Consider the following 57,671-nt stretch of genomic DNA (forward strand, 5'->3'; position numbering starts at 1 on the left):
GGATGTCTCCGTAGATGTTCTTCTCGTTCTCGTGCAGGAGCACGATCCCGGCCGCTTCCGCCCGGCGCGCGAACTCCCGCGACGCGGCGAGGACGTCATCGCGCATGTCCGCGGGCGCCGTCGCTTCGTTCTGCCAGAACGAGAAGATGCGCACGTAACGGGTGCCGAGGCGCTCCGCGGCGATCAGTGCGCGGTCGAGGCGAGCCAGCTCGATCTCCAGCGGTGCGGACAGGTCGGTCTTTCCGATCGGCGAGGCGATCGCGGAAACCTTCATGTCGGCGTCCCGGAGCACCTCCGCCAGCTCGGCGAGCTGCGCGTCGTCCAGCTCGACGATGTTGCCGCCCCACGCCGATCGGACCTCGACGTGGCGCGCTCCCAGGGCGGCCAGCACCGCGCACTGCACCCGCGGGTCGGCGTCGATCTCGTCGCCGAAGCCGGACAGCGACCATCTCGCTCGGGTGTGGGTGTCGCTCACGCTGCGCGCCTCTCTCTCCGTCGGCCATGGGCCGAACGCGACCCACGCTAGGCGATCCGGACGATCATGGCAATCGTTTGCCAAACATTGCCAAAACGGTTCCGCCGGCCGTATGCTCGGCGAGTGCCGGAAGAATCCATGCCCACCGAAGCGGATGAGACGCGTTCCGCCCGCCGCCGGCGGGGCGCCACCATCAACGACGTCGCCTCGCGCGCCGGCGTCGCCGCGTCGACCGTGTCGCGAGCGCTGAGCAATCCGCAGCGCGTGAACCACGTCACGCGCCAGCGCATCGAGCAGGCCGCGGCCGAGCTGGACTACGTCCCCTCCGCTGGCGCACGCTCGCTGTCCTCGGGGCGCTTCCAGACTCTCGCCCTGCTGGTGCCGGACATCTCCAACCCCTTCTTCTTCGACCTCATCCGCGGGGCTCAGCGCCAGGCGAGAGCTGCCGGTTACACCCAGCTGCTCGTCGACACCGAGGAGTCCGCGGACATCGAATCGGCCACGCTGTCCCAGATGGTGGGCTCGGCGGACGGCGTGATTCTGGCCGCCCCGCGCATTTCGGACGCGACGATCGCCGAGGCCGCTGAGCGTCAGCCGCTCGTGGTGGTCAATCGCGACATCGACGGTGTCCCGGGCGTGATCATCGACACGGCCGCCGGCGCGGCCCAGGCGCTGACCCACCTGCGTTCGCTCGGCCACACCACGATCGCCTACCTCGCCGGACCGACGCACTCGTGGTCGAGCCGGATGCGGTGGGAGGCTCTCGTCGCCGCGGCGGCGGGCACCGACGTGGAACTGATCAACCTCGGTCCGAACGCGCCGAACGCTCGGGCCGGAGCCGCCGCGGCCGACACCGTCCTGACCACGCCGGCCACCGCCTGCATCGCGTTCAACGATCTTCTTGCGATCGGCATGCTGGGCCGACTCGCCGAGCGCGGCGTCCGCGTGCCCGAGGAGCTCAGCGTCGTCGGCTGCGACGACATCTTCGGTGCCGACTTCTGCTCGCCGCCGTTGACCTCGATCGCCGCGCCGATCGAGGAGGCCGGCCGGGCCGCGGTGTCCTTGCTTCTGACCGGGTTGGGAAGAAGGTCCCGCCCCCGGATGCGGACCGTGCTGCCGACCTATCTCCGCACCCGAGCCAGCAGTTCCACCGCGCCCGTCGCGACTCTCTGATCGAAGGACTCCCGTGCGTCTCGAACTCGACCCCGACCGACTGCTCCCCGCTGACCCGGACGAGCGGCGCATCGCTCGCGAGCTGCACGCGGCGGTCGTGGACGCGCCGATCGTGTCCCCGCACGGCCACGTCGACGCGGCGATGATCGCCGAGGACGCCCCGTTCGAGGACCCGGCTGACCTCCTGATCGTGCCGGATCACTACGTGCTGCGCCTTCTGCACGCGCACGGCGTGGACCTCGCCGACCTCGGCCGCTCCCCGTCCTCGCCCGCCGATCCCCGTCAGATCTGGCGCACTTTCGCCGAGCGCTGGCACCTCTTCGCCGGCACGCCCGCCCGACTGTGGCTGGAGGACACCCTCGCGAGCGTGTTCGGCGTCCGCGAACACCCCAGCGCCGCCAATGCCGACGAGCTCTTCGACACGATCAGCGCGTGGATCGCGTCACCGGAGAGCCGTCCGCGCGCGCTGTTCGAGCGCTTCCGCATCGACGTGCTCGCGACCACGGACGATCCCACCGCCGACCTGGACGCCCACGCGGAGCTGCGCGCCGACCCCACCTTCGCCGGACGCGTCCTGCCGACCTTCCGCGCCGACCGGTACTTCGCCCCGGAAGCCCAGGGCTTCACCACCGCCCTCAGTGAGCTCAGCTCGCTCACCGGGATCGACTGCGGATCCGCGGCGGGCATGCTGCGCGCCCTGGAGACCCGCCGCGCGCATTTCCGCCAGCTCGGCGCCACCGCGACCGACACCGGGGTGGTGGATGCGGCCTCGTTGCGGATGGATCTGTCCGAGTTCGAGCGCCTGCACCGGGCCGCGGTGTACGGCGAGATCACGCCCACCGAGGCGGCGCGGTACCGGGCGCACATGGTGTGGCAGTCCGCGCGGATGTCCAGCGAGGACGGTCTGGTCATGCAGCTGCACCCTGGCGTGCTGCGCAATCACCACCGCCCGACGCTGGACCGATTCGGACCCGACACCGGACACGACCTGCCCCTGCCGACCGAGTTCACCCGGCCGCTGCGGGACCTCCTGGAGGACTTCGGCACGAACGGCCGTTTCCGCATGGTCCTGTTCACCGTCGACGAGACCTCGTTCGCCCGCGACATCGCGCCCCTGGCCGGGTTCTACCCGTCGGTTTACGCCGGAGCTCCGTGGTGGTTCCTGGACACGCCCGCCGCGATCCGGCGCTACCGCGAGGCCGTCACCGATGCCGCCGGCTTCTTCAAGACCAGCGGCTTCATCGATGACACGCGTGCGTTCCTGTCCATCCCGGCGAGACACGACGTCTCCCGCCGCATCGACGCCGGGTACCTGGCATCCCTCGTCGTTCGCGGGCAGCTCCCCGAGGAGGAGGCGCACCACATCGCGCAGGACCTCGTCTCCACGATTCCGCGAAGCGTCTTCCGCCTCGACTGAGGGGGGCGACTCAGTCGCCGGAAGCGATCAGGTGCTCCTCGTACTCGGTGTGGTCGGCGTCGTCCGGGGCCACGAAGCGCGCCCGCGGCAGGCGATTGCGCATCACGATCGCGGCGGTGCGATTGTCGTCCACGAGCACCGCGTCCCGGCCGAGCTGGTCGGCGACGGCACCCGTGGTCCCGGACCCGGCGAACATGTCCAGAACCATGTCACCGGGGCGTGAGGACGCCTGCACGATCCGGCGCAGGATCCCCTCCGGCTTCTGCGTCGGGTAGCCGGTCTTCTCCTTGCCGGAGGTCGGCACGATCGTGTGCCACCAGACGTCGGTCGGCAGCTTGCCGCGCTGCGCCTTCTCCGCGGTGACCAGGCCCGGCGCCATGTACGGCTCGCGATCCACGTCGTCGGAGTTGAAGACGTAGCGCTCCGGGTTCTTCACGTAGACGAGGATCGTCTCGTGCTTGGTCGGCCAGCGCTTGCGGGTCTTGCCGCCGTAGTCGTAGGCCCAGATGATCTCGTTCAGGAAGTGGTCGCGCCCGAAGATCGCGTCCAGCATCACCTTCGCGTAGTGCGCCTCGCGGTAGTCCAGGTGCAGGTAGAGCGTGCCGTCGTCGGACAGCAGCCGCCACGCCTCCCACAGGCGCGGCTCGAGGAACTCCCAGTAGTCGTCAAAGCGGTCATCGAATGCGCGCAGCGACCCGCGGATGCGCTCGTACTGCCGCCCGTGGAACCCGGTGCGGATGATCGGATCCGCCTTCTCGTCGTCCGTCTCCTCGGCGACCGGCTCGTCCGGCTCCGGAGCGAGCGGGCGCGTCGTCTCGATCATGCGCTCGCGCGTGCGTCCGGTGTTGAACGGCGGGTCGAGGTAGACCAGCGTGAACGCGCCATCGGGATACGGACGCAGGACGTCGAGGTTGTCGCCCTCGTAGATCGTGACGGTCACGGGACGCGCTGCAGCCAGGCGTCGGTGGCGAACTTCGAGCGCACGAGCTCTTCGGCGTCCGCGTACTCGTCCGCCGAGATCGTGCCGTCCGTCGCACCGGTGAGCTGACGGAACGTGCCGAGGAACGCCTGGATGACGTCCTCGCGGGACAGCCCGGTCTGGGTCCGCAACGGGTCGACGCGCTTGGCCGCCGAGGTGGTGCCCTTGTCGGAGAGCTTCTCGCGACCGATGCGCAGCACCTCGGTCATCATCTGGCCATCCATGTCGTAGCTCAGCGTGGCGTGGTGCAGCACTCCGCCGTTGGCCAGGCGCTTCTGGGCCGCGCCGCCGATCTTGCCGGACGGACTCGCGATGTCGTTCAGCGGCTGGTACGTCGCGTCGATGCCGAGCGAGCGCAATGCCTGCAGCACCCAGTCGTCGAGGTACGCGTAGGAATCGGCGAAGGTCATCCCGGCGACCATCGCGGCCGGCACGTACAGCGAATAGGTGATGATCTGGCCGGCGGCCATCATCATCGCCCCGCCGCCGGAGATCCGCCGGACGACCTCGAAGCCGTGCTGGGCGGCACCCCGCGGGTCCACCTCGTTGCGCAGCGACTGGAACGAGCCGATCACGACCGCGGAGGTGTCCCACTCCCAGATCCGCAGCGTCGGCTTGCGGCGGCCGTCACCGACGCGCGTAGTCAGCACCTCGTCGAGCGCCAGGTTCATGTTCGGCGAGACGGCGGGGTCCCGCACGATCTCCCACTCGAAGTCCTTCCACCCCGGCGCGGTCACCAGAGCACGCCGGATGGCGGTTCCGACGGATTCCGGCGTCAGGCCGAGCAGCTGCGCGCCGTCCGGCAGCGCCGCGCGGACCGCGGTCGCGATCGCGGCGACGTCAGCGGTCTCCGGCAGTCCGGTGACGGCGGCGTTGATGTCATCCAGCGCAGAGTCGGGCTCGAGGAAGAAGTCCCCGGCCAGATGGAAGTCGGTGATGCGGCCGCCATCGACGTCGAAGTCGACGACGACGAGCTTGCCTCCGGGGACCTTGTACTCGCCGTGCATGGGACCAGCCTACGCGTCCGGTTCAGCGCTCCGTTCCGGGGCGCGGACGTGTGCAGTGAGCCAGGCGAGCAGGTCCGCGCGGACTCTCTCCTGGTCGAGTTCGTTGAAGATCTCGTGCCGATCATCGGGGTAGACCAGGACGGTGACGTCGGTCAGCCCGGACCGCGTGCGGTACTCGTCCGCGAGCCGGTGCACGCTGCGCGGTCCGCCGACCGGGTCCTCGGATCCGACCATGAGCAGCAACGGAACGTCCGTGCCCAGGTCCCGCGGGGGACGGCCGTACAGCTTGAAAGCCTCGATCACGCCGAACAGCTTCAGCAGCGGGGTCTCGGTCGTCAGGGGGTCATCGCGGAACGCCTGCTGCACGGCCGGGTCGCGGGAGAGCCACTCCAGCCCGGTCGCGTCCGGACCTGCCCACTTCTTGTTCAGCGGCGCCGCGTTCAGCTCGGTCGGGGTTAACAGGGCCGAGCCGCTCAGCACGACGGCCGCGTACCGCTCCGGATGGGCCGCGAGGAGCTTCTGCGCGATCATCGAGCCCCAGGAGTGACCGAGCAGGATCAGGGGCAGGTCGGGGTGATCGCCGTGCGCGATCTCGGACAGTCGCCCGACCGCGGCGACGGCGGCGTTCAGCCCGCCGGGGCCGAGCCTGCCGAGTTTGGTGGCGTCCCCGTTCCACTGCTTCATGCCGGTGCGGCCGTGTCCGCGATGATCGTCGGCGTAGACGTGGAAGCCGCCGGCGGTGAGAGCGCCGACGAGGGCGCCGTAGCGTCCGGCGTGTTCGCCGACGCCGTGGGCGAGCTGCACGACACCCCGCACGGGGCCCGTCGCCGGGTGCACGTCGTAGACGATGACGACGCCCTGCTCATCGGTGTACTCGGGCATGCGGTGAGTCTAGGGGCCACGGCCCCGCCGACGACACCCCGTTCGTGCACCACACATCCCCCCGGTTGTGCAGGACCCATCCGGTTCCGCAGAACCTGGGGGATCCTGCAGAACCGGAGTGACCGCTTTACTTAGCACGGCTAATTACCTATGCTAAGGAACGTATGACTCCTCCGGAAGACACCTCGCCGAAAACCGCCCTCACCACCCTCTCCGACGCGGCATCGCTGCGCATGGCCACGATGCGCCTCGCGCGACGCCTGCGCAACCATCGCGCGGTGGCCGACCTGTCGGACGCGCACTTCTCCGTCCTCGGCGCCCTGCACAAGCACGGACCGTTCACCCTCGGACAGCTCGCGACGCACGAGGGCGTGTCCGCGCCGTCGATGAACCGCACCGTGAACGCGCTCGAGGAGAACGGCTACATCGCCCGCACCGCCGACGACGCGGACGGACGCAAGGTGAACATCACGCTCACCGACGCCGGGAGCAGCGTCGTCGCCGACACGATCGCCAAGCGCGACGCGTGGCTTGAGGATGCACTGGCGGATCTGGACGACGAGGAACACGACATCCTCGTCCAAGCCGCCGGAATCATGCGGAAGGTGGCCGACCGATGAGCACGATGTTCCGCTCCCTCGGCATCTTCAACTACCGCGTCTGGTTCATCGGGGCGCTCGTGTCCAACGTCGGCGCATGGATGCAGGCCACGGCCCTGCAGTGGGTGGTTCTGACCAACCTCACCGACAACGACGCCGGAGCGATGGGCATCACGATGGCCCTGCAGTTCGCTCCCCCGCTGCTGCTCGTGGGCATCACCGGCTGGGTCGCGGACCGGTTCGACCGACGTCACCTGCTGATGCTCACGCAGTCGGCGCTGCTCGTCCTCGGCGCCACGATGGGCGTCCTGCTCCTGCTCGATGTGATGACGCTGCCGATGATGTACTGCTTCGCCTTCGGGCTCGGCATCGTCACCGCGTTCGACAACCCGACCCGTCAGGCGTTCGTCACCGACGTGGTCTCTCGGGAGAACGCCTCCAACGCGGTGGCGCTGAACGCCGCGTCCTTCAACATGGCCCGCATGCTCGGACCCGCCGTCGCCGGCATCATGGTCGTCGCGGTCGGCACGAGCTGGGTCTTCTTCGTCAACGCCCTCACGTTCATCGCGATGCTGGTGGCTCTGGCGATGATCCGCCCCGCCGAGCTGATCCCCCGGCCCCGTTCGAACGGCAAGGACCGCCTCGCCGACGGATTCCGTTACGTGGCGCGACGCCCGGACCTCATCGTGACGTTCGTGATGGTGTTCCTCCTCGGCGCCTTCGGCATGAACTTCCCGATCTTCGCCTCCACGATGGCCATCGAGTTCGGCCGCAACGCCGACGGATTCGGGCTGCTCAGCTCCGTGCTCGCCATCGGCTCGCTCGCCGGGGCCCTCCTCGCCGCCCGTCGCGACCGCGCCCGTCTCCGGGTGGCGATCGCCGCTCTGCTGCTGTTCGCCGTCGCCTCCGGCGTCTCGGCGTTCATGCCCAGTTACGGGATCTATGCCACCCTGCTGGTCTTCGTCGGCTTCTCCACCGTCACCGTCATGACGACGGCCAACGGCTACGTCCAGACCACCACCGACCCCAGTCTGCGCGGCCGGGTGATGGCGCTGTACATGGCCGTCATCATGGGCGGCACGCCGATCGGAGCCCCCATCGTGGGGTGGGTCGCCACCCAGTTCGGGCCGCGCGTGGCGATCCTCCTCGGTTCGACCGCAGGCCTCGTGGCCTTCGCGATCGGCGCGATCTGGGTCCTGCGCTCCGGCCGCATCCACCGTCACGCGGACAGCCGTTTCAAGCTCACCCTGGACGAGACGACCTCCATTCCGGTCGCGGTCGACCCGGTCACCCCGGAGGAGTTCAGCGACGAGGTCGCGGCCACCACACCCATTCGTGTGGAGCAGCGCCGTCACTCCGCCTGACGGCCCGTCGTCGACTCCCGAGCGATGAGCTCAGGCTGGAACACGACGTGCCGTCGCGGTTCGCTCGCGGTGCCGTCGGCGAGGCCGGTGAGCAGATCGACGGCCGTCGATCCGATCTCCATGGCGGGCTGACGGACGGACGAGAGCGGGATCACCGCGGACGAGGCGTAATCGATGTCGTCGTAGCCGATCAGCGCGACGTCGTCGGGAACCCGCGTCGTCCCGGTCATGACGAGCGCCTGCAGCAGGCCGAGGGCGAGTAGGTCATTCGCGGCGAACACCGCGTCCGGACGGGCGTCGGCCGCACGGGCGGCGAGTGCCCGGCCCACCGTTCGTCCCTGCTCGACGCTCAGCGCCTCGGTGCCGATGAACTCCAATGTGGCGTCCGGGACGGTGGCCACGGCCTGCTGCGCTCCGGCCAGACGGTCTGAGACCTGCCGCAGCGAGGTCGGACCACCGATGAAGGCCAGTCGGCGCCGCCCGATGCTCAGCAGGTGCTCCGCGGCGAGCCGACCGCCGGAGACGTCATCGACCGACACCGACGGGAACGCACGATCGTGGGACTCGCGGTCCACCAGCACGACCGGCGTGCCGCGCTCACGCAGCCTCAGCAACTGCGGCAGCGACTCCTGCGCGGGCGTGATCAGCACACCCGCGACCCGTTGCTGCTCGAACAGGTCGAGGTGCGTGTGCTCGCGATCCACGCTCTCATCGCTGTTGGCGACCAGGACCGTCAGGCCGGACGCCGCCGCCCGCAGCTCGGCCCCACGCGCGACCTCGGTGAAGAACGGGTTGCGCAGATCCAGCACCACCAGACCGATCGTTCGTGACCGCCCGGCTCGCAGCTGTCGCGCGGCGTCGTTGCGCACGAAGCCCAGCTGTTCGATGGCCGCGGTCACGCGCCGCACGGCGTCGGCGGACACGCGATCGGGATGGTTGAGGACGTTCGAGACCGTGCCGACGGACACACCGGCCGCCGCTGCGACGTCCCGCACACTCGCTGCCATGACGTGTCCCCTCCGTCCTCGAGCCCATTGCCACCGATGGTGGACGAGATCCCGTTGAAACGAATCATAACGACTCCGACACGGTGCCGGGGGATGATCTTGACACCTGATATTCCGGACTAGTAGCTTCTCATCAGTAATCTGAAACGATTCATTATTGAGCTCGGCGGTTGCCGAGATCCTCAACGCCGAGGCAGGAGCATCCATGGACGAACCGGTCCTCGTTCTACGGGACGTCGCGAAGTCCTTCGGGTCGGTCGTGGCACTCCGCTCCGGAACGATCACCGTCCAGCGCGGTTCGATCCACGCGCTCGTCGGCGAGAACGGCGCCGGCAAGTCCACCCTCGTCAAGATCGTCGCCGGCCTCTACCAGCGCGACGCCGGCGTCTTCCGGCTCGACGGCGAGGACGTCGATTTCACCTCCACCGCGCAATCCAAGGCCGCCGGTGTCGCCGTGATCTACCAGGAGCCCACGCTCTTCCCGGATCTGAGCGTCACGGAGAACATCTTCATGGGCCGCCAGCCCACCGGCGCCCTGGGCCGCATCGATCGCTCCGCCATGCGCCACGAGGTCGAGCGACTGTTCACCCGGCTCGGCGTGACGATCGACCCGGATCGACCGGCCGAGGGACTGTCCATCGCCGACCAGCAGGTGATCGAGATCGCCAAGGCCGTGGCCCTGGACGCGAAGCTGCTCATCATGGACGAGCCCACCGCGGCACTGTCCGGCGTCGAAGTGGACCGACTCTTCGCGATCGCGCGGAGCCTGCGCGACGAAGGACGGGGTTTGATCTTCATCTCCCACCGGTTCGACGAGGTCTTCGGCCTGTGCGACACCGTGACGGTGATGCGCGACGGCGCATACATCGCGACGAACGCGATCGCCGACACGACCGTCGACGCGATCGTGCGGCAGATGGTCGGACGTGAGGTCGGCGACCTCTTCCCGAAGTCCCCGACGCAGGTCGGCGAGGTGATGCTCTCGGTCGATTCCCTCACCATGCCCGGCGTCTTCCACGACATCTCCTTCGACGTGCGCGCGGGCGAGATCGTGGCGCTGGCGGGCCTGGTCGGAGCCGGGCGGAGTGAGGTCGCGCGCGCCGTGTTCGGCGTCGACCCGTACCGCTCCGGGACCGTCACGGTGCAGGGCACGACGGTTCCCGGCGGCTCGCCGATCGCCGCGATGCGGGCCGGCATCGCGCTCGTCCCGGAGGACCGCCGCAAGCAGGGCCTGGTCGTCGAGGACGGTGTCGGACGCAACATCACGCTGGCCATCCGACGGACCCTGTCCCGGTTCGGCCTGATCACCACGGGAATGGAGAATCGGGCCGCGCGGGAGTGGGCGAGCCGGCTGGAAGTGAAGACCTACGCCCTCGACTCGGTGGCCGCGACCCTGTCCGGCGGCAACCAGCAGAAGGTCGTCCTGGCCAAGTGGTTGGCGACCGAACCCGACGTCCTGATCATCGACGAACCGACCCGCGGCATCGATGTCGGCACCAAGTCGGAGGTCCACCGCCTGCTCTCCGAGCTCGCCGGTCAGGGCATGGCCATCCTCATGATCTCCTCGGAGCTGCCCGAAGTGCTCGGCATGGCCGATCGCATCCTGGTCATGCGCGAGGGCCGCATCACGGCCGAGATCGACCGGAAGGACGCGACCTCGGAGAACGTCATGTTCGCCGCCACCCACGCATCGGAGCTGTCCTCGTGAGCACGACCGCCATTCCCGTCTCCGGGCTGACCAAGCGCCTGAGCACCCTCGGCAAAGCGCGCGAGTTCGCGATCCTGATCGCTCTCGTGCTCGTCATCGTCGCCGGAACGGCGAAGAACCCGACCTTCCTGTTCAGTCCGGACGGGTGGCGCGATCTGCTGCTGACCCCGTCGATCCTGCTGCTGGTGGCCGTCGGCCAGGCGATCGTGCTGATCACCCGCAACGTGGACCTGTCGGTCGGGTCCGTCCTCGGCCTGTCCGCCTACATGACCGGCCGCCTGTTCATCGACATCCCCGGACTGCCGATCGTTCTCGTGGTGCTGCTGGTGGTCGTCTTCGGCGCCCTGCTCGGCCTCATCAACGGCGCGCTCGTCGCATTCGCCAAAGTGCCCGCGATGGTGATCACGCTCGGCACCCTCTACGCGTACCGCGGGATCAACGTGCTGTGGACCGGCAGCGATCGGGTGAACGCCTCGGACCTGCCCAAGGACTTCCTGGCCCTCGGGACCGGGCAGATCCTCACGATCCCGATCCTGTCCATCGTCGCGCTCGTCGTGCTGATCGTCGCCGCCTGGTACATGCGCAACACGCGCGGTGGACGAGAGTACTACGCGATCGGCTCCGACCCGGCCGCCGCGAACCTCTACGGATTGAAGGTGACACGGCGCGTCCTGACCGCTTTCATCCTCTCCGGCGCGCTGGCCGGGCTCGCGGGCGCGTTCTACGCCGCCCGCTACGGCACCGTGAACTCGCAGGCCGGATCCGGCTGGGAACTGGACGCCGTCGGCGCGGCGGTCATCGGCGGGGTCGCGATCACGGGCGGCGTCGGCACCGTCTGGGGCGCGGCCATCGGCGCGATGCTCCTGATGACCATCAACCGGGTGCTGCCGATTCTCGGCATTCCCGACTTCTGGCAGCGAGCCGTGGTCGGCGTGCTCATCCTCGGCGCCATCGTCCTGGACCGGGTGCTGGCCGTCCGTCAGAAACGTCGACTCATCGAGGCGAGGGACCAGTCATGACCGCCACATCGACCCAGACCGCGCCGGTGACGATGCGGGATCACGCCCAGCCCTGGGTTGTGCGCAATCTGCTCACCCGCGAGATGGCGATCGTCGCGCTCCTCGCCATCGTGATCGTGTTCTCCATCATCACGATCCCCGGCTTCTCCCGCCCGACCGTCCTGACGTACCTGCTCCTGGATGTCACCCCGATCCTGCTCATCGCCCTGCCGATGACGCTCGTGATGATCACGGGCGAGATCGACCTGTCCGTCGGCAGCATGGTCGGCCTGTCCAGCGTCGTCACCGGCGTGCTCGTCCAAGCCGGCGCCCCGTTCGAGCTCGCCGCGCTGGTCGCGCTGATCGTCGGTGTCGTCGGGGGTGCGTTCAACGGCTTCCTCGTCACGGTGGTGGGGCTGCCGTCCCTCGCCGTCACGATCGGCACCATGGCGCTGTTCCGCGGCCTCGCCGTCGGCCTGCTCGGCACGACGGCGGTGACCGACTTCCCGCAGCTGTGGACGTCGCTGTCCACCGCGAAGATCGCCGGAACGACGATCCCCTACGTGATGATCCCGTTCGTGGTCCTGCTCGCGGTGTTCATCGTCGTGCTGCACTTCACGCCGTTCGGACGCGGCATCTACGCGATCGGCCTGTCCAAGGCCGCCGCACGCTTCTCCGGGGTGAACGTTGACCGCACCAAGCTGCTGCTGTTCATCCTGACCGGCGTGATCTCGGCGCTCGCCGGCATCTTCTACACGCTCCGTTACGGCAGCGCCCGGGGCGATAACGCCACGGGTCTGGAACTCCAGGTCATCGCGGCGGTCGTGCTCGGCGGCGTGTCCGTGTTCGGCGGACGGGGGCGCCTGTACGGCGTCGTGGCCGCCGTCCTGCTGATCGGCACGCTCGCCAGCGCGCTGCGCATGGCCAACGTCACCAGTGACGTCATCAACATCATCACCGGCGCGCTGCTGATCGCGTCCGTCGTGATGGCCAGCTTCCTCGGGTGGCTGCGGCAGGCACGCCGCCGACCGGGAAAGACCCCCGCGAGCGCCACAGCATGATCCCGCTCTCGCACCCTGCTCACGCACCCGCGCGGGCGCACCACGAAAGGAAGATGCAATGACGTTTGCACGCAAGCGTGTCGCCGCCCTCGCGGCGGACGCCGTGACCGCCGCTCTCGCGCTCACCGGCTGCGCCGACACCGGCTCCGGAAGCACCGGGGGCAGCACGGACGGTGGCAAGGGTGGCGGCGACGCCACCAACCTCGCTGTGACCTTCGTCCCGAAGAACCTCGGAAACCCCTACTTCGACACCTCGAGCAAGGGCGGCAAAGCGGCCGTCAAGGCCTTCGGCGGAACCTTCAACGAGGTCGGCCCCGCGGAGGCCACCCCGGACGCTCAGGTCAGCTACATCAACACCCTCACCCAGCAGGGCGTCGGCGCGATCGTCATCTCGGCGAACGATCCGAAGGCCATCTGCTCGGCGCTGAACGAGGCCCGCGACGGCGGCGTCAAGGTCGTCACGTTCGACTCGGACACGAACGCCGACTGCCGCGACATCTTCGTCAACCAGGCGGACTCGGAGGGCATCGCGAAGGTTCAGATCGACCAGATCGCCGAGCAGATCGGCAAGAAGGGCGAGGTCGCCATCCTGTCCGCCTCGGCGAACGCGACCAACCAGAACACCTGGATCGACCTGATGAAGAAGTACGCGGCGTCGGAGTACCCCGACCTGTCCATCGTGGAGACGGTGTACGGCGACGACGATGACCAGACCTCGTTCGACAAGACGGCGGCGTTGCTGCAGTCGCACCCGAACCTGAAGGGCATCATCTCCCCCACCACGGTCGGCATCGCCGCCGCGGCGCGCTACCTCAGCACGTCCGAGTACAAGGGCAAGGTCTTCCTGACCGGGCTCGGCACCCCGAACCAGATGCGCGAGTACGTCAAGGACGGCACCGTCACGGCGTTCGCGCTGTGGAACCCGGAGGACCTCGGCTACCTGGCCGCGTACGCCGCCGACGCGCTCATCACCGGGAAGATCACCGGCAAGGAGGGTGACAAGTTCACCGCCGGCGACCTCGGTGACTACACGGTCGGCGCCGACGGCGTCGTCCTGCTCGGCGAGCCGTTCGTGTTCAACAAGGACAACATCGGCGACTTCGACTTCTGAGTCGCCCAGCCCGGCCGGCCGCGCGCCGGCCGGGCACCCGAAAGGCATCGCATGACCCGCGTCTGTTTCACCCTCCGCGTTCGTCCGGACCGGCTCGAGGAGTACCTCGCACGCCATTCGCCGGTCCCGGCCGACATGCTCGCCGAGATCCACGCGGCGGGACGGCGCGACTACTCCCTCTTCGTCGCACCGGACGGGTTGCTCGTCGGCTACTACGAGACCGATGACGACGAAGCCGCACGCGCGTACCTCGCCACGAGTCCCGTGGCCACAGCGTGGGAGGCGGAGATGGCCCCGTTCTTCGCCGGCCTGGAAGGCCGGCCGGATCAGACCCTGCCCCTCACCGAAGTCTTCAACCTGGCGGACCAGCTCTCCGCTGCGAGCCCAGAAAGCACGGCATCATGACCACTCTCTCTCCCGAGATCCTGTCCGCTCTGCAGCAGCAGGCGATCGAGGTCCCGTCCTGGGCCTACGGCAACTCCGGCACCCGGTTCAAGGTGTTCACCACCCCCGGCACGCCCCGCGACCCGTTCGAGAAGGTCGCCGACGCGGCCGAGGTCAACCGCCTCACCGGGCTCGCGCCGGCCGTCGCGCTGCACATCCCGTGGGACCTCGTGGACGACTTCGGCGCCCTGAAGCAGCACGCGGATGACCTCGGCGTCCGGCTCGGCACGATCAACTCCAACACGTTCCAGGACGACGACTACAAGTTCGGCGCACTCACGCACGAGGATGCGGCGATCCGCCGCAAGGCGATCGATCACCACCTGCAGTGCATCGACGTGATGGACGCCACCGGCTCGCGCGACCTGAAGATCTGGCTCGCGGACGGCTCGAACTACCCCGGTCAGGCCGATATGCGCGGCCGTCAGGACCGCCTGCACGTCTCCCTGCAGGAGATCTACGCGCGTCTGTCCGGCGAGCAGCGGATGGTCCTGGAGTACAAGTTCTTCGAGCCGGCGTTCTACCACACCGACGTTCCGGACTGGGGAACCTCCTACGCGCAGGTGGCCGCTCTCGGCGACCGCGCGATGGTGTGCCTGGACACCGGACACCACGCTCCCGGCACGAACATCGAGTTCATCGTGATGCAGCTGACGCGCCTCGGCAAGCTCGGCTCGTTCGATTTCAACTCGCGGTTCTACGCCGACGACGACCTCATCGTCGGCGCGGCGGACCCGTTCCAGCTGTTCCGCATTCTGTTCGAGGTGGTCCGCAACGGCGCCCTGAACAACCCGGACGTCGCGTTCATGCTCGACCAGTGCCACAACGTGGAGAACAAGATCCTCGGGCAGATCCGCTCGGTCCTGAACGTGCAGGAGATGACCGCCCGCGCCCTGCTGGTGGACCGCGACGCCCTGTCCGCCGCGCAGCGCTCCGGCGATGTCCTCGGTGCGAACGGCATCTTCATGGATGCGTTCTACACGGACGTCCGCCCGGCCCTGGCCGACTGGCGCGAGTCCCGCGGCCTGCCGGCCGATCCGATGGCGGCCTACGCCGCGAGCGACTACCAGTCGCGCATCGAAGCAGACCGCGTCGGCGGCACCCAGGCGAGCTGGGGCGCCTGAGCGCCCCCACCACAGAGAGCACACGATGACGAACCCCACTGCCGCCGAGCTCATCGCGCGGAGCAACCGCCTGGGCGCGGACCCGAAGAACACCAACTACGCCGGCGGCAACACGTCCGCGAAGGGCACCGACACCGACCCCGTGACCGGTGAGCCCGTCGACCTGCTGTGGGTGAAGGGCTCCGGCGGAGACCTCGGCACGCTCACCGAGTCCGGTCTCGCGGTGCTGCGGCTGGACCGCATGCGCGCCCTGGTGAACGTGTACCCGGGCGTGGAGCGCGAGGACGAGATGGTCGCCGCGTTCGACTACTGCCTGCACGGCAAGGGCGGCGCCGCGCCGTCCATCGACACCGCCATGCACGGCCTCGTCGATGCCGCGCACGTGGACCACCTGCACCCGGACGCCGGCATCGCCATCGCGACCGCGGCCGACGGCCCGGCGCTCACCGCGAAGATCTTCGGCGACGCTGTCGCGTGGGTCCCGTGGCGTCGTCCCGGCTTCCAGCTGGGGCTGGACATCGCCGAGATCAAGGCGCAGAACCCGCAGGCGATCGGTTGCATCCTCGGCGGTCACGGCATCACGGCGTGGGGCGACACGTCCGACGAGGCCGAGCGCAACAGCCGCCACATCATCGACACCGCCGCCGCGTACATCGCCGAGCACGGCGCGGCTGAGCCGTTCGGCCCGGTGCGCGACGGTTTCGCGGCCCTGCCCGAAGCGGAGCGTCGCGCTCGCGCCGCCGCCCTCGCCCCGACGCTGCGCGGCATCGCGTCGCAGGACCGGGTGATGGTCGGTCACTACACCGACGGCGACGTGGTGCTCGACTTCCTCGCCTCGGCCCAGGCGCCGGACCTCGCCGCGCTCGGCACGTCCTGCCCGGATCACTTCCTGCGCACGAAGGTCAAGCCGCTGATCCTGGATCTGCCCGCGACGGCTCCGCTGGAGGATCAGCTCGCCCGACTCGCCGAACTGCACGAGGAGTACCGCGCCGACTATAAGGCGTACTACGACGCGCACGCCACGGCGGACTCGCCGGCGATCCGTGGCGCCGACCCGCTCATCATCCTGGTCCCGGGCGTCGGCATGTTCAGCTACGGCAAGGACAAGCAGACCGCCCGCGTCGCCGGTGAGTTCTACGTCAACGCGATCAACGTGATGCGCGGCGCCGAGGCTCTGTCGACCTACGCCCCGATCTCGGATGAGGAGAAGTTCCGCATCGAGTACTGGGCGCTCGAGGAGGCCAAGCTGCAGCGGATGCCGAAGCCCCGCTCGCACGCCGGACGCATCGCGCTGGTCACCGGGGCCGCCTCCGGCATCGGCAAGGCGATCGCCACGCGCCTGGCCGCCGAGGGCGCGTGCGTCATCGTCGCGGACCTGGATCTCGCCAAGGCCCAGGCGGCCGCGGCCGAGCTCGGGAACACGGACGTCGCGATCGGCGTGGCCGCGAACGTCGCGGACGCGGACGCGGTGCAGGCCGCGATCGATGACGCCGTCCTCGCCTTCGGCGGACTCGACCTCGTCGTCAACAACGCCGGGCTGTCGCTGTCCAAGCCGCTGCTGGAGACCACCGAGAAGGACTGGGACCTGCAGCACGACGTCATGGCGAAGGGCTCGTTCCTGGTGTCCAAGGCGGCCGCGAAGGTCCTCATCGAGCAGAAGCTCGGCGGCGACATCATCTACATCTCCTCGAAGAACTCCGTCTTCGCCGGTCCGAACAACATCGCGTACTCCGCCACTAAGGCCGACCAGGCTCACCAGGTGCGCCTGCTCGCGGTCGAGCTCGGTGAGCACGGCGTCCGCGTCAACGGCATCAACCCCGACGGCGTCGTCCGCGGGTCCGGGATCTTCGCCTCCGGCTGGGGCGCCAATCGTGCCGCCACCTACGGCGTGAAGGAGCAGGACCTCGGTCAGTTCTACGCGAACCGCACGATCCTCAAGCGCGAGGTCGTGCCGGAGAACGTCGCCGACGCGGTCTACGTCCTGACCGGACCCGAGCTGTCCCGCACCACCGGCCTGCACATCCCGGTCGACTCCGGCGTCGCCGCCGCGTTCCTGCGATGACCGGAGCCGTCGCCGCGATCGACCTGGGCGCCACCAGCGGCCGGGTCATCGTCGGGCACGTCGGGCCGGACACCCTGCGGATGGAGCAGGTCGCACGGTTCGGCAACGGCCCGGTCGATCTCGGCGGCAGCCTGCACTGGGACGTCACGGGCCTGTACGCGCAGTCCCTCGCCGGTCTGCGCGACGCCCTGCGAACGACGCCGGGGATCGTGTCGATCGGCGTCGACTCGTGGGCGGTCGACTACGCGCTCCTGCGCGGCGGACGTCTGCTCGGCGAGCCGTTCCACTATCGCGACGAGCGCACCCGCGCGGGCGCCGCCGCCGTGGACGCGCGCCTCCCGCACGCGAAGCTGTACGCTCGCAACGGCCTGCAGTTCCTGCCGTTCAACACGCTCTACCAGCTCGCCGCCGAGGACCCGGCGGTGCTCGAGATCGCGGACCGCCTGCTGCTGGTGCCCGACCTCCTCGCGTTCTGGCTCACCGGCCGCGCCCGCACCGAGGTGACCAACGCGTCCACCACCGGGCTGCTGGACGCGCGGACGCGCGCGTGGGATGAGGACCTCATCGCCCGCCTCGGCCTGCCCCGCGGAGTGTTCGCGGACCTCGTCCAGCCGGGTGCGGAGATCGGCCGCCTGCGTCCCGTCGTGGCTGCCGCGCTCGGAGCCCCCGAGGCGCTGGGCGTGACGGCGGTGGGATCGCATGACACCGCGTCGGCCGTCGTCGCCGTGCCGATGGATCCGGCCACCGCCGTGTACATCTCCTGCGGCACGTGGGGACTGGTCGGCGCGGAGGTTGCGGAACCCGTGCTGAGCGACGCCGCTCGCCGCGCCGGTTTCACCAACGAGGGCGGTGTCGATGACCGCATTCGGCTGCTGCACAACGTGATGGGTCTGTGGATCCTCAGCGAGACGGTGCGCGGCTGGGAGCGCGAGGGCGAGCGCGTGGACCTGCCCGCGCTGCTGGCCGCCGCGGCGGCGGAGCCGGAACCGGCGCGAGTGTTCGACGTCGACGACGAGCGATTCCTCGCCCCGGGCGAGATGACCGCGCGCATCGACGCCTGGTACGCCGAACACGACGTCGCCCCGCCCCGCACGCGCGCCGCGTACGCGCGCGCGATCGTGGAGTCCCTCGCCGAGGCGTTCGCCCGGACCGCGCATCAGGCGGCCGAGCTCGCCGGCATCGACCTCCGCACGATCCACATCGTCGGCGGCGGCGCGCTGAACACGCTGCTGTGCGAACGGACCGCGACCCGCGCCGGCGTACGCGTCCTCGCCGGGCCGGTGGAGGCCACCGCCCTGGGCAACGTCCTCGTGCAGGCGCGCGCGCACGGGCTCGTCCACGGGACGCTGGAGGACCTCCGCACCTTGGTCGCCCGGACGCACGAAGTCACCGAGCACCGGCCCGGCCGCTGAGCCGTCAGCGGGCTTCGCGCAACCCGACGCGGACGAGGTGGTCGTTGGCGAAGCGTCCCTCCGGGTCGAGCCGCTCGTACACGGCGCGTGCATCGCCCAGCCGCGGCACCACGGATTCCAGCCGCGCGCGGTCGAACAGGTGGAGCTTGCCCCAGTGCGGACGGGCGGCGAAGGGTTCCAGCGCCGCCTCGATTCCGACGAGCGCCGCCCGGACCTCGTCGGGGCGGTTCTCCCACGTGAAGTGGATGATCACGCTGTCCCGTCGGTACGCCGGGCTCAGCCACAGTTCGTCCGCGCCCGCCGTGCGGATCTCCGTGACGATGAGGTGCTCCCGGAACGAGTCCCCCAGCGCACGAACGGCCGCGAGCGCGGCGGGCGCATCCTGACGCGAAACGAAGTACTCGGTCTGCAGTTCGTCCCCGCGGGAGGGCACCGCGTCGGCGCGGAAGTGCGGGATGCGCAGGTGCCAGGGCCCCACGGTGCCGATCTCGGTGATGTTGTCCCCCATCCCGATCGGGGAGATGCGTGAGGATGAGCGCACGGCGTCCGCGATGTGATCGGTGATCTCCGCCCCGGCACGTCGTTTCACCCACAGCGGTCCGGCCTCGTCCTCCCAGCGGCTGAAGATCGACACGCTGTCGGCCGCGCCGGTGACCGCGGAGACATCAGCGAACAGCGCCTCCCAACTGAGGCCCTCGTAGACGTCCTGGCGCACCTCGTAGCGGGGTTCGATGTCCAGGGTGAGGTCGGTGACGATGCCGAACGCCCCGACGCCCACCACGAGCGCCGAGAAGTCGTCATCGCCGCGGACGAGCTCGTGCAGTTCCCCGTCCGCCCCCAGGTAGCGCAGGGACCGCACGGCGGTGCTCAGCACGCCCTTCGCGTCGCCCGAACCGTGCGTCGCGGTCTGCGTCGCACCGCCGACGTTGATGTGCGGCAGCGAACCCATGTTGTGCAAGGCGAAGCCGGCGGCGTCGAGCTGCGTGGCGAGAACCGCGTACCGGGTGCCCGCGGTGACGCGCGCCGTCATCGTCTCACCGTCGATCCGCGCCGGACCCTCCAGGCCGGTCACGTCGATCAGCGTGCCGTCGGTGTCGGGCAGGTCGGTGAACGAATGACGAGTGCCGAGGGCGTGCACGCGCCCCGGTCGCGCCAGCGCTCGGCGGATGTCCTCCACCGAGGACGCGACGGTCAGCGCCGGAGCGCGGTACGTGTGGGATCCGGCCCAGTTCTGCGCCATGGTCCTCCTTCACCGGATGAATCGCCGCATGACGAGTTCCGAAAATCGTACGCGACACGTGGCGGTGCCCCGGACGCGTCCTCACGCCGCCGGCAGCGGATGGCGACGCCGCAGCAGGACGCGCTGCGCCAGGGTCCAGGCGACGGTGGTGGCGAGATACAGTCCGGCGGCGACCGGTACGAACAGGGCGAACACGGCGGTGAGGTACTGCAGCGCGCCGAGCATGCGCTGGGCGCCGCTGGAGGCGAGCGGTCCTTCCGCCGGGACGGTGGGACGGAACGCCCGCCGCGTCAGCTCTCCCACCACGGCGATGATCGCCACGATGGTTCCGACGACGAGCACCGTCGGCAGATCCAGCGAGCCCCGCCCCAGCGCGCCCACGAAGCTCGTGCCGAGCGGAACACCGGCGAGCTGGTGGGCGAGCAGGGCGTTCGGGTGTCCGGCGATCTCCGGTCGCAGGAAGAGCGTGTAGATCAGACCGACCACGGGCGCCTGAGCCAGCAGGGGCAGGCAGCCGGCGAACGGCGACGTGTTCTCGTCGGTGTACAGCTTCATCGTCTCGCGCTGCAGGCGTTCCGGATTCTTCTTGTGCCGGGCCTGCAGTTCCCGCAGCCGTGGAGCGAGCCGGGCGCGCATCTGCTCGGCCTTGGCCTGCGAGACGCCGACCGGTATCAGGCAGGCCCGGACGAGGAGGGTGACGAGGATGACCGCGAGCGCCGCGGCCGAGACCCCGACCGCGGGTTCGAGCAGATCGGCGAGCGCGATCAGTCCGGAGTAGGCCGCGTCCAGGAGCGCGGCGAGGGGTGGGAAGGCGAAGATGTCCATGAGTGAGTCCGATGTTCCGGTTCCAGAGGTTGAGCTTCTGGCCACGGACCGCACGACGAACGCCCCCGGAAGGGACGCTCAGGCGCGGCGGATCACGCGGCCGAGGCCGCGATACCGGGGGCTCGAGGACGCGCATGCCCCGGGGCGTCCGGGTCGCTCTGCGCAGGAGTGGGTGCTCGCCCGGCGCCGTGCCGGGCGAAGACGGATCGGGTCTCAGCGAAGGGCGTCTGTCCGGCCGCGCTGAGCATGACCGCGAGGAGGGCGACCGCGACGAGGGCCACGGCGAGCGCCAGGACGGCGGACTGCGCCGACAGCGGAGCCCCGACGAGGATCGTGAACAGGTTCAGCACGAGTGCGTGCCACGCATCGATCATCCGAGCCTCCCCTCGTTCGCCCTCACGCTAACACGGCAGTCCGGCCCGGACCGGAGGTTCCGGTGACATACTGACGGTGGCGTGCTCGGTCGCCGGTCTCATTCGACTCCGCCGAGCCTGGAGGACAGCGTCCGCCGCACTCTCATGAGGAGACACATGTCGACGCACGACACCGCCCGCATCGCCCACCACCGCCGGTACCTGATGTGCCGCCCGGAACACTTCACGGTGGACTACTCGATCAACCCGTGGATGGACCCCGCTCGGCCGACGGACACCGCCAACGCCGTGGCGCAGTGGCAGGTTCTGCACGATCTCTACCTCCGCCTCGGGCACGAGGTGGAACTCATCGATCCGCTCCCGGACTACCCGGACATGGTCTACACCGCCAACGGCGGCTTCGTGATCGGCGGCGTCGCTTACGGACCGAAGTTCCGCTACGTCGAGCGCGCCGGGGAGGCCCCCGCGTTCATCGACTGGTTCGACGCGAACGGCTTCACCGCCGTCACGCCTCGCGAGACCAACGAGGGCGAGGGCGACTTCCTGCTCGCCGGTGAGATCATCCTCGCCGGAACGGGCTTCCGTTCCTCCGACGCCAGCCACGCCGAGATCGCCGAGCTGTTCGACCGGGAGGTCGTCTCGCTCACCCTCGTGGACCCCCGCTTCTACCACCTCGACACGGCGCTGACCGTCCTGGATCCGGTCGTCGAGCCCGGCGCCGAGCCCGGCATCGCCTACCTGCCGCACGCGTTCGACGAGGCATCCCAGGCGATCCTGGCGGAGCGCTTCCCGAACGCCATCCGCGTCGCGGATGCGGACGGCGCGGTGTTCGGTCTGAACTCCGCCAGCGACGGCCGCAACGTCATCATCTCCCCGCGCGCCACCGGTTTCGGTGCACAGCTGCGCGAGCGCGGGTACGAGGTCCACGAGGTGGACCTGTCCGAACTGCTGCTGGGCGGCGGCGGCATCAAGTGCTGCACTCTGGAACTGCGCGGAGAAGCATCATGACCGATCTGATCACCACCGCCGAAGCCCACCTCGCCCACAACTACCACCCGCTGCCGGTCGTCGTGTCCTCCGGCGAGGGTGCGTGGGTGACCGACACCGAGGGCAAGCGCTACCTCGACCTGCTGTCGGCGTATTCCGCGCTCAACTTCGGTCACGGCCACCCGGACATCCTCGCCGCCGCGCACGCGCAGCTGGACCGTCTGACGCTCACCAGCCGCGCGTTCCACAACGATCGTCTCGGTCCGTTCGTGACCGCGCTGGCCGAGCTCTGCGGCAAGGACCTCGTCCTGCCGATGAACACCGGCGCCGAGGCGGTGGAGACCGGGATCAAGGTCGCCCGAGCGTGGGGCTACCGGGTCAAGGGCATCCCGGACGGGCGCGCGAACATCATCGTCGCGGCCGGCAACTTCCACGGCCGCACCACCACGATCGTGAGCTTCAGCGACGACGACTCCGCCCGCGACGGCTTCGGCCCGTTCACGCCGGGCTTCACGATCGTGCCGTACGGCGACGCGGACGCCATCGCCGCGGCGATCGACGGTGACACCGCCGCCGTGCTCGTCGAGCCCATTCAGGGCGAGGCCGGCGTGATCATCCCGCCGGAGGGGTACCTGCGCGCGATCCGGGAGATCACCGAGCGCGAGAACGTGCTGATGATCGCGGACGAGATCCAGTCCGGGCTCGCGCGCGTCGGGACGACCTTCGCGTGCGACCGCGAGGGTGTCGTGCCGGACATGTACCTCCTCGGCAAGGCGCTCGGGGGCGGCGTCCTGCCGGTGTCCGCCGTCGTGGCGAACGAGGACGTGCTCGGCGTCATCGCGCCCGGCGAGCACGGCTCGACATTCGGGGGCAACCCCCTGGCCGCGGCGGTGGGCCTGCAGGTCGTGCGCATGCTCGCGGAGGGCACCTGGCAGGAGCGGGCCACGCAGCTCGGCGCGCACCTGGCCGAGCAGCTGCAACCGCTGGTGGGCGCGGGCGTCACCGCGGTGCGCGTCGCGGGTCTCTGGGCCGGCGTCGACATCGACCCGTCCCACGGCACCGGGCGCGAGGTCGCGGAGAAGCTCCTCGAGCGCGGTGTCCTGGTCAAGGACACCCACGGTCAGACCGTGCGCATCGCTCCCCCGCTCGTGATCCGCGCCACCGAGATCGACTGGGCCGTGGAACAGCTGCGTCTGGTCCTCGCCGACTGACCCGTCGCTCTCACGTCCGGCAGGAATCCCGCGCGGAACCTGCCGGGCGTGAGAGCGACCTCGGGATTGCTCTCATGCACGGCAGATCCAGCGCCGCAGAAGTGTCGGCGATGAGGCGTCAGATGACGGACTCGGACCAGGGGTCCGGGAGCCCCCCACGCTGCGCGGTGATCGAGATGACCTGTTCACGCAGATACGCCAGCAGCTCCAGGCGGCCCGACGTCGTGGGTTCGCCGATGTGGGCCGAGGGCGCCTGCGCGCCGAGGCGTTCGATGAGGTCGGCGGCGGCCTCCGCGGCGGAGGGACCGACGATGCGCACGCGATCCACGCCCGTCTCCGGCAGTCGCTCGCACCACTCCGCGTCGGATTCCATGAACACCGTGACGCCCTGTTCGCCGAGGGCGTGGCGGACCGCCGCCGGCAGTCCCGACTGCAGCGACAGGGTGATCGCCGACCGCGCGCGGATGGCGGCGATGACGGTCCGCAGCACCTGTGCGAGAGTCGCGTCCGCGGTCGCGCGCACCGCAGCCGGCACGCTGCGGTAGCGCAGCAGATTCCGCTCGACGCCGAGCCGGGAGACGTCCTTGACGCGCCCGAACTCACGGTCCCAGACCACGGCATCGGCCAGAGCCGCCCGACGCAACCAGTCGAAGGAGCTGAAGTCGAGGCTCGGCTGTGCGGCCTCGATCAGCATCGTGATGCGGGAGTCGAGGCCTTTCAGGTGCAGCGTGGACGACGAGGTCGTCCCTCCGCTCGAACGCCACCGGCCCAGGCCGACGAGACGGTTCGGACCGCCCGCGCGCCCGGCCGGGCCGACCGCAGAAGCACCCCATCCGCCCAGCGGACGTCGCTGCACGACGCCGCCGTCGAGTGCGCGGTTGATCGCCAGGGTGCCGGCCTCGACCTCGGTCAGGAAGCGTGCGAGGTCGGTCGGGTTGCGCGTGTGCAGCGAAGCCGCCCCACCCGCGGAGATCTCGTTGTGCAGGCGGATCGCCTCCACGAGGGTCGTGGCCGGCAGCACACCGAGCACCGGTCCCGCGATCGCGGCGCTCAGGTACGGCGCACCGGGCTGGACACCGGTGCGCACACCGGGGGTCCACAATCGCGCCTCCACGCGACGTGGCTCCACGAGCCAGCGCTCCCCCGGGTCCAGATGCGTGAGGGCGCGCTCGAGGGCCTCGTCCGGCTCGGACCGCAGCGGGCCGAGGTCCGCTCGCGGATCTTCCGGGAACGCGGCGCGCAGGGAGCGCGTGATGTCGGCCAGTTGCCGAGCAAGACGCCGGGACCGGCCGGCGGACCCGACCACGATGGCGACGCCCGCCGATGCGGGCCCCTGACCGGAACGCGCGAATGCGCTGCGTGCGATGTCGATCGCGGCGCGGTCCAGGTCCGCGGACGGCATGATGATCATCACCGCCCGGCCGGAGACGGTGCCACTGATCTCAAGATCGGCGCGGACGGCTCGTAGCAGTGACGCATCCGCGGGTGAGCCGGTGAACAGCACCCGCTCGATGATCGGGTCCGCGGCGAGGGTCACCGCGTCCTCCGCTCGCGCGATCACGAGCACCCCGTCCGGCAGCCCCGCTGTGGCCAGAGCCTCCGCGACGACGTCCCCCACCGCAGGAGCAGTCGTGCACAGCAGCGTGCCCGATCCGGCCGCGATCGTGGCGAACGCGTCGGCGGCACCGGCCGCGGGTGCGGCGTCCGCACCGGCGAACACCACGGTGGCGACGGCGGGGACGAACACGGCGCCCTTGATGGCATCCAACTCGCGCGCCAGGGACGCGGCGTAGGTGGCGGCGTCGATGAGTCGCGTCGCCTCGGCGTCGGCCTCAGCGAAGGGTAGGCCGCTCTCGGCCGCGATCGCGGCGATCAGGTCAGCGCGGTGCTCCTGCAGGTGCGCGGCGGCGCGCCGCAGCACGGCGGCGCGCTCGACGGCCGGGAGGGAGCCCCAGTCCGGGGCGGCGGTGCGGACGCGCATGAGCACCGCTTCCGCGTCGATGCTCTCCGCCGGGGATTCGGCGGTGGGGGCGGCGAGCGCCGGGACCCGAGCGAGCACCTGCGTCGACCACTCGCGATTCGCCGGGGTGGAGGGGTCCGTGTCGGCCTCGTTGTGGAACCCGGGTGCACCCAGGGCATCGGAGGGATCTTCGTGCGTGGCGAACACCGCCGTCTCCACGAAGGGCGTCCCGCCGAAGAACAGACCTTCACCGTCCCGACCGATCGGGCTCGTCTCCGTGGACTCCGAGGCGCGCGCGATCCCCATCACCTCCTCGGTGAGGGCCGCGGTGCTGTGCAGGTCCGGCGCGCGGACGATCCGGGTGTCCTCAACGGGGACCGGCGGCAGCGCGCGATCCTGCGTCCGGCGCGATCCGGTGGGGAGCATCGGGTCCGCTGCGCGGACGCGCGCACGGTCCAGGCGCTCGGCACCCCGGGAGAGGTCGCCGCGTCCGGCGGCGGAGCGAAGCACACGGATCACGTGCGCGGCGGTGCCGTCCCGAGCGTCCGCGACGGCGATCGGCGCGTCCACTCGGACAGAACCGACATCCTGCACGAGGGCGGTCAGCGCCCCGGGCGAGACGCCGAGGTGAACGCCGACCTCGACCGCTTCCGGCACGCCGCGCTCGTCAGCCAGCTCCCGGGCGAACGCCGCGATGAGCGGGTCGTCCGCGGACACGCCGATGCGCACGGCCGAATTCTCCGCAGTGATCGCCCAGTCCAGGATTCGCAGGACGGACGCGTCCACGTCCGTCTGCGTCGCGTGCACCACGCCTGCCCACCCGTGCAGCGGCGACTCCGCCTCCTCCTCCGCGAGGTCCGTTCCGGCGATCAGGTTGATGCCGATGCCGGAACCGCCCGCGGCGGCGCGCTCGCGCGCCCAGGCCGTCAGCTGCTGCACCGCCGGCAGCGTGTCCGGCAGCTCGATCGGCAGCGCGATCGCGGCGTCGACCCCGGACAGCGCCGGGTCTTCGAGCAGTCGGGTGAAGACCGCGATCGTGAGATCCAGGTCGCGGTGCGCGGGCACCTCGAGCGTCAACCGCGCGGTCGGCAGCGCGCCCGCCAGCAGGGAGCCGGCGTAGAACGGCAGCAGCTGCTCCACCGCAGCCACCACGGTGTCCTCGAACGACCAGGGCGATCCGACGGCCACCACCTCGCGCAGCGTGAACGTGACGCCGTCGACGTCCTCCCGCGCAGCGAGGGCGTGCAACTCGTCGATCCGACGCATCGCGGCATCGGACCCCAGGACGCGCTCCCCGAGGAGTCGCACGTCGACGCGGGCGTCATGGCCGCGGATGGCCGCGAGGCTCGCCGTGAGTCGGGCCGGACGCGGGTCCAGCAGGAGGTGGCCGACGACGTCACGCAGCGCGCGGCGGGACAGCGGCACGATCGGTGCCGGCAGCACCGGAGCGACCGCTCCGCCCAGTCGCACCGCACCGCGCAGATACCACGGCAGGCCGGTGGGCGCCGCCGGAGCGACGCGGTGGAAGCCGCCCGCCGCGACGCTCAGGCTCTCCGGACGCAGCAGCGCGTCGACCACGCTGAGCGTGAACGGCAGCCCCTGCGGGTCCTGCAGCATCGCATCGAGCCGACGGGTCGCGGGGTCGGCGGGAGCATCCGCGGCGGGCGTACGCCACCGTTGCGCGCGTTCCGCAGCGGCACGAACCCGGTCATCGGCGGCGGGGGCGGGGGATGCCGTCTCGTCGGTCACCATGCCCCAACACTACGTTCGCCGGGGCCCGGAACCGCGCCTCGGCACGGGTTTCCCGTCACACCCATAACCGCGTCGCGCCACCGGCGTGGGGAGCCGATGGCGCGACGCTGCTCCCCGGCGGTCGAGAACGGGGAGGGACGGGATGAGGCGAACCGCTGTCGCGGTGCCTCATCTCCACAGAACGGGGGTGCTCGGGTGGCGTCGTCGCGTTGGGCCGCGGACGACCCGTCCGCCCAACACCCTGCCGTGATCTCGGCCCGGCGGACAGCGATTGCGAGAGAACTCCGTATTCGGCGGCGCGCACCGCTGTAGCGTCGGCGGACGGCCTCAGCGCGCCGACGAGGATCCGTTTTCGTCGCCACCGCGGTCCGTGCGCGCCCGAGAGGGCTGCACCCGCGGCGGCTCGCCGGGCATCTTCGGGAACTCCGGGGGGAACGGCAGCTCGCCGAGCCCGGCGTCCACATCGCGTTGCCACCACGCCAGCAGCGTGTCGAGGTTTCCGGGCGTCGCCGAGAATTCCGCCCACGGGTCACCGTGATCGGCGAGACGCTGCGGAATCGTGCGCACGGTGAAGGAGGTGGGGTCGGCAGTGTCGAGTTCGTCCCAGGTGATCGGAGCGGACACGGTCGCGCTCGGCAGCGCGCGGGGGCTGTACGCACCCGCCATCGTCCGATCCCGGTTCGCCTGATTGAAGTCGATGAAGATCCGCTCCCCGCGCTCCTCCTTCCACCAGGCTGTCGTGACCCGGTCCGGCATGCGTCGTTCGAGCTCACGCCCCGCCGCGATGACGGCGTGCCGGACCTCGAGGAACTCGTGCTCGGGAACGATCGGTGCGAACAGGTGCAGGCCGCGGTTGCCGCTGGTCTTGATCCAGCTCGCCAGTCCCGCTTCGGCGAGCACCGCACGCATGCCGTGGGCGGCGTGGACGGCATCGGAGAAGTCGGTGCCCGGCTGGGGATCGAGGTCGATCCTCAGCTCCACCGGGTCATCCGTGTCGACGGCCAGCGACGCCCAGGGGTGGAAGACGACGGTGTTCATCTGCGCCGCCCACACCACCGCGGCCGGCTCCGTCAGAACGAGCTGCGGGTGGGAGCGCCCGGAGTTGTAGCGCACCGAGACGGATGCGACGTAATCCGGTGTCCCCTTCGGCGGATTCTTGGAGAAGAAGCTCTCCCCGTCGACGGCCCCCGGGAACCGTTCCAGCGACACCGGCCGCGACCCGTTGTGCGCCAGGAACGGGCCGGACACGGTGATCAGATACTCCGCCAGCTCATGCTTGGTGATCCCGGCTTCCGGAAAGACGACACGGTTCGGACTGGACAGAGACACCTCACGGTCCCCGGCAGGACCGGGGACCGTGAGGGTGATGCGTTCCGATGCCATGGTCCGACCCTATGACCTGCGTCAGCGGACCGACAGGGATCAGTCCGCGAGCACGGGAGCCAGCTCGGCGCGCGAGAGTCGCATGCTCGGGCCGGCGGCGTCGATCAGCACGCCGGTCAGGCCGTCCGTCTCGGACAGCGCCAACCGGAGCTGCTCGAGCGAGAACGCCGCGGCCTTCTCGTCGCGCCCCAGGGAGACGACCTCGAGAGGGTGCGAGAACAGCTGCAGCAGCCGCTCGCCGTCGGCGGTGCGCGCCTCCGCGACACCGTAGATCGGGTTGCCGGACTCGTCATTGCCGGCTGTGCCGACCGCGACCCACACCTTCGATTCGCGCAGCGTCTCGGCGACCTTCTTGACCAGGTCCTCGTGGGCGATCTGCGACCGGTCCATCGCCATCACGGTCTTCAGCCGGAACTCGTCGTCCGCCTCGGCCATGATCCGCTGCAGCAGATCGATCGGAACGACCACGCGGTGCGGAGCGGACGCGTTGTCCAGGATGAGGCCGGCGAACTCGTTCTGCAGCACGTGGCGGGCCACCAGGACGGCGGGCTGGCCGAAAGCACTGGTGCCGGTGTCGCCGTCCGCGGTCACCGCCTCCTGCAGCGCGCGGCCGGAGCTGAACGCGAGCATGAAGTTGCGGTCGCCGTCTCGGACGATGCCCAACTGCAGGTCCTCGCCCGCTTCGACCTGTTCGCGGGCGTCGCCCTTCACGCGCAGGAACAGGTGGCCCTGCAGCATCTGACGCACGACGCCGATCAGTTCGTTCGGCTCGGGATCGGGGTTGAGGCGCGCCAGCGCGTCGCGCAGGACGGCGTTGTCGCGCAGTCCGGGCGCGGTCTCCCAGTTCGCCGGCGGCTCGTCGGCGGCGAAGGGCAGAGCGACGGTGCCATCGGCGTTGCGCGACGGAGCGTTCGTCGGCTGCGGCGCCGGGATGTCCGGGGCCGCCGGGGGCTTCGGCGTCCCACCGAGACCACCGAACGTGGACATCGAGATTCCGACGTGCGGGACGTCCTCGGTCGGCGCGGGCTCGGTCGACGCCTCCTCGGCGGGAGTCGTCTCGGGAGCGTCCACGGCGGCCGGATCCGGCGTGTCCGTCGCGGAATCCGCGGCGGCGTCGGGCTGGTCGTTCTTGCGACGCGAGAAGAGTGCCATGCGCCCAGCCTAGCCGCGAGAGCCGGCGCCCCGGCGACCGCACCGGGGACCCGATGGTCGAACCCGGCACGGCCGACGGGTGGAGCCGCCGTGGCGCACCCGCCGATCCGGCATCGCTGCTCGGTCGCGCGCGACGATCGCGACTCCCGTCCGTCCGCGTGCGCCCCGATGCGCGCTCGTGGCCCCCCGGCCGCGAACGCGCGTGCGCGTGCGACGGACGCACGGGGATCCCGTTGAGCTCCGGTCCCGCCGGCGCTGCCCCCCGGCGTGCGCAGGCGAACGACCGTCGCCGAGAATTCCCCGGCCTCAGCCTACAGGACTCGCTGCACGCTCCCGCGCGGCCCCTCCGCTCAGATCTTGACGATCGGAGCGATCTTGATCAGCAGTTTCTTGGATCCGGCCGCGTCGAACCGCACGTGTGCGATGCGCTTGGCCCCCTCGCCGGTGATCGCGTCGACGCGCCCCTCACCGAAGTCGTCGTGGCGGATCCGGTCCCCGGGCGCCAGTTCGAGGTCGCCGTTGTCACGGACCTTCGCGGTGACGCGGTTCGGGAAACGGTCGGCGTTCGTCGACAGCGGCTTGAGCCCACCACCGGGCGCGAGCGGTTTGGCGCCGAAATCGTTGCGGGGACGGCGGGCGTTCAGCGCGCGGGACTGCAGCCCCCCGCGTGAGTTCACATCCCCCGGCGACTGACGCCAGTCGATCAGCTCGACCGGGATCTCCTGCAGGAACCGGCTCGGCATCGCGACGGTCACCTCGCCGAACTGCGCGCGCGTCATCGCGAGGGTGACGTACAGGCGCTTGCGGGCTCGGGTGATGCCGACGTAGAACAGGCGGCGCTCCTCCTGCGGGCCGCCCGGTTCGCCTGCGGAGATGCGGTGCGGGATGAGGTCCTCCTCGACGCCGGTGAGGAACACCGCGTCGAACTCCAACCCCTTCGCGGTGTGCAGCGTCATCAGGGACACGACCCCGGACTCGTCATCCAGGTCGTCGGCGTCCGAGACGAGCGCGACGTCGGTGAGGAAGTCCGCGATCGTCCCCTCCGGGTTGTTGCGCGCGAACTCACGGGTGACCGCGACGAACTCGTCCAGGTTCTCCAGGCGGGCCTCATCCTGCGGGTCGCGGCTGGCGCGGAGCATGTCGAAGTAGCCGGACTTGTTCAGCAGCAGCGTCAGGCCGTCCGCGACGGAGGTCGGCGGGGGCACGGTGCCGTCAGCCGGGATCAGGACGGCGGACGCCTCGCGCAGGACGGTGTCCAGCTGCGCGATCGCGGCTTGGATCTTCGGTCCGAACCCCAGCTGGGAGGAGTGCGCGAGCGCGTCGCGGAAAGTGAGGCCGTTGTCCGCCGCGAATCGAGCGATGCCCGTCTCGGTCACCTCACCGATGCCTCGGCGCGGCTTGTTCAGGATGCGGCGCAGTGCCATCTCGTCCGCCGGGTTGGCCACGGCGATCAGGTACGCCAGAGCATCCTTGATCTCGGCGCGCTCGTAGAACTTCGTCCCGCCCATGATCTTGTAGGGCAGGGCGGCCCGGATGAAGATCTCCTCCAGCGCACGGGACTGCGAGTTCGTCCGGTAGAACACCGCCATGTCCCCGTAGGCCATGCCGCCGGCGCGGAGTCGGTCGATCTCGTCCGCGATGAACTGCGCCTCGTCGTGCTGCGAGTAGCCGGTGAAGCCGACGATGAGCTCGCCCGCACCGGTGTCGGTCCACAGCTTCTTGTCCTTGCGGTCGAAGTTGTTGCCGATGACGGCGTTCGCCGCCGACAGGATGTTCTGGCTGGAGCGATAGTTCTGCTCCAGGAGCACCACCTTCGCGCCCGGGAAGTCGCGCTCGAACTCGGTGATGTTGCGGATGTCCGCGCCCCGGAACGCGTAGATGGACTGGTCCGAGTCACCGACGACGGTCAGGGAGGCGCCGGGGACCTCCGGGGTCGTGTCGGCCTCGAAGATCATCATGCCGCCGGAGGCGAACGGCTCCGAGCCGCCGGAAACGGGCTTGGTGAGCTCCCGAATCAGGGCGTACTGGGCGTGGTTGGTGTCCTGGTACTCGTCCACCAGGACGTGCCGGAAGCGCTTGCGGTACTGGTCGGCGACCTGCGGGAACGCGCGGAAAAGGTACACCGTCTGGGCGATGAGGTCGTCGAAGTCGAAGGCGTTCGCCTTCTGCAGCCGCTGCTGGTACTCGCCGAAGATCGCCACGAACGCCCGCTCGGCGGGGTCGTTCATGTTCGCGTTGCGGGCGTGGGACTCGGCGTCCTGCAACTCGTTCTTGAGCTTCGAGATGCGCGACTGCACGGCCGCCGGAGTGAGGCCGTACTGGTCCGCCTCGTGCTCCTTGACCAGTCGCTTGATCAGCGCGCGCGAGTCTCCGGAGTCGTAGATCGTGAACGCGGACGTGAAGCCGAACTGCTGCGCCTCGCGCCGCAGGATCCGCACGCATGCGGAGTGGAACGTGGAGATCCACATCGCCCGCCCGGTGTCCCCGACGATCGCGGCCACGCGCTCGCGCATCTCCGCGGCGGCCTTGTTGGTGAACGTGATGGCGAGGATCTGGCTCGGGTACGCGTCACGGGTGCGCAGCAGGTGCGCGATGCGGTGGGTCAGCACACGGGTCTTTCCGGACCCGGCGCCGGCGACGATGAGCAGCGCCGGTCCGCGATATTCGACGGCGGCGCGCTGCGGCGCGTTCAGTCCGTCCAGGAGCGGGTCGGTGACGGCGGCAGCAGTTTCGTTCATGACCCTTCGATTCTATTCGCCGCCCCGACATCCCCTCCCTCCCCCGCGAGACCCCCGGGCACGTCCGAAACCTGCCGCGTTGCGGGGTGTATCGGACGTGCATGGGTGTCTCGCGGTCCGGGGGCGAGGGACATCCCCTCCCTCCCCCGCGAGACACCCGGGCACGTCCGAAACCTGCCGCGTTGCGGGGTGTATCGGACGTGCATGGGTGTCTCGCGGTCAGGGGGCGAGGAGGACCTAGGGTGGGACGAGTGACCGACTTCCGCTGGTTCTTCCTGGCGCGCGCGCTGACGATGATCACGGCGTCGATGTCCTCGGTCGCGATCGCGTTCGCCGTTCTGGGGATCTCGAACGACCCACGGGCGCTGTCGGCGGTCCTCGCCGCCGTGATGATCGGCAACATCACCTTCCTCCTCATCGGCGGTGTGGTCGCGGATCGCCTCCCCCGAGCCCTCGTGATCCAGACCTGCTGGGCCGTGAACATCCTCACCACCGGTGCCATGGCGACCCTGATCTTCACCGGCGTCGCGACCATCCCGCTGCTCGTGGCCCTCGGCGCGCTGATGGGGGCCTCCAGCGCCTTCGTGATGCCGGCGATGCAGGCGATCCTGCCGCAACTGGTCACCCCGGAGGTCCTGCAGCGGGCGACGGCGTCGATCTCGTTCGTCCGCGCCGCGAGCACGATCGGCGGACCGGTCATCGCCGGCATCCTCGTCGCGACCGCGGGGCCCGCCTGGGCGCTCGTGGTCGAGGCGGCCGGACTGGCCTGCGCCATTCCGATGCTGGCGATGGTCCGGCTGCCGCCACCGGCCCGCAGCGGATCATCGCTGTTCCGGGACCTTCGGGACGGATGGAACGCGTTCCGGAGCCGCACCTGGCTCTGGGTCATCGTCGTCGTGTTCGGTCTCCTCAACGCCATCCACATCGGCGCGTGGGGGATCGCGGGACCGTACATCGCCAAGAACGACCCCGCCCTCGGCGTCACCGGCTGGGGTTGGGTGTTGGGCGCCGAGGCGGCCGGCACGCTCGTCATGACCCTCGTCCTGATGCGCGTCCCGCTGCGTCGACCGCTGCGGTACGGCATGCTCGGTGTCGCCGCCTTCGCGCTGCCGCTGGGGCTGCTGGGATGGCATCCGGCGGTCGTGCCCCTGGCGCTCCTGGCCTTCATCGCCGGCGCAGGGAACGACGTGTTCAGCACCGGGTGGCAGCTCGCCCTGTTCGAGCACGTCCCGCGGGACATGCTCTCCCGCGTCTCCAGCTACGACATGCTCGGCAGCTTCCTGGCCATGCCGCTGGGCACCCTGATCTTCGGATGGCTGCTGACGGTCGCCGACGCACGGGTGGTCCTGATGACCGCATCGATCCTCTTCGCGGTGATCGCGCTCGGCACCCTGCTGGTGCCCTCGGTCTTCGGGATGCGACGCGCACCGGACGCCGGCGTCTGATCCATCGCGCGCCTGGGGGTGTTTCAGCGATCGAGCTCGGCGGGCTCGCGTGCGGAGCGACGTGCGAGGAACACCCCGCCGACGGCGATGACGAGGGCGACGGCGAATGCGGCCCACGCGATCCCGTCCGGCAACGAGACGCTGACGACATCCGAGCGCCACATCCGCGCGAGCATCGCGTTGCCCCACAGCGCCGTCATGAGGGCCACCAGCGCCAGAGCGGAACCGGCGGCGGCCATCGTGACGCCGGTGGCACGACGCGGGCCCACCTGAGCGTTCGCGGCGCCGCCGATGGCGACGGCGGTCCACGCCATCGCGCCGAACACGACGGTGAGAACGGCGACCCGGAGCACCGGCGCGACGCTCCACAGCCAGGACCAGAACGTCAGCGGTCCGGCGACGGAGTAGCAGGCCAGGTCGAAGACGCACTGGAACACGATGCCGCCACCGACCGTGGCGACCATCGGCCACGGCGAGTGCGGTCGGACCAGGAGGACCGCGACGAGCGTGAACACCACCCACGCGAGCACACCGCTGAGGGCGGGCCACAGGGGCGCGAACGACGCCTGGATGATCCGCGTGCAGATCATCAGGCCGACCGGAACGATGACCATGAGCGCCCGGTCGAACGGCAGCAGCCCGAGGATCGACTCGCGGGCACGCCATGGTCGCGTGGACGCGAGCCAGGTCGAACGGGCCGCGGCGGCGCCGGGGCGGCGCACGAGCGAGGTTCGCGTGGCGATCGCCCCGATCGTGATCCAGGCCAGAGCGAGCAGCAGCAGCACGCGCGCCGGCCAGACGATGGCCTCGGACTCCGGACGGGAGGCCGGCGGGACGTCGGCGTCGATCAGCAGGACGTCCCCGAGGCGGCTGACGATCACCGCCGCGATCACGGCGATGCCGACGGCGATCATGACGGCGCGTGTGCCCCGTGTGCGTGCCGTCGTCATGACGCGAGTTTACCCGCCGGACACGTCCGTCTCGTACGCGCGCACGCGCGCACGTCAGCCCGTCAGAGCAGCTTGCGCGCCGTCGCCCACGCGGTCAGTTCGTGCCGTGAGGACAGCTGGAGTTTGCGCAGCACGGCGGACACGTGGCTCTCCACGGTCTTCACCGAGATGAACAGCTCCGCAGCGACCTCCTTGTAGGCGTATCCGCGCGCGATCAGGCGCATGACCTCCTGTTCGCGCGTGGACAGCCGGTCCAGTTCCGCGTCGGTGGCCGCGGTCTCCCCGCTCATCGCACCGAACGCGTCCAGCACGAATCCCGCCAAGCGCGGCGAGAACACCGCGTCTCCCCCGGCGACCGCGCGCGCACCACCGGAGACCTCCGCCCCGGACGCGCCCTTGGTGATGTACCCGCGCGCGCCGGCGCGGATCACCCGCACGACGTCCTCGGCGGCGTCGGACACGCTCAGGGCGAGGTAGCGCACGGACGGCGCGAGCGGCAGAGCCTGCTGGAGAACGGCCTCTCCACCGGTCGCGGCGGTGCCGTCCGCACCCGGCAGGTGCACATCCAGCAGCACCACGTCCGGGACGGTGCGCACGATCGTCTCCACCGCGCTCGCCACGTCCGCCGCCTCGCCGACGACCTCGACGCTCGGATCCAGGTCCGCGCGCAGGCCGGAGCGGAAGATGGAGTGGTCGTCCACGATCACGATGCGCAGGGGCGCGGTCATACTGTTCCTCCGGGTACGAGGGGTTCGGGAGCGGAGCGTGCGTCGGGCCGGTCCAGGCGGAGCCGCACCTCGGTGCCGACGCCGCCGGCACCCCCACGGACTTCGGCGCTGCCGCCGGCGCGGCGCATGCGTCCGATGACGGACTGCCGCACCCCGAGGCGATCGGCCGGGACATCGGTCAGGGAGAAACCGGGACCGCGGTCGCGGATGAACACCTCGACGGTGTTCGGGCGACTCTCGATGTAGACGGAGATCTCCCCGCCGGCATGCCGAGCGGCGTTGAGCATCGCCTCGCGGGCGGCCGCGGCGAGGTCGCCGCTGGCCCGCTCGGTCGCGGTGCCGGCGGCCACCACGTCGATGTGCACGGGGTAGTCCAGTTCCAGCGCGGCACCGAAGTCGCGCAGGTCCGTCGGCAGGTCGCTGTCCGCGGCGTCGTCGCCGTCGTACAGCCAGCCGCGCAACTCCCGTTCCTGGGCGCGCGCGAGGCGCGCGACCTCGCTCGAAGCGCCCGCTCGGTTCTGGATCAGGGCGAGGGTCTGCAGCACGGAATCGTGCAGGTGGGCGGCCATCTCGCTGCGCTGCTCCTCCTTGATCCGGGCGATCCGATCGTCGGAGAGCTCCCGGAATCGGGTGACGAGCGTCGGGGAGAAGATGGCCATCACCGCCACGACGGCGAGCATCGCGGCGAGCGCGGCCGCACCGCCCCACTGCGAGCGCGCCACCGCGAGCGCGAGCACGGCGGCGACGACCGCGAGGATCGCGGCGAGGACGAGGCGAACGATGCGCGCATGCCGGGGGCCGCGCTCGGGGTCCTTCACGTCGACGAAACCGGCCCACAGCCCGGCCGCCACGGCGACGAGCTCGGCCAGCACGGCGGTGGTGAACCAGGTCGGGGTGGTGAACCACCCCGGGGTCCCGAAGGGCACGGCCAGCACCAGGGTCGCGAACCCGAGCGCACCGGACAGCGCCGTCAGCAACCAGGCGACGGGGACCCGGCGATGAACCGCGCCCTCGCCGGCCGCGAGCGGGGTGAAGGCCCACAGCCACGCGTACATGAGCGCACCGGCACCGGACGCGAGCGTCAGGACGATGAAGAGGAGTCGCGTCAGTCCGACCGACCATCCCAGGTGCTCGGCGAGTCCCGCCGCGACCCCCGCCACCTCAGCACGCCGCGCGCGACGCAGCGGCGGGCGCGGCGGGACGACGACAGGAGGGTTGGGCACCTCCACATCAAATCACGCGCACTCTCCGGCAGTCCCTCTGCGGGGACGGGATCAGGGTCCGATCCGGGGTGTCCCTGATAGCGGAACGGGCCGCGTCCACGGAAAGGTGGAACCCATGACCGACACATCCGTCCCTCCCGCTCCCACCACACCGCCGCCCCCGGCCGGTTCCGGAGGCTTCTTCGGCTGGGTCCGATCCCTCGGAATCGTCCGCCAGGACGCCTGGATCGGCGGCGTCGCCGCCGGCATCGCACGCCGCATCGGCGTCGATCCGCTGATCATCCGCGGCATCTTCGTCGTCACGGCCCTCATCGGCTTCCCGGCTCTGCTGATCTACGCGATCTGCTGGGCGCTGCTTCCGGACGCCGACGGCGAGATCCACCTGCAGAACATGTTCCGCGGACGGTTCTCGCCGCCCATGGTCGCGATCATCGTGGTCGTCCTGCTCAGCATCGTGCCGATCGTGCCGTGGTTCTTCGGCGCCGTCTTCTGGCCCTACGCCGGCGTCGTCAACGCCGGGTGGACCGGCATCCCCAAGGTGTTCACCGTGCTCCTCGTCCTCGGGCTGCTGGCGCTCCTGATCGTCGCGATCGTGAAGGCCTCGCAGCACCGCAACCGCGCCACGACGCCGACGAACCGGCAGTCCGGCCCGGGCTCGCACACGTGGCAGGAGCCGACCCCGTCCGCGGCGCCCTTCGCCGCGGCCACCGCGCCGTCCTCGCAGAGCCGGCCCCAGCAGCAGGCCCAGCCGCAGCCGCCGGTCCAGCCCCAGTGGCAGCAGCCGCAGCAGCAGCCGCAGGGCCCGGCGTACGAGGCCTGGCGGCAGCAGCACGAAGCCTGGCTGGCGCAGCACGGGCAGTGGCGACGCGACCAGGATGATGCCGACCGTCGCGCGCAGGAACAGGCCCGTCAGGAGAACATCGCCCGCGTCGTGGAGCAGAAGCGCGCCTACGACCGCGCCCGCGCCGTTCGCAAGGCGTCCCGGCCGCGCACCCCGTTCTGGTACGTCGCCATCGTCGTCGGACTCGCCGTCCTCGCCGGCGCCGCGACGGCTCTGGCGACCGCAGGACTCGGGTCCGCCGCGGCCGCCGGCGCGTGCCTGTGCGTCGCGGCCGGCGTCACGGCACTCGGCATGATCGGCGCCGGAATCCTGCGGCGCCGCAGCGGATTCCTGACGTTCCTGACGATCGCGATCCTCGTGTTCGCAGTGCCGGTCAGCCTGGCCGTCGTGCCGCTGACCTCCTCCACGCGGGCGCTCGGCGTCTCCGCAGGGGACGCCGGAGAGGTCGCACTGTTCGGCGGTGACATGAACATCTACAACCCCGAGCCGGGCGAGCACACGTACGTGCAGTTCTCCGGTTCGACCACGATCCAGCTCAGCCCGTACCCGGAGCAGGCCGGAAAGCCGCAGGGCAACGCCTTCGGCTCGGTCGTGCTGGCCAAGGGCCAGGGCGTGACCGACATCTGGGTCGATCCCGGCGTTCGACTCGATCTGACCGCCGTCGTGCGGGACGGTCAGGTCCGCGTCTTCGACGCGCAGGGCGCCGAAGACCCGAATCCCCAGCTCACGGCGGAGCAGCCGGACGCCGTCAGCGGCCCCGACGGACTCACCTACGACACCACGCTCACGAACCCGGACAAGGGGTCCGCAACGGTCGATGTGACGGTCCGAATCGGCCAGCGCGACACCGTCAACGTCTACCTGATCCAGCCGACGGACACCACCGAGAAGGACGGCAAGTGATGAACAGCACCGATCCCACACCCGAGGAATTCCGCACCGAACCGCTGCCGGACATCGACGCCACCGCAGAGGTCGTCGCGACCCGGGACGGCGAAGCGGCTCCCGTCGCCGCAGTCCGTACCGACACGGACCGTGCGTCCGAGGACGCCCTTCTCGCGGATGCCGACTCGTGGTCCCGCGATCCGTCCCCCCTCGCCACGACCGGCCCCACGCCGGCGGATTCGGCCCTGGTGCCGCCGTCCGGGACCGTGGTGGACGAGACGGTCGCCGCTGAGGCGGACCCGATCCCCCGCCCGCGTACGCGCTGGGCAGGGATCATCTGGGGCTTCATCCTGCTCGCGATCTCCGTCCTCGGAGTGCTCGCCGTGGTGCAGGACGGCGTGCGCGCCACGATCGAGAATCTGTGGTTCTCCCTGACTCCGGTGTCCTCCGCGGCGTATCTGGCAATAGCGCTGGGCGGCATCGCCGTCGTCTGCGCCGCCGTCGGACTCATCGGACGTGCGCAGCGTGGGGCTGCGCAGCGGTCGCGTCTGTAAGCGACCCTCGGGCGGGCGCCGGAATCGGGAACCGGCGCCCGCCCCTTCACGTCATCCGCCGTCACGCCCCGTCGCATCGCGACACGGCGGCTCCCTTCGTCCGCGGTCGTCCGTACCGTGGACACATCGCGGCGATCCGGGTGGTCCCGGGCCTCGGTTCATAACCGAAGGTGCAGCGGGTTCGACTCCCGCCGTCGCGTCCAATCGCTCCCACCTGCGACAGTTCCGGACCTCCGGAACTGTCGCAGGTCAGAGCATGCCCGATGTCGCTCCCAGGTCCGGCAGGAAGTCGCCCGCAGAAGTGTCGGACGTGGGCGCGACGCGGGATCAGACCAGGGCCGCGACCTGGGCGGCGGGCAGGTCCGGGAAGGCGTCCGCGACACCGGCGTAGGCGATCCGCCCGTCCCGGGTGTTGACGCCGAGGGACAGCGCGGGGTTCGCGTCGAGCGCCGCTTCCACACCGCGGTCCGCGATCTGCCGGATGTAGGGCAGCGTCGCGTTCGTCAGCGCTCGAGTAGAGGTCTGCGGCACGCCGCCGGGCATGTTCGCGACGCAGTAGTGGCGGATGCCGTCGACGGTGAAGATCGGGTCCTGGTAGGTCGTGGCGTGCGAGGTCTCGAACGCCCCGCCCTGGTCGATGGCGACGTCGATCAGCAGCGCCCCGGGCTTGAGGATCGTCAACTGGTCACGGGTGACGACCTTGGGTGCCGCCCGACCGGGGACGAGCACGGCGCCGATCACGACGTCGGCCTGCGCGAGCTCGGCCTCCACCGTGGCGACATCCGACATCAGGACGCGCGCACGGCCGGCGAACAGCTCGCCGAGCTCCCGGACGCGCTTGCCGGACATGTCGAGGATCGTCACCTCAGCCTGGAGCCCGATCGCCAGCAGCGCCGCCTGCGCGCCGACCACACCGCCGCCGATGACGAGCACGCGAGCCGGCGCGACACCGGGCGAGCCGCCGAGGAGAACGCCGGGTCCTCCCCCGGCGCGCGTGAGGTGCGTGGCCGCGGCCTGCGCCGCCAGACGTCCGGCGACCTCGCTCATGGGCGTGAGCAGCGGCAGCCCGGTGGCGTCCTGCACGGTCTCGTACGCGATGCCGAGGGTGCCGGCGTCCAGCAGTGCCTCGGTGAGCGGACGGTCTGCGGCCAGGTGCAGGTAGGTGAACAGCGTCAGATCCGGACGGAGGAAGCCGTACTCGGACGCGATCGGCTCCTTCACCTTCACCAGCAGCTCGGCGCTCGCCCAGGCCTCGGACTGCGAGACGATCCGCGCGCCGGCGGCGAGGTACTGCTCGTCCGGATAACCGGCGTTGGCCCCGGCTCCGGTCTCGACGGACACCTCGTGACCGCGACGGACGAGGTCCATGGCGCCGGCGGGGGTGAGGCCGACGCGGGCCTCCTGGGGCTTGATCTCGGTGACGACGGAGATGCGCATGATGATGTGGGTTCTTTCTGTTGTCGCCGGCGTCAGGCGCTCGGGCGGCGGGAGATGTTGTAGAAGCGGATGTTCTGGTATTCGTCCAGTCCCTCGGCACTGCCTTCGCGGCCGAGACCGGACTGCTTCACGCCGCCGAACGGGGCAGCGGCGTTGGACGGCACGCCCTGGTTGATGCCGACGAGGCCGGTCTGCAGCGCGTCGGCGACGTTGAGCGCGCGATCCAGGCTCTCGGTGAAGACGTAGCCGGCCAGGCCGAACTCGGTCGCGTTCGCCCGCTCGATGGCGTCAGCCTCGGTGCGGAATCGCTGGATCGCGGCGATAGGGCCGAAGATCTCGCTCGTGGCGACCTGTGCGGTCGCGGGCGTGTGGTCGAGGACCGTCGGCGCGAAGAAGTTCCCCACGCCGTCGTGGCCCGTCCCACCGGTGCGCAGCACGGCACCCCGCGCGACGGCGTCCGCGGTGAACGACGCCATCTGCGCGACCGCGCGGTCATCGATCAGCGGACCGACGACGGTCCCAGCGCCGAAGCCGTTGCCGACGCTCGCCTCGGCCAGGCGGGCGGTGAGGGCGTCGACGAAGTCATCCGCGATGCCGTCCTGCACGTAGATCCGGTTCGCCGCGATGCAGGACTGCCCGCCGTTGCGGAGCTTCGCCGCGACGGTCCCGGCGACGGCACGCTCCAGGTCGGCGTCATCGAAGACGATCAGCGGCGCGTTGCCGCCGAGCTCCATCGAGGTGCGCAGGACGTTCTCGGACGCCAGCTGCAGCAACTGCTTCCCGACCGGGGTGGACCCGGTGAAGGAGACCTTCCGCACGCGCTCATCGCGCAGCACCGCGGCACTGAACGACGACGAGCTGGAGGTGGTGACCACCTGCACGAGGTCCTCCGGCACCCCGGCCCGCCGAGCCAGGTCAACCGCGTAGATCGTGGTCAGCGGAGTCAGAGTCGCGGGCTTGATCAGGGCCGCGCATCCGGCCGCGAGCGCGGGCGCGATCTTGCGCGTGGCCATCGCGAGCGGGAAGTTCCACGGCGTGATGAGCACGGCGAGTCCGACCGGCGAGCGGGAGGTGACGATGTCGGCACCGCCGTCCGGCGCCGGACGGAAGTTGCCGCCGGGCCGCACGGCCTCCTCCGCGTACCACCGGACGAAATCTGTGCCGTACTTCACCTCGGCGCGCGCTTCGCCGAGCGGCTTGCCCATCTCGCGGGTGATCAGGTGCGCGAGCTGTTCGGTGTGCTCGACCAGCAGCGCCCACCAGCCGTGCAGGACGCTCGCGCGTTTACGCGGGGTCGTGCGCGCCCACGCCGCGCCGGCCGCATCGGCCGATCGCACGGCCGCCAGAGCGCCGTCGACGTCGACGTCCGGGATGAACCCGATCGTCTCCGCGGTGGCGGGGTCGGCGACGGCGATGCCGGACGCGGGCAGCTCCAGCGAGCGGATCACCTCGTCCGCGACGGCGAGACCGGCGGGGTCGGCGGCGATGAGTCCGGTGGCGACGGCGGCGGTCATCGGTTCTCCTCGGTGGTGATGGCCTGTCCGATCGCCGCGACGTAGGAGGTGAGTTCGTCGTCGCTGATGATGAACGGCGGGCTGAGCTGGAGGGTGTTGCCGCGCAGCGGCCGGGAGATGAAGCCGAGCTCGATGAGCTCGTCGGCCACCTTCTCCGCGGAGAGGTGGTCGGCCAGGCTGATGCCGCCGAGGAGACCGGCGACCCGGACGTCGACGACCGCCGGGGTGCGCTCCGCGAGCGCGGTCAGTTCGGTGCTGAGCAGGGCCTCCAGCTCCACCACGCGCGGGACGAGCCGGTCGCGGTCCAGGATGTCGAGGTGCTTCAGCGCGACGGCGGCCGCGGTCGCGTGACCGGCGTAGGTCGCGCCGTGCCGGAAGATCGGGGTATCCGGGGAATCGACGTAGAACGGCTCCCAGATGCGCGGGCTGACCAGGACGCCACCGAGCGGCGCGTACCCGGAGGTCACGCCCTTGGCGAAGGTGACGAGGTCCGGCTCCACACCGTAGCGCTCGGCCGCGAACATCGTGCCGGTGCGGCCGAAGCCGGTGATGACCTCGTCGAGGATCAGGAGGATGTCGTTCTCGCGCGCGAGGCGTTGGACGGCCTCGAGGTAGCCCGGCTCCGGCGGGTTCACCCCACCGGTGCCCTGCACCGGCTCGGTGACGATCGCGGCGATGTTCTCCGCACCGATCTCGGCGATGGCGCGAGCGACGGCGTCCGCGTCGTGCAGCGGGACGCGCGCCGTCTCCGGGACCAGGGACTCGGTGCCGTAGCCCTCGCGGTTGAACTCCAGTCCGGCGATCGAGGTGCCGTAGGCGTGCAGGCCGTGGTACGCGAACTCGCGACTGAGGATGATCTTCTTGGAGGTGCGACCCTCACGCTGCCAGTGCCGACGGGCGAGCTTGCAGGCGACGTCGATGGCGTCCGAGCCGCCCGAGTTCAGGATGACCTTCGCGCGCTCGATCGGCGCGATGGACGCCAGCCGCTCCCCCAGGGCGAGCGCCTTGTCGTTCGTGAAGCGGGCGAAGATGTGGTAGGTCTCGAGCTGCTTCATCTGCTCGTACGCGGCCTCGGCGAGTTCGGGATGCGCGTGTCCGACGTTGGCGTGCCAGAGCCCGGCTGTGCCGTCGAACAGGCGCCGCCCATCGGTGGTGTGGACGTACGATCCCTCACCGCGCTCGATGACGAGCTGCCGGCCGATCACCGACGGCGTATGCGCCTGCGCGGGCCAGAGTGCAGGGCCGTCCAGAATGGCCGGGCGTGGGGACGTCTGCGCGGACGTATCGGTGACGGTCATGGGTTCGCTCCTCGGCATCGAGTTCTGCGAGGAGAGGGACGCTCCTCGCAGATCACGATACGAATGCTCACCCGTTATGAAAAGCGAACGTTTATGACAATTCTTCGTCAGGTTTGCTTACAGCTCTCCCCGCAGTGCGCGGCCCACTGCGTCGCGGATGACCGTGAGGGCCGGGCGGTCCTCAGACCCCGCACGCGTCAGGAAGACGATGCCGCGATGCTCGCCGGTCGGCAGCGCCGCGCTCGGTTGCAACGACGAGCCGGATTCGCGCAGCACGATATCCGGCAGGAACGCCGCCGCCAGGCCCGCCTCGACCATGCGCAGGTGGAACAGCAGGTCCGAGGACTCGTGCGCGACGAGAGGTTCGAAGCCACGCTCCCGGCACACCCGCAGCGCCCACTGCGTCGCCGCACTCGTGCGCGGTTCCATCGCCCAGCGCACGTCACGCAGCGCCGCCGGCGACGCATCCGTGACCCCGGCCGGGAGATAGCCGCGCACCGGATCGTCTCCGAGCGCCGTGGCGTGGATGCCCGGCGCGTCCGGCTCCGTCCCCGGAAAGGAATCGGTGATCACGGCATCCACCTGACGGGCGATCAGGCGCACCACCGCCTCCTCCGGGTCGTGCAGCTGCAAGCGCACATCGAGACCGGGATAGTCCTCCGCGAGCGCGGACAGGACCCGGGGCATCACCGTCCGGCTGATCGTGGCGAACGCGGCGACCGTCACGATTCCCTGAGGCCGCTCGTGCGCGGAGGCGAGGTCGGATTCCGCGCGTTCCACCGCTGCGAGGATCGCCTCGGTGTTGCGAACGAGCTCCTCACCGGCGGGAGTGAGCTTCACGTTCCGGCCGACCCGCTCCAGGAGCACCACCCGGGTCTCCTTCTCCAGGAGCGCGAGCTGCTGCGAGATCGCGGAGTGACTGTAGGACAGCTCCCGCGCCGCGGCGGACATGCTGCCGCGCAGCTTCACCTCCCGAAGCAGCCGCAACCGATGCAGATCCAGCATGGTTCGAGGATATGGTCTTCGCTCTCGGCCGTCGGTCAGCTCCGAGCGGTGACCGCCTGCAGGTGCGACAGGAGAGCGGCGACCGCCGGCCGGGTCGCGGACCCCCGCCGGGTCACCGCATGGATGTCGCGGTGCAGCAGTGCGGCCGCAGACCGCCACGGCACGCGGTGCGGGGGCTCCGGCAGCGGCGCGGTCGGGCTCTGCATCAGCATCTCCGGCAGCAGAGCCGCGGCGGCACCGCTGAACGCGAGCATGTGGTGGACCCGGAGATCCGGGCTCTCGAATCGGACGTGCGGTTCCAGTCCCGCGGCACGGCAGATCCGCATCGACCAGGCGGCCGAATCGGTGTCCGCCGGCTCGAACACCCAGGGGATGCCGGCCAGGGCCGCGGCGGACTCCACCGGAGTCGGTGCATAGGCGATCATCCGGTCGCGCAGCAGGTGGGTGCGGATCACCCCGACATCCACGCGCCGCGGGATCCCCGGATACTCATCGGTGACGGCGACGTCCGCGCGGCGACCCGCGATGGAATCGAGCGCCTCGAACGGCTCCACCTGGGAGAACTCGACCACGACGTCCGGGTGGGACCGCGCCATGCGGGAAAGGACGGCCGGGAGGTAGCGCAGGGCGAACGTGCTGAACGCGGCGAAGCGGACGACGCCCTGCACGCGTTCCCGACGACGCTCCAGCGCCGATTCGGCCTCTTCCAGCACGCGGACGGCCTGCTCGGCGTGGCGGGACAGGTCGATCCCCGCCTGCGTGAGCTCCAACCGGCGGCCGACCTGCTCGAGCAGAGTGAGCCCGACCTCAGCCTCGAGCTTGGACAGCTGCTGCGAGATCGCGGACGAGCTGATCCCGAGCGCCCGCGAGACCGCCGCGATGCTGCCCCGCGTCTCCAGCTCGCGCAGCAGCGCCATCCGTCGCAGATCCAGCACGCAGTGCCCCTTCCACCATGAAGTTCTGCTTAATGATATCCACAAGCGGGAGGCCCTTCCTCGAAAGGTTCACGGTGCATACCGTGGGGAGGGAAACGCTTGCACCTTGCCCACGAAGGAGTGGTCATGCTGACCTCCCGCACCGACGCCACTCGCCCGGCCGTCTTCTCCCCCGCCGAGTACGAGGCCCGCCGGCAGGCCGTGTCCGCGCGTGCGGCGAAGGACGGATTCGACGCACTCCTGATCGCCGATCCGGCGAACATCTACTACCTCACCGGGTACGACGCGTGGTCGTTCTACACCCCGCAGGTGCTGCACCTTCCGGTCGGCGGGGATCCGACGCTGATGATCCGCGAGATGGACGCGAACGGCGCCTGGCGCACCGCGACCGGGATCCCCGCGGCGGACATCGTGGGATATCCGGAGAGCTTCGTGCACCGGCCCGAGGTGCACCCCGGCGACTGGATGGCGCAGACCCTCGGCGAGCGCGGACACGGCGGTCCGGCCCGCGTCGGATACGAGGGTGACGCGCACTTCTTCTCCGTCCGCACGTTCCGAGCTCTGCAGATCGGACTGCCGGAGTGGCGGCTGGAGGAATCGCACGAGCCGGTGAACTGGGTCCGGCTGATCAAGTCGCCGGCCGAGATCGAGCTGATGCGGCGAGCGGGCCTGGTGTGCAGCGCGGCGATGCGCGTCGCGGTGGACGCGATCGTGCCCGGACGACCGCAGAACGAGGTCGCTGCGGCCATCCTCGCCGCGCAGGCGACCGGCGTTCCCGGAGCCGACGGCGACTACCCGGCGATCGTCCCGATGCTCCCCACCGGTGCCGGCGCCGGCACTCCGCATCTGACGTGGACGGCGGACCCGCTCCCGTCCGGCGAGCCCATCTCGATCGAATTGGCCGGCGCCCACCACCGGTACCACACCCCCCTCGCGCGCACCGTGATCGCCGGCACGCCCTCCCGCGACATGGACCTGCTCGCCGGCGCCACCGTCGAGGGGTTGGACGCCGCCCTCGCCGCCGTGCGTCCGGGCGCGACCGCTGCCGACGTCAGCGCGGCCTTCACCCGCGTGATCGGCGCCGCCGGATACACCAAAGCCTCCCGTCTCGGGTACTCGATCGGCATCGGCTACCCGCCGGACTGGGGCGAGCGCACCGTCAGCATCCGCGCCGATGACGACACCGTGCTCGTGGAGAACATGACGTTCCACGTCATCGCCGGCATGTGGATGACGGGTTTCGGTTTCGAGGTGTCCGAATCCGTCCGCGTCAGCGAGGGCGGCGTGGAGATCCTCACCGACGCGCCTCGTTCCCTGATCACCCTCGACTCCCGGAGGTTCGCATGACCACCACCGCTTCATCCCTGCGTCTGGCGGCGCGGACCGACCAGTTGATCGGGTCGGTGATCGACTCGTCCACCTCCCTGCTCGCGTCCCAGACCCACGACATCGTGCGGTTCGCGATGGGAGCCCCGAACGCGGAACTGATCCCGACCGAGGACTTCGCCCGTCTGTTCACCACCCCGGCCGTCGGTCGGTTCGACTACGGCGCCACCGAGGGCGAACCGGAACTCGTCGCGCAGGTGCTGTCGTATCTGGCGCGCGACGGTCACCCGAGCGACGCGGAGCGGATCGTCATCACCACCGGGGGCATGCAGGGTCTGGACATCGCGTTCAAGATCCTCGTGGACCCGGGCGACCTCGTCGTCGTCGAGGCCCCGACGTACACCAACGGCATCGGCACCGCGCTGAGCTACCAGGCCGAGATCCTGGAGGCGCCGATCGACGCCGACGGCATGGTCGTGGAGGCGCTGCCGGAGCTCGTCGCCCGCGCCGGCCGGACACCGAAGGTGATCTACACGATCCCGAACTTCCAGAACCCGTCCGGCACGACCCTCAGCGAGGCGCGGCGCCGACGACTGCTGGATCTGGCCGAGGAGTGGGACGCGGTCATCGTCGACGACGACCCGTACGGTGCGCTGCGGTTCGAGGGCACGGACGTGCCGACCTTCGCCCAGCTCAGCCCGGGCAACCCGCGCATCTTCCAGGTCCGGACGTTCTCGAAGATCCTCGCCCCCGGCCTGCGGATCGGCTGGATCGACGTCGACCCGGCGCTGCGCCGACTGGCGATCAACGCCAAGCAGGCCATGGACACCTGCACGAACGTGCCGATGCAGCACGTCGTGGCCGATTACCTGGGCGAGGGAGCGCTGGATGAGCATCTCGCGCGCCTGCGCGCCGTCTACCGCGAGCGCAAGATCGCCGCACGCCGGTCGCTGTTCGAGCGGTTCGGGGACGAGGTCGAGCTGACGGACCCCGAGGGGGGCTTCTTCCTCTGGCTCACCCTGGCCGGCCGGTACGCGAACATCGACACCGAGGAACTGTTCCCCACGGCGCTGCGGCACGGGGTGGCTTACATCCCGGGACCGGCCTTCGCGGCATCCGGGACGTTCCGCAACGCCCTGCGCATCTGCTTCGCCACCTCGACGCCGGAGCGGATCGCCGAGGGCGTGCAGCGTCTCGGCGCAGCGCTGGATGAGCACCTCGCCCAGGCTGGCGGGGCCGCGTGAGCACCACCGTCACCGCCGAGGACACCGTGGCCGCGGACCGCGAATCGCGAGTCCTCGCACGGATCGACCCGGAGGCGATCGCGTCCCTCACTGAGCGGCTCATCGAGGCGGCGAGCGAGAACCCCGGTGGTGTCGAGGAGCCGGCGGTGTCGGTCCTCGCCGCAGCACTCCGGGCCGCGGGAGCGACCGTCGAGCTGGATGAGGTGCTTCCGGGACGCTCGAACCTCGTCGCCCGATTCGGTCCGCGCGACGGCGCCGGCGGCGTGCTGTTCCTCGGCCACAGTGACGTGGTGCCCGCCGGAGCGGGCTGGAGCGCGGATCCGTTCATCCCCCGCCGTGGGGACGGCACGATCATCGGTCGCGGTGCGACCGACATGAAGGGTGGTCTGGCCGCGGTGGTGGCCGCGACCGCCGCCGTGCACGCCGAGGCCCCGGACCTGCCGATCACCGTGCTGTGCACGGTCGACGAGGAGGCCGACGCTCTCGGTGCGCAGCATCACATCACCCATCGGCCCGCGACGCGGCACGCCCTGTGCATCGTCGCCGAGCCCACCGCGCTGACGACGATCACGGGATGCCGTGGAGCGGCGAACTTCCGCGTCGAGATCCGCGGCGCGAGCGCGCACGCGGGTCGTCCCTCCGACGGGGCGAGCGCGATCCTCGCCGCCACGGATCTCATCGCCACGATCGAGCAGGACAGCCGTCGGCTGGACGGCCTGGCGCATCCCGTCCTGGGGTCGGGGAGTTGGAACGTCGGCACGATCGTCGGCGGCCACGGCACCTCGATCGTGCCGGACCGCTGCGTCGTCGGCATCGATCGGCGCACCCTGCCCGGCGAAGAGCCGACGCTCGTCCTCACCGAGCTGCTCGGTCGCACGGCCGAACTGATCCGGGCGCAGGACCGGCCCGGCGCCGAGCGCATCACGGTCGACGGTGTCGTGGAGATGACGATGCCGGGCTTCATGACCGATCCGGCTTCCGCCGAGGTCGCGCGCGTCCGCGCGGCGGTGCGCGAGGTCGGCGGCGCCGGCGACGTCGATGTGTGGACCGCCTCCTGCGAAGGCGGATTCATCGCCCGACACCACGACGTTCCCACGGTCGTCCTGGGCCCGGGAGATCTGCCCGGGCAAGCCCATCAACCCGACGAGAGCGTCTCGATCAGCGAACTGGCGCAGGCCGCTCGCGCCTACGCCCTCATCGTCCTGCGCACCATCCCCGAACCGTCCCCGGCCACCACGGCCGATCTGTAAAGGAGCAGAAATGAGCACGGACAATACCGCGGCAACCGTCGAGTTGCCGCCGATCACCCGCGACATCGATCTCAGTCCCCTGCAGCGCAAGACCGCCCGCCGTTCGGTGGCAGGAGCGGCGATCGGCAACGCGATCGAATGGTTCGACTACGGCATCTACGGGTACCTGGTCGTCTACATCTCCAGCCTGTTCTTCACCTTCGGCGATGACGCCGGGGCCCTCCCCCGGATCATGGCGCTCGCGACCTTCGCGATCTCGTTCCTGGTCCGACCGCTCGGCGGCATCATCCTCGGCCCGCTCGGCGACCGTCTCGGCCGCCAGAAGGTGCTCGTCTTCACGATCATCATGATCAGCCTGTCCACGGCGTTGATCGGCGTCCTGCCGACCTTCGACCAGGTCGGTTTCCTGGCCCCGATCCTGCTCGTTCTCCTGCGCATGGTGCAGGGCTTCTCCGCCGGTGGCGAATACGCCGGCGCGGCGGTGTTCATGGCCGAGCACGCGCCGGACAACCGCCGCGGGTTCTACGGATCGTTCCTCGAGTTCGGCACGCTCGCCGGATTCAGCGCGGCCGCCATCCTCTGCACCGTGATGACCCTGGTCGTCGGCGAGGACGGCATGATGGCCGGCTGGTGGCGCCTGCCGTTCCTGCTCACCCTCGTGCTCGGCATCGTCGGCATGTGGATGCGACGTCACCTCGGCGAGTCCGAGACCTTCACCGAGGACTCCGCCAAGACGACCGTCAACAAGAGCGCCACGAAGGCTCTCGGCACGTTGCTGCGCGAGTACCCCGGTCAGGTGCTGAAGCTGTTCGGCTTCGTCATCCTGATCAACGTCGCCTTCTACCTCGTGCTGACCTACATGCCGTCCTACCTCGCGGCCACGCTCGGCCACGGGGCGGCGGAGTCGAACTTCGCGCTGGTCATCATCCAGCTGCTCATGATGGCGGTGATCGTCCCGTTCGGCCGGTTGACCGACAAGATCGGTCGCAAGCCGCTGCTGATCACCGCGAGCGCCGGTTTCGTGCTGCTCTCGGTCCCCGCCGTGATGCTCATCCAGCAGGCGAGCTTCCTCGCCCAGCTGGCGGGCATCGGCATCCTCGGACTGTTCCTGGTGATGATCATCTCGTCGATCTCGGCGACCCTGCCCGCACTGTTCCCCACCGCAGTGCGGTACTCCGGCTTCGCGATCGGCTACAACATCTCCACCGCCCTGTTCGGTGGCACGGCGGGTGTGGCGAACGAGGCCCTGATCGACGCCACCGGCAACGTCCTGATCCCGGGCTGGTACCTCACGGTGGCCGGACTCATCGGGCTCATCTCGGTCCTCACGTTCAAGGAGACCGCGGGCCGGTCGCTCCGGGGCAACGTCATCCCCGGCAGCGACGACGCGCTGCGGGTCGCCCAGGGCGAGACCCTGGTCGGACACATCAACAAGTAGGACCCTCGGAGTGGTGCGGCCCACTTCGGCGGGCCGCACCACCGCGAAAGGAACACCATGAGCACCACCCCCGCACGCGTCGCCCTCGTCACCGGAGCCACCTCCGGCATCGGGACCGAGATCGCCCGGCGCCTCATCGCCGACGGCTTCGCGGTGGTGGTGCACGGTCGGTCGGTGCAACGCGGCGAAGCGGTCGCCCGGGACCTCGGCCCACGCGCGACGTTCCTCGCCGCGGATCTCACCGACTCCGGCGCCGCCGAGCGCCTCGTGTCGGAGACGCTCGCTGCGCACGGACGGTTGGACGTCCTGGTCAACAACGCCGCGATCGATCACACCGGACCGTTGCTGGATGTTCCGGAAACCGAAGTGCGGACGACGTTCGAGACCAACACGTTCGGCGCCATCTGGATGCTGCAGGCCGCCGGTCGTGCCCTGCGCGCCCAGGGCGAGGGCGGGGCGATCATCAACGTCACCTCGCGTCTGGCATCCATCGGGGTGCCGACCATGTCCGTGTATTCGGCGAGCAAGGGCGCGATCCTCGCTCTCACGACCGCGGCCGCGGTCGAGCTCGCACCGCATGGCATCCGCGTCAACGCGGTGGCACCCGGCATGACGAACACCCCGCTGTACGCCGAATGGGTCGCCGCCCAGGCCGACCCCGAGGCCACCATCCGCCACGTCGCCGGCGCGATCCCGCTGCAGCGCATCGCCGAGCCCGCCGACGTCGCCGCCGCCGTGTCCTACCTGGCCTCCCCCGGCGCTTCCTACATCACCGGCATCTCGATCCCCGTCGACGGCGGCTACCTCGCGCAGTAGCCCTCCCGTCGCTCCCACTCGCGACAGTTCCGCCCGGGCCGTCTCAGGTGGTCAGCGCAACACCTCGTTTGAGGAGGTTGCTGTGGAGTGGGGTGTGTGGTCGGTGGCTTTGTCTCGATTGGCGCGTGGCGCATCGACGATCGAGGCGGCGGAGGGTCTCGGGGTATCGCGCTACGGGGTGTCGTTGTGGGCCAGACTCGCGGGCATGGAGTTGGTCAGGGGACGCGGTGGTGGTGTTCGAGGACCTCGTGTGGACGCGGAGCGCGTCGCGCCGCCGGTGGGGCGTTCGTATCGGCGATTGACGCTCGCTGATCGTGCCTTCGTGCAGGCCGCGCGGGGGCTGAGACCACCGGTGTCGATTCGGAAGATCGCGGGCGAGCTGGGGGTGGCGCCCTCGACGATCTCGCGAGAGTTGCGCGCTCACCGTGTGAAATTCCATGCCGGTCAGTGGCGGTATCACGCGGAAGCCGCTCATCAGGTCGCGCTGCGAGACCGGGAACGAGTCCGACCCCGACGGCTGGACGATCCCGTGCTCCGAGACGCGGTCGTGGCACGCTTGAACGACAAGCTCTCTCCGCAGCAGGTCGCGGCCGAGCTGAAGACGCAGTTCCCCGACAGGCCGGAGATGCACGTGTCTCACGAAACGATCTACCAAGCCCTCTACGTTCAGGGCTACGGGACGTTGCGGCATGAGCTCACCGTTGCCAAGGCCCTTCGTTCCGGACGCGCCGGCAGGAAACCGCAATCCAAGCTTCCCCGTCGCGACAGCCGGCCGTGGCTCGACGGAGCACGGATCAGTGAACGGCCCGCGGAGGCCGCTGATCGGGCCGTTCCGGGGCACTGGGAAGGGGATCTCGTCGTCGGGCCGAACAACTCTGGCATCATCACCCTGATCGAGCGACGCTCCCGCTACGTCATGCTCGGCCGGCTCCCCGGCAGCCGCGATTCCACGACCGTGATCGATGTTCTGCAACAGATGATCGAACGCCTTCCGGAGACGTTGTTCGCCTCGATCACGTGGGACCAAGGCACCGAAATGGCCCGCCACGCAGACTTCACCATCGCGACGGGATGCCCCGTATTCTTCGCCGACCCGCACTCGCCCTGGCAACGCCCCACCAACGAGAACGTCAACGGCTTGATCCGCGACTTCTACCCCAAAGGCACCGACTTCAACCACGTCACCGACGCCGATCTCGCCGAAGCAGAACGCCTCCTCAACCGCCGCCCCCGACACATCCTGGACTGGCGCAAACCCCGCGAAGTACTCTTCGAGAACATCACCGGTGTTGCACTAGCCACCTGAGACCGCCCCGCGCGCTTCTGCGTTGTTCGGGAGCGATCCTCCGCTCGCTCCCACTCCATGCCGGAATCCGACGGCAGACGTGCCGGGGGACAAGAACGCGGGGCGTCGCCGTGGCGACGCCCCGCGCGTGGGGGATCAGATCACTTCACCGAGACCACGATGGCTCCGGTGTAGGTGACGCCGGACTGGACCGCGGTCTTCACACCGTCGACCGTGACCGTGACCGTCTTGCCCTTCGCCGCAGCGAGGTGGGAGGACGCGTCCACGGTCAGGCTGGACAGGTGGGAGGTACCGGTGACGGTCCATGTGGAGCCGGCGCTCAGAGCGACGATCACACCGTTGTTGACCACCGGCGACACGGTGTTGGAGACTACGCCGAGCTGGCGGTAGTCGGCCGCGGTGATGGTGCTCTGCGCGTGCTTCGTCGTCGACGCCGACACCACACCGGTCAGCTTCGTTCCGCTGAGGTTCACGACGAGGTTGCGCGGCTGCGCCGGACCCATGCCGCCGATGTCACCGCGCATGCCGTTGAAGAAGTCGCCCGTGAGCGTCGTCTTCGTGAACGTCGTGACGGCGTCGGTGTTGTGAACGGCGGAGACATCGAACGTCGAGTTCTTCGCGACGGCCGCCGTCGGCTCGGTGTAGACGCCGGTGTTGAGCATCTCGGACGTCTGGGGACCCGGGTCGTCGTTCTCCATCATCTGCATCATCACGCCGTTGCGGGCCTTCAGACTCGCCCCCTGTGAACCGTCGACGTTCACCGTGATCTGCTGACCCTTGTCCAGGAACATCGTCTCGTCGGTGGTGACCTTCGTCCGGCCGGTGATGGTGACGTCTCCGGAGTTGTGCCACATCCAACCGAAGCGGTCGGAGTCGATCGTCGTCGCCTTGACGGGGATCTTCGCGAGCTCCTTCGCGGACAGGCCGAGACCGAGGCTGTCATTCGCGGCCGCCACGGCCTGTTTGGTGCTGTCACCGTAGGTCGCACGTCCTCCGGTCATGATCGTGGCGTAGGACTTCACGTCGAAGTCCGACCCCAGGAACAGCTCGGTGGCGTTGCCGATCACGTACGAGCCGTACCCGTCCTTGCCGAAGTTCGCGATCTTCGAATCGATCGCGGTCAGCTTCTGGTTCTGACCGGTGTCGACCGACAGCGCACCCCAGTTCTCGCTCGCGATCGACGAGGAGATGTACGTCGCCTGCGTGTTCTGGCCGAGGACGTTCGTGGAACGGTTGTTCCCGCTGATGCCGAGCATCCACGGCGCCTGTTCCATGTAGCTGAGGTTCACGGAAGGCGCATAGTCGCTCGGCATCATGCCGTCGGACGTGCGGATGCTCGAGTTCTTGACGACGACGTTCGCCCCGCCGTCAGCGATGATCGCGGCTCGCACCACACCCTTGTTCGTGATCTGCGCGCCGTCGATGACGAGCTTCGTGCTCACGCCGGTGCCGATGATGCTCGCGCCCATTCCGGAGAAGTCGCTTCGACCGTTGCCGGTCATCGTGATCCTCGGGTTCACGAGCGTGTAGTTCCGGTCCACGATGTAGACGCCGTTGAACGCCTCACCGGTGGAGGTCAGCGAAAGGTTCTTCGCACTGTCGTTCGTGATCTGGCCCTTCACCGCGGAGGCGACGGACTTCGCGTCGTCCACACCGTTCGCGCCCACGTACAGGGCCTGGCGGAAGTCGAAGGTCAGACCGTTGAACAGCACCGGGTTCTTCGTCGCGACCGTGAGCACGACATCACCACGGTAGGTTCCGGGCTGGATCGTGGTCTCGTTCGACTTCGTCGTGGCGAGCTTCTGGCCGGTCTCGACCCCGTTGACCGTGAGCGTGAGCACCGAGCCCTCGGGGGCGACGAGAGCTCCACCGGAGCGGACGGTCAGCGAACTGAGTCTGGTGGTCTTCGTGATGACGGCGGTCTGCCCGGACGCCACGGTGAGGGACTTGCCCTGGTTCTGGCCCTGACCGTTGCCCTGGCCCTGACCATTGCCGTTGCCGTTGCCGTTGCCGTTGCCTTGACCGTTTCCGTTGCCGGCGGAAACGACACCCGCCGTTGCCGCCTGCGCGGGGATCGTGCCGCCCAGAATGGCTGCGGCGGAGAGGGTGAGTGCCGCCGTGCACGCGATGAGCTTCCGGCGGTGGAGTACTCCGACGCTCGGCGTCGGTTGGGAGGTGCGCTTCACAACGAATGTCCCTTCAATGAGGTGCGACGGCTTTGTCGCGGCCCCAGTGAACGGCGCGATCGGTTGCGGCCACCAGCCGACGACGGCGATACCAGTCATCGCTGACAGACCCCGCCGAACGGAGTATGGCCTCGGCGCCCGCAGAACCCCACGGAGGGGCATATGCCCCGAAGGGAATCAGCTCACGTACGCCGCGAGATGTTCACCCGTGAGGGTCGTCCGAGCAACCACGAGGTCCGCCGGCGTCCCTTCGAACACCACGCGACCACCATCCGCGCCGGCGCCCGGGCCCAGGTCGATGATCCAGTCGGCATGCGCCATCACCGCCTGGTGGTGCTCCACCACGATCACCGACTTCCCGGAATCGACCAGACGGTCCAGGAGCCCGAGGAGGTTGTCCACATCCGCCAGATGCAGTCCGATGGTGGGCTCGTCCAGAATGTAGACCTCGCCCGAATCGCCCATCTGCGACGCGAGCTTCAGTCTCTGACGCTCGCCGCCGGACAGGGTGGTCAGGGGCTGTCCGAGGCTGAGGTAGCCGAGTCCGACGTCCGCCAGCCGCGCGAGGATCCGGTGCGCGGCGGGCAGCTTCGCCTCACCGGCGCCGAAGAACTCCTCGGCCGCGGCCACCGGCATGGACAGGACCTCGCTGATGTCCTTGCCACCGAAGTGGTACTGCAGCACCTCGGTGTCGAACCTCTTGCCCTCGCACACCTCGCACACCGTCTCGACCGTGGCCATGATGCCGAGGTCGGTGTAGATGACGCCGGCGCCGTTGCAGTTCGGACAGGCGCCCTCGGAGTTCGCGGAGAACAGCGCGGGCTTGACCCCGTTCGCTTTCGCGAAGGCCTTGCGGATGTGCTCGAGCAACCCCGTGTAGGTGGCCGGGTTGCTGCGCCGGGACCCGCGGATCGGCGTCTGATCGATGGACACCACGCCGTCACGCTTGTCCAAGGACCCGTGCACGAGGGAGCTCTTGCCCGACCCGGCGACGCCGGTCATGACCACGAGCACCCCGAGGGGCACGTTCACGTCCACGTCCTGCAGGTTGTGCAGGTCGGCGCCCCGGATCTCCAACGCTCCGGTGGACGCGCGCACATCGTCCTTCACGGTGACGCGGTAGTCCAGGTGTCGACCGGTCAGGGTGTCCGAGGCGCGCAGCTCGTCGACGGTGCCCGTGAACGTCACCTCGCCACCGTTCGCGCCGGCACCCGGACCGAGGTCGACCACGTGGTCGGCGATCGCGATGGTCTCCGGCTTGTGCTCGACCACGAGGACGGTGTTGCCCTTGTCACGCAGCCGCAGCAGCAACTCGTTCATGCGCTGGATGTCGTGCGGGTGCAGTCCGACCGTCGGCTCATCGAACACGTACGTGACATCGGTGAGCGATGACCCCAGGTGCCGGATCATCTTCGTCCGCTGCGCCTCGCCGCCGGACAGCGTGCCGGCCGGCCGATCGAGGGACAGGTAGCCGAGTCCGATGTCGACGAAATTGTCCAGGGTGTCCTGCAGGCTCTCCAGCAGCGGACCGACGGACGGCTCGTCAAGGCCGCGGACCCACTCGGCGAGATCGCTGATCTGCATCGCGCAGGCGTCCGCGATCGAGATCCCGGCGACTTTCGACGAGCGTGCGGCCGCGGACAGACGGGTGCCGCCGCACTCCGGACACGTGATGAACGTGACCGCGCGATCGACGAACGCGCGGACGTGCGCCTGCATCGCGTCGCGGTCCTTCGACAGCATCGACTTCTGGATGCGCGGGACCAGGCCCTCGTACGTCAGGTTGATCTTGTCGATCTTGACCTTGACCGCATCCTTGTAGAGGAAGTCGTCCAGCTGTCGCTTCGTGAAGTCCTTCACCGGAACCCGGGGGTCGAAGAACCCGGACTCGCCGTAGATGCGGGTCGACCAGCCGTCCGGTGTGTAGCCGGGCACCAGAATCGCCCCCTCGTAGAGCGAGAGCTCCGGGTCGTACACCTGCGCGAGATCGATGTCGTTGACGGTGCCCATGCCCTCACAGCGCGGACACTGGCCGCCGAGGATCGCGAACTCCCGCCGCTCCTTGACGGTGCGTCCGGCCTTCTCCACCGTGACGGCGCCGGCACCGGAGACCGACGCGACGTTGAACGAGAACGCCTGCGGCGAGCCGATGTGCGGCTCCCCCAGACGCGAGAACAGGATGCGCAGCATCGCGTTGACGTCGGTGGCGGTGCCGACGGTGGAGCGGACGTTGGCCCCCATCCGCTCCTGGTCCACGATGATCGCCGTGGTCAGGCCCTCCAGCACGTCCACGTCCGGACGCGCCAGGTTCGGCATGAACCCCTGCACGAACGTCGAGTACGTCTCGTTGATCATGCGCTGCGACTCGGCCGCGATCGTGTCGAACACGAGCGAGCTCTTGCCGGAGCCGGAGACACCCGTGAACACCGTGAGCCGGCGCTTCGGAATCTCCAGATCGATCCCGCGCAGGTTGTTCTCCCGGGCTCCGATGACACGGATGACGTCGTGACCGTCGGCGATGTGCGGCTCGCTCATGTGCTTCTCCCGGGGACAGGGCGCTTTCGCGCAGATTCGATCCAACCATGGGTCGCCGACCCCGAGCCGTTCAGGAGCGGAAGAACTCGACGCCGAGGTCCGCGTGATCGACGAAGACCCCGTCGACGCCGGCGTCGCGAAGGATCGACCATTCCGCGGCGTAGTCACCGTGCTCAGCCGCGGAACCGGTGCGAAACGACCGCAGCAGGAACCTGTTCTCCGGACGCGCGGTCCAGGTGAACACGCGAAGACCGCGCTCGTGCGCGTCCGCGACGACCGGAGCCGGTCCGGTCGGCCGTCCGAGCCGATC

Annotated in this window: 46 protein-coding genes and 1 tRNA gene (2 of these 47 only partly in view); 24 read left to right on the forward strand and 23 right to left on the reverse strand. The window is 69.9% G+C overall.

The window, feature by feature from the left end:
* Positions 1-475, reverse strand: partial view of a sugar phosphate isomerase/epimerase family protein gene (locus BN1193_RS09215; RefSeq protein WP_040165872.1) — the 5' portion only. 377 nt of this gene lie to the left of the window's left edge; the window shows 475 of its 852 coding nt (coding positions 1-475); its start codon is at positions 473-475; its stop codon lies off the left edge, out of view.
* A 138-nt stretch (positions 476-613) separates the two neighbouring features.
* On the opposite strand from BN1193_RS09215, the gene BN1193_RS09220 reads away from it, so the two are divergent.
* A complete protein-coding gene (locus tag BN1193_RS09220; protein ID WP_040165874.1) occupies positions 614-1,648 on the forward strand; it encodes a LacI family DNA-binding transcriptional regulator in 1,035 nt (344 codons plus the stop codon).
* 13 nt (positions 1,649-1,661) lie between these two features.
* Positions 1,662-3,065, forward strand: coding sequence for a glucuronate isomerase (gene uxaC, locus BN1193_RS09225; protein WP_040165875.1), 1,404 nt, complete (start codon positions 1,662-1,664; stop codon positions 3,063-3,065).
* Positions 3,066-3,075: 10 nt separating this feature from the next.
* On the opposite strand, the gene BN1193_RS09230 is transcribed toward uxaC, so the two are convergent.
* The 3 genes from BN1193_RS09230 to BN1193_RS09240 are packed head-to-tail and all read right to left on the reverse strand — an operon-like array spanning position 3,076 to position 5,933.
* The gene (locus BN1193_RS09230) at positions 3,076-4,005 is read right to left on the reverse strand and encodes a DNA-methyltransferase (protein ID WP_052460608.1); all 930 of its coding nucleotides are present in this window, start codon (positions 4,003-4,005) and stop codon (positions 3,076-3,078) included.
* Entirely contained in the window at positions 4,002-5,051 is a 1,050-nt protein-coding gene (locus BN1193_RS09235; protein ID WP_040165877.1) for a lipoyl protein ligase domain-containing protein, read from the reverse strand. Before BN1193_RS09235 ends, BN1193_RS09230 begins: the two co-directional genes overlap by 4 nt.
* A gap of 9 nt (positions 5,052-5,060) precedes the next feature.
* Positions 5,061-5,933, reverse strand: coding sequence for an alpha/beta fold hydrolase (locus tag BN1193_RS09240; RefSeq protein ID WP_040165878.1), 873 nt, complete (start codon positions 5,931-5,933; stop codon positions 5,061-5,063).
* A 164-nt stretch (positions 5,934-6,097) separates the two neighbouring features.
* On the opposite strand from BN1193_RS09240, the gene BN1193_RS09245 reads away from it, so the two are divergent.
* Positions 6,098-6,553 carry a MarR family winged helix-turn-helix transcriptional regulator gene (locus BN1193_RS09245; protein ID WP_040165881.1) on the forward strand — a complete coding sequence of 152 codons (456 nt, stop codon included), beginning with the start codon at positions 6,098-6,100 and terminating at the stop codon, positions 6,551-6,553.
* The gene (locus BN1193_RS09250; protein WP_040165883.1) at positions 6,550-7,896 is read left to right on the forward strand and encodes an MFS transporter; all 1,347 of its coding nucleotides are present in this window, start codon (positions 6,550-6,552) and stop codon (positions 7,894-7,896) included. The genes BN1193_RS09245 and BN1193_RS09250 overlap by 4 nt, the downstream gene beginning before the upstream one ends.
* Here the strand turns inward: BN1193_RS09250 and BN1193_RS09255 are convergent.
* On the reverse strand, positions 7,884-8,903 hold the full coding sequence (locus BN1193_RS09255) for a LacI family DNA-binding transcriptional regulator (protein ID WP_040165885.1): 1,020 nt from the start codon (positions 8,901-8,903) through the stop codon (positions 7,884-7,886). The genes BN1193_RS09250 and BN1193_RS09255 overlap by 13 nt on opposite strands.
* 205 nt (positions 8,904-9,108) lie before the next feature.
* Here BN1193_RS09255 and BN1193_RS09260 point away from each other — a divergent pair, with 205 nt between their 5' ends.
* From BN1193_RS09260 to BN1193_RS09295, 8 genes are read left to right on the forward strand one after another with little or no spacing between them, the layout of a single operon-like run.
* Positions 9,109-10,611 carry a sugar ABC transporter ATP-binding protein gene (locus BN1193_RS09260; RefSeq protein ID WP_040165886.1) on the forward strand — a complete coding sequence of 501 codons (1,503 nt, stop codon included), beginning with the start codon at positions 9,109-9,111 and terminating at the stop codon, positions 10,609-10,611.
* On the forward strand, positions 10,608-11,630 hold the full coding sequence (locus BN1193_RS09265; RefSeq protein WP_040165888.1) for an ABC transporter permease: 1,023 nt from the start codon (positions 10,608-10,610) through the stop codon (positions 11,628-11,630). The genes BN1193_RS09260 and BN1193_RS09265 overlap by 4 nt, the downstream gene beginning before the upstream one ends.
* Positions 11,627-12,670 carry an ABC transporter permease gene (locus BN1193_RS09270; protein WP_040165889.1) on the forward strand — a complete coding sequence of 348 codons (1,044 nt, stop codon included), beginning with the start codon at positions 11,627-11,629 and terminating at the stop codon, positions 12,668-12,670. The genes BN1193_RS09265 and BN1193_RS09270 overlap by 4 nt, the downstream gene beginning before the upstream one ends.
* A 58-nt stretch (positions 12,671-12,728) precedes the next feature.
* Positions 12,729-13,781, forward strand: coding sequence for a rhamnose ABC transporter substrate-binding protein (gene rhaS / locus BN1193_RS09275; protein ID WP_040165891.1), 1,053 nt, complete (start codon positions 12,729-12,731; stop codon positions 13,779-13,781).
* A 51-nt stretch (positions 13,782-13,832) separates the two neighbouring features.
* A complete protein-coding gene (locus BN1193_RS09280; protein ID WP_040165893.1) occupies positions 13,833-14,186 on the forward strand; it encodes an L-rhamnose mutarotase in 354 nt (117 codons plus the stop codon).
* Positions 14,183-15,349, forward strand: coding sequence for an L-rhamnose isomerase (gene rhaI, locus BN1193_RS09285; protein WP_040165895.1), 1,167 nt, complete (start codon positions 14,183-14,185; stop codon positions 15,347-15,349). The genes BN1193_RS09280 and rhaI overlap by 4 nt, the downstream gene beginning before the upstream one ends.
* A 25-nt stretch (positions 15,350-15,374) precedes the next feature.
* Positions 15,375-17,411, forward strand: coding sequence for a bifunctional rhamnulose-1-phosphate aldolase/short-chain dehydrogenase (locus BN1193_RS09290; protein WP_040165897.1), 2,037 nt, complete (start codon positions 15,375-15,377; stop codon positions 17,409-17,411).
* On the forward strand, positions 17,408-18,823 hold the full coding sequence (locus BN1193_RS09295; protein ID WP_040165898.1) for a rhamnulokinase: 1,416 nt from the start codon (positions 17,408-17,410) through the stop codon (positions 18,821-18,823). The genes BN1193_RS09290 and BN1193_RS09295 overlap by 4 nt, the downstream gene beginning before the upstream one ends.
* A gap of 4 nt (positions 18,824-18,827) precedes the next feature.
* On the opposite strand, the gene BN1193_RS09300 is transcribed toward BN1193_RS09295, so the two are convergent.
* The 3 genes from BN1193_RS09300 to BN1193_RS09310 form a co-directional block, all read right to left on the reverse strand.
* On the reverse strand, positions 18,828-20,063 hold the full coding sequence (locus BN1193_RS09300; protein ID WP_040165900.1) for a D-arabinono-1,4-lactone oxidase: 1,236 nt from the start codon (positions 20,061-20,063) through the stop codon (positions 18,828-18,830).
* A gap of 81 nt (positions 20,064-20,144) precedes the next feature.
* Positions 20,145-20,888: a YidC/Oxa1 family membrane protein insertase gene (locus BN1193_RS09305; protein WP_040165902.1), complete on the reverse strand. Its 744-nt coding sequence runs from the start codon at positions 20,886-20,888 to the stop codon at positions 20,145-20,147.
* A 92-nt stretch (positions 20,889-20,980) separates the two neighbouring features.
* Positions 20,981-21,262 (reverse strand): DUF6412 domain-containing protein, encoded by a 282-nt coding sequence (locus BN1193_RS09310; RefSeq protein WP_052460609.1) that lies wholly within the window; start codon positions 21,260-21,262, stop codon positions 20,981-20,983.
* A 156-nt stretch (positions 21,263-21,418) separates the two neighbouring features.
* On the opposite strand from BN1193_RS09310, the gene ddaH reads away from it, so the two are divergent.
* Together ddaH and rocD are read left to right on the forward strand one after the other, a co-directional pair.
* Positions 21,419-22,270, forward strand: coding sequence for a dimethylargininase (gene ddaH / locus BN1193_RS09315; protein ID WP_040165904.1), 852 nt, complete (start codon positions 21,419-21,421; stop codon positions 22,268-22,270).
* Positions 22,267-23,460, forward strand: a complete 1,194-nt coding sequence (gene rocD / locus BN1193_RS09320) for an ornithine--oxo-acid transaminase (protein ID WP_040165906.1) — start codon at positions 22,267-22,269, stop codon at positions 23,458-23,460. The genes ddaH and rocD overlap by 4 nt, the downstream gene beginning before the upstream one ends.
* A gap of 118 nt (positions 23,461-23,578) precedes the next feature.
* Here rocD and BN1193_RS09325 read toward each other — a convergent pair whose 3' ends face one another.
* The 4 genes from BN1193_RS09325 to BN1193_RS09340 form a co-directional block, all read right to left on the reverse strand.
* Positions 23,579-27,172: a proline dehydrogenase family protein gene (locus BN1193_RS09325; RefSeq protein ID WP_040165908.1), complete on the reverse strand. Its 3,594-nt coding sequence runs from the start codon at positions 27,170-27,172 to the stop codon at positions 23,579-23,581.
* Positions 27,173-27,499: 327 nt separating this feature from the next.
* A complete protein-coding gene (ligD, locus tag BN1193_RS09330; RefSeq protein WP_040165910.1) occupies positions 27,500-28,555 on the reverse strand; it encodes a non-homologous end-joining DNA ligase in 1,056 nt (351 codons plus the stop codon).
* Positions 28,556-28,594: 39 nt separating this feature from the next.
* Positions 28,595-29,707 (reverse strand): SseB family protein, encoded by a 1,113-nt coding sequence (locus BN1193_RS09335; RefSeq protein ID WP_040165912.1) that lies wholly within the window; start codon positions 29,705-29,707, stop codon positions 28,595-28,597.
* Between the two features lie 350 nt (positions 29,708-30,057).
* Complete coding sequence (locus BN1193_RS09340) at positions 30,058-32,445, reverse strand: ATP-dependent helicase (protein ID WP_052460610.1); 2,388 nt, start codon at positions 32,443-32,445, stop codon at positions 30,058-30,060.
* A 251-nt stretch (positions 32,446-32,696) separates the two neighbouring features.
* Between BN1193_RS09340 and BN1193_RS09345 the strand changes: the two genes are divergently transcribed.
* On the forward strand, positions 32,697-33,890 hold the full coding sequence (locus BN1193_RS09345; protein WP_052460611.1) for an MFS transporter: 1,194 nt from the start codon (positions 32,697-32,699) through the stop codon (positions 33,888-33,890).
* Between the two features lie 23 nt (positions 33,891-33,913).
* Here the strand turns inward: BN1193_RS09345 and BN1193_RS09350 are convergent, their stop codons facing one another.
* From BN1193_RS09350 to BN1193_RS09360, 3 genes are all read right to left on the reverse strand, one after another.
* The gene (locus BN1193_RS09350; protein ID WP_040165915.1) at positions 33,914-34,840 is read right to left on the reverse strand and encodes a hypothetical protein; all 927 of its coding nucleotides are present in this window, start codon (positions 34,838-34,840) and stop codon (positions 33,914-33,916) included.
* Between the two features lie 62 nt (positions 34,841-34,902).
* Complete coding sequence (locus BN1193_RS09355; protein ID WP_040165917.1) at positions 34,903-35,568, reverse strand: LuxR C-terminal-related transcriptional regulator; 666 nt, start codon at positions 35,566-35,568, stop codon at positions 34,903-34,905.
* The gene (locus tag BN1193_RS09360) at positions 35,565-36,791 is read right to left on the reverse strand and encodes an ATP-binding protein (protein WP_230206461.1); all 1,227 of its coding nucleotides are present in this window, start codon (positions 36,789-36,791) and stop codon (positions 35,565-35,567) included. Before BN1193_RS09360 ends, BN1193_RS09355 begins: the two co-directional genes overlap by 4 nt.
* Before the next feature lie 115 nt (positions 36,792-36,906).
* Between BN1193_RS09360 and BN1193_RS09365 the strand changes: the two genes are divergently transcribed.
* From BN1193_RS09365 to BN1193_RS18035, 3 genes are all read left to right on the forward strand, one after another.
* Positions 36,907-38,535, forward strand: coding sequence for a PspC domain-containing protein (locus tag BN1193_RS09365; RefSeq protein ID WP_040165918.1), 1,629 nt, complete (start codon positions 36,907-36,909; stop codon positions 38,533-38,535).
* Positions 38,535-39,071, forward strand: a complete 537-nt coding sequence (locus BN1193_RS09370) for a hypothetical protein (RefSeq protein ID WP_040165920.1) — start codon at positions 38,535-38,537, stop codon at positions 39,069-39,071. The genes BN1193_RS09365 and BN1193_RS09370 overlap by 1 nt, the downstream gene beginning before the upstream one ends.
* 127 nt (positions 39,072-39,198) lie before the next feature.
* Positions 39,199-39,274: transfer RNA gene (locus BN1193_RS18035), tRNA-Met, on the forward strand.
* A 124-nt stretch (positions 39,275-39,398) separates the two neighbouring features.
* On the opposite strand, the gene ald is transcribed toward BN1193_RS18035, so the two are convergent.
* From ald to BN1193_RS09395, 5 genes are all read right to left on the reverse strand, one after another.
* Positions 39,399-40,508, reverse strand: coding sequence for an alanine dehydrogenase (ald, locus tag BN1193_RS09375; RefSeq protein WP_040165922.1), 1,110 nt, complete (start codon positions 40,506-40,508; stop codon positions 39,399-39,401).
* Between the two features lie 32 nt (positions 40,509-40,540).
* Positions 40,541-42,022, reverse strand: a complete 1,482-nt coding sequence (locus BN1193_RS09380) for an NAD-dependent succinate-semialdehyde dehydrogenase (RefSeq protein ID WP_040165923.1) — start codon at positions 42,020-42,022, stop codon at positions 40,541-40,543.
* Positions 42,019-43,320 carry an aminotransferase family protein gene (locus BN1193_RS09385; RefSeq protein WP_094770402.1) on the reverse strand — a complete coding sequence of 434 codons (1,302 nt, stop codon included), beginning with the start codon at positions 43,318-43,320 and terminating at the stop codon, positions 42,019-42,021. Before BN1193_RS09385 ends, BN1193_RS09380 begins: the two co-directional genes overlap by 4 nt.
* 117 nt (positions 43,321-43,437) lie before the next feature.
* Entirely contained in the window at positions 43,438-44,325 is an 888-nt protein-coding gene (locus tag BN1193_RS09390; RefSeq protein ID WP_040165924.1) for a LysR family transcriptional regulator, read from the reverse strand.
* Positions 44,326-44,360: 35 nt separating this feature from the next.
* A complete protein-coding gene (locus BN1193_RS09395) occupies positions 44,361-45,260 on the reverse strand; it encodes a LysR family transcriptional regulator (protein WP_052460613.1) in 900 nt (299 codons plus the stop codon).
* Positions 45,261-45,386: 126 nt separating this feature from the next.
* Between BN1193_RS09395 and BN1193_RS09400 the strand changes: the two genes are divergently transcribed.
* The 6 genes from BN1193_RS09400 (at position 45,387) to BN1193_RS09425 (ending at position 52,640) form a co-directional block, all read left to right on the forward strand.
* Positions 45,387-46,607: a M24 family metallopeptidase gene (locus tag BN1193_RS09400; RefSeq protein WP_052460614.1), complete on the forward strand. Its 1,221-nt coding sequence runs from the start codon at positions 45,387-45,389 to the stop codon at positions 46,605-46,607.
* A complete protein-coding gene (locus tag BN1193_RS09405) occupies positions 46,604-47,830 on the forward strand; it encodes an aminotransferase-like domain-containing protein (protein WP_040165926.1) in 1,227 nt (408 codons plus the stop codon). Before BN1193_RS09400 ends, BN1193_RS09405 begins: the two co-directional genes overlap by 4 nt.
* Positions 47,827-49,080 carry a M20 family metallopeptidase gene (locus BN1193_RS09410; RefSeq protein WP_040165928.1) on the forward strand — a complete coding sequence of 418 codons (1,254 nt, stop codon included), beginning with the start codon at positions 47,827-47,829 and terminating at the stop codon, positions 49,078-49,080. The genes BN1193_RS09405 and BN1193_RS09410 overlap by 4 nt, the downstream gene beginning before the upstream one ends.
* 10 nt (positions 49,081-49,090) lie before the next feature.
* Positions 49,091-50,518: an MFS transporter gene (locus tag BN1193_RS09415; protein WP_052460615.1), complete on the forward strand. Its 1,428-nt coding sequence runs from the start codon at positions 49,091-49,093 to the stop codon at positions 50,516-50,518.
* Positions 50,519-50,575: 57 nt separating this feature from the next.
* On the forward strand, positions 50,576-51,334 hold the full coding sequence (locus BN1193_RS09420; protein ID WP_040165930.1) for an SDR family NAD(P)-dependent oxidoreductase: 759 nt from the start codon (positions 50,576-50,578) through the stop codon (positions 51,332-51,334).
* A gap of 205 nt (positions 51,335-51,539) precedes the next feature.
* Positions 51,540-52,640: an IS30 family transposase gene (locus BN1193_RS09425; RefSeq protein WP_094770403.1), complete on the forward strand. Its 1,101-nt coding sequence runs from the start codon at positions 51,540-51,542 to the stop codon at positions 52,638-52,640.
* 140 nt (positions 52,641-52,780) lie between these two features.
* Here BN1193_RS09425 and BN1193_RS09430 read toward each other — a convergent pair whose 3' ends face one another.
* The 3 genes from BN1193_RS09430 to BN1193_RS09440 all read right to left on the reverse strand — a co-directional run.
* Positions 52,781-54,826 (reverse strand): hypothetical protein, encoded by a 2,046-nt coding sequence (locus BN1193_RS09430; RefSeq protein WP_052460616.1) that lies wholly within the window; start codon positions 54,824-54,826, stop codon positions 52,781-52,783.
* 177 nt (positions 54,827-55,003) lie between these two features.
* On the reverse strand, positions 55,004-57,361 hold the full coding sequence (locus BN1193_RS09435; protein WP_040165932.1) for an ATP-binding cassette domain-containing protein: 2,358 nt from the start codon (positions 57,359-57,361) through the stop codon (positions 55,004-55,006).
* Between the two features lie 70 nt (positions 57,362-57,431).
* Positions 57,432-57,671, reverse strand: partial view of a glycerophosphodiester phosphodiesterase family protein gene (locus BN1193_RS09440; protein ID WP_040165934.1) — the 3' end only. Its footprint extends 777 nt past the window's final position; only the last 240 of its 1,017 coding nucleotides appear in the window; the start codon falls outside the window, past its right edge; it ends in the stop codon at positions 57,432-57,434.

This window comes from Microbacterium gorillae, from assembly GCF_000826185.2.
GTDB classification, from domain to species: domain Bacteria; phylum Actinomycetota; class Actinomycetes; order Actinomycetales; family Microbacteriaceae; genus Microbacterium; species Microbacterium gorillae.

Excerpts from the sequence above, each read along its gene's own strand:
- BN1193_RS09390 (WP_040165924.1), bottom strand. The coding sequence starts at position 44,325 with ATGCTGGATCTGCATCGGTTGCGGCTGCTTCGGGAGGTGAAGCTGCGC.
- BN1193_RS09220 (WP_040165874.1), top strand. The coding sequence starts at position 614 with ATGCCCACCGAAGCGGATGAGACGCGTTCCGCCCGCCGCCGGCGGGGC.
- BN1193_RS09335 (WP_040165912.1), bottom strand. The coding sequence starts at position 29,707 with ATGGCACTCTTCTCGCGTCGCAAGAACGACCAGCCCGACGCCGCCGCG.
- ddaH (WP_040165904.1), top strand. The coding sequence starts at position 21,419 with ATGTCGACGCACGACACCGCCCGCATCGCCCACCACCGCCGGTACCTG.
- BN1193_RS09405 (WP_040165926.1), top strand. The coding sequence starts at position 46,604 with ATGACCACCACCGCTTCATCCCTGCGTCTGGCGGCGCGGACCGACCAG.
- BN1193_RS09270 (WP_040165889.1), top strand. The coding sequence starts at position 11,627 with ATGACCGCCACATCGACCCAGACCGCGCCGGTGACGATGCGGGATCAC.
- BN1193_RS09425 (WP_094770403.1), top strand. The coding sequence starts at position 51,540 with ATGGAGTTGGTCAGGGGACGCGGTGGTGGTGTTCGAGGACCTCGTGTG.
- BN1193_RS09400 (WP_052460614.1), top strand. The coding sequence starts at position 45,387 with ATGCTGACCTCCCGCACCGACGCCACTCGCCCGGCCGTCTTCTCCCCC.
- BN1193_RS09245 (WP_040165881.1), top strand. The coding sequence starts at position 6,098 with ATGACTCCTCCGGAAGACACCTCGCCGAAAACCGCCCTCACCACCCTC.
- BN1193_RS09325 (WP_040165908.1), bottom strand. The coding sequence starts at position 27,172 with ATGGTGACCGACGAGACGGCATCCCCCGCCCCCGCCGCCGATGACCGG.
- BN1193_RS09235 (WP_040165877.1), bottom strand. The coding sequence starts at position 5,051 with ATGCACGGCGAGTACAAGGTCCCCGGAGGCAAGCTCGTCGTCGTCGAC.
- BN1193_RS09250 (WP_040165883.1), top strand. The coding sequence starts at position 6,550 with ATGAGCACGATGTTCCGCTCCCTCGGCATCTTCAACTACCGCGTCTGG.
- BN1193_RS09355 (WP_040165917.1), bottom strand. The coding sequence starts at position 35,568 with ATGACCGCGCCCCTGCGCATCGTGATCGTGGACGACCACTCCATCTTC.
- BN1193_RS09305 (WP_040165902.1), bottom strand. The coding sequence starts at position 20,888 with ATGGACATCTTCGCCTTCCCACCCCTCGCCGCGCTCCTGGACGCGGCC.
- BN1193_RS09415 (WP_052460615.1), top strand. The coding sequence starts at position 49,091 with ATGAGCACGGACAATACCGCGGCAACCGTCGAGTTGCCGCCGATCACC.
- BN1193_RS09340 (WP_052460610.1), bottom strand. The coding sequence starts at position 32,445 with ATGAACGAAACTGCTGCCGCCGTCACCGACCCGCTCCTGGACGGACTG.
- BN1193_RS09385 (WP_094770402.1), bottom strand. The coding sequence starts at position 43,320 with ATGACCGTCACCGATACGTCCGCGCAGACGTCCCCACGCCCGGCCATT.
- ligD (WP_040165910.1), bottom strand. The coding sequence starts at position 28,555 with ATGGCATCGGAACGCATCACCCTCACGGTCCCCGGTCCTGCCGGGGAC.
- BN1193_RS09240 (WP_040165878.1), bottom strand. The coding sequence starts at position 5,933 with ATGCCCGAGTACACCGATGAGCAGGGCGTCGTCATCGTCTACGACGTG.
- BN1193_RS09295 (WP_040165898.1), top strand. The coding sequence starts at position 17,408 with ATGACCGGAGCCGTCGCCGCGATCGACCTGGGCGCCACCAGCGGCCGG.
- BN1193_RS09310 (WP_052460609.1), bottom strand. The coding sequence starts at position 21,262 with ATGATCGATGCGTGGCACGCACTCGTGCTGAACCTGTTCACGATCCTC.
- BN1193_RS09300 (WP_040165900.1), bottom strand. The coding sequence starts at position 20,063 with ATGGCGCAGAACTGGGCCGGATCCCACACGTACCGCGCTCCGGCGCTG.
- BN1193_RS09380 (WP_040165923.1), bottom strand. The coding sequence starts at position 42,022 with ATGACCGCCGCCGTCGCCACCGGACTCATCGCCGCCGACCCCGCCGGT.
- BN1193_RS09370 (WP_040165920.1), top strand. The coding sequence starts at position 38,535 with ATGAACAGCACCGATCCCACACCCGAGGAATTCCGCACCGAACCGCTG.
- BN1193_RS09260 (WP_040165886.1), top strand. The coding sequence starts at position 9,109 with ATGGACGAACCGGTCCTCGTTCTACGGGACGTCGCGAAGTCCTTCGGG.
- BN1193_RS09255 (WP_040165885.1), bottom strand. The coding sequence starts at position 8,903 with ATGGCAGCGAGTGTGCGGGACGTCGCAGCGGCGGCCGGTGTGTCCGTC.
- BN1193_RS09420 (WP_040165930.1), top strand. The coding sequence starts at position 50,576 with ATGAGCACCACCCCCGCACGCGTCGCCCTCGTCACCGGAGCCACCTCC.
- BN1193_RS09435 (WP_040165932.1), bottom strand. The coding sequence starts at position 57,361 with ATGAGCGAGCCGCACATCGCCGACGGTCACGACGTCATCCGTGTCATC.
- rocD (WP_040165906.1), top strand. The coding sequence starts at position 22,267 with ATGACCGATCTGATCACCACCGCCGAAGCCCACCTCGCCCACAACTAC.
- BN1193_RS09365 (WP_040165918.1), top strand. The coding sequence starts at position 36,907 with ATGACCGACACATCCGTCCCTCCCGCTCCCACCACACCGCCGCCCCCG.
- BN1193_RS09350 (WP_040165915.1), bottom strand. The coding sequence starts at position 34,840 with ATGACGACGGCACGCACACGGGGCACACGCGCCGTCATGATCGCCGTC.
- rhaS (WP_040165891.1), top strand. The coding sequence starts at position 12,729 with ATGACGTTTGCACGCAAGCGTGTCGCCGCCCTCGCGGCGGACGCCGTG.
- BN1193_RS09290 (WP_040165897.1), top strand. The coding sequence starts at position 15,375 with ATGACGAACCCCACTGCCGCCGAGCTCATCGCGCGGAGCAACCGCCTG.
- rhaI (WP_040165895.1), top strand. The coding sequence starts at position 14,183 with ATGACCACTCTCTCTCCCGAGATCCTGTCCGCTCTGCAGCAGCAGGCG.
- BN1193_RS09280 (WP_040165893.1), top strand. The coding sequence starts at position 13,833 with ATGACCCGCGTCTGTTTCACCCTCCGCGTTCGTCCGGACCGGCTCGAG.
- ald (WP_040165922.1), bottom strand. The coding sequence starts at position 40,508 with ATGCGCATCTCCGTCGTCACCGAGATCAAGCCCCAGGAGGCCCGCGTC.